The sequence below is a fragment of the Martinezella sp. CNPSo 3957 genome (assembly GCF_057784395.1).
On the sequence record NZ_JBXSOU010000007.1, the window covers coordinates 57,672 to 115,342 of the forward strand.

The 57,671-nt window shown below is 59.0% G+C and carries 47 protein-coding genes and 7 pseudogenes (2 of these 54 cut by a window edge); 18 read left to right on the top strand and 36 right to left on the bottom strand.

Translation table 11 applies throughout. The features are described 5' to 3' along the window. Nucleotides 1-430: the end of a dihydrodipicolinate synthase family protein gene (locus AC13QE_RS17545; RefSeq protein ID WP_488484630.1), read on the top strand. The gene continues 461 nt to the left of window position 1, outside the view; only the last 430 of its 891 coding nucleotides appear in the window; its start codon lies off the left edge, out of view; it ends in the stop codon at nt 428-430. Nucleotides 431-448: 18 nt separating this feature from the next. Here the strand turns inward: AC13QE_RS17545 and AC13QE_RS17550 are convergent, their stop codons facing one another. The 10 genes and pseudogenes from AC13QE_RS17550 to AC13QE_RS17595 form a co-directional block, all read right to left on the bottom strand. Further along, nucleotides 449-1,846, bottom strand: a complete 1,398-nt coding sequence (locus AC13QE_RS17550; protein WP_488484631.1) for an amidohydrolase family protein — start codon at nt 1,844-1,846, stop codon at nt 449-451. A gap of 7 nt (nt 1,847-1,853) precedes the next feature. Next, a complete protein-coding gene (locus AC13QE_RS17555) occupies nt 1,854-2,777 on the bottom strand; it encodes a LysR family transcriptional regulator (RefSeq protein ID WP_488484632.1) in 924 nt (307 codons plus the stop codon). Nucleotides 2,778-2,812: 35 nt separating this feature from the next. After that, entirely contained in the window at nt 2,813-3,589 is a 777-nt protein-coding gene (locus AC13QE_RS17560) for an enoyl-CoA hydratase-related protein (protein WP_488484633.1), read from the bottom strand. Beyond that, nucleotides 3,586-4,743 (bottom strand): CaiB/BaiF CoA transferase family protein, encoded by a 1,158-nt coding sequence (locus AC13QE_RS17565; RefSeq protein WP_488484634.1) that lies wholly within the window; start codon nt 4,741-4,743, stop codon nt 3,586-3,588. Before AC13QE_RS17565 ends, AC13QE_RS17560 begins: the two co-directional genes overlap by 4 nt. Next, nucleotides 4,740-6,098, bottom strand: coding sequence for an FAD-dependent oxidoreductase (locus AC13QE_RS17570; RefSeq protein WP_488484635.1), 1,359 nt, complete (start codon nt 6,096-6,098; stop codon nt 4,740-4,742). The genes AC13QE_RS17565 and AC13QE_RS17570 overlap by 4 nt, the downstream gene beginning before the upstream one ends. 26 nt (nt 6,099-6,124) lie before the next feature. Then, on the bottom strand, nt 6,125-6,958 hold the full coding sequence (locus tag AC13QE_RS17575) for an ABC transporter permease (RefSeq protein ID WP_488484636.1): 834 nt from the start codon (nt 6,956-6,958) through the stop codon (nt 6,125-6,127). Then, the gene (locus tag AC13QE_RS17580; RefSeq protein WP_488484637.1) at nt 6,955-7,773 is read right to left on the bottom strand and encodes an ABC transporter ATP-binding protein; all 819 of its coding nucleotides are present in this window, start codon (nt 7,771-7,773) and stop codon (nt 6,955-6,957) included. Before AC13QE_RS17580 ends, AC13QE_RS17575 begins: the two co-directional genes overlap by 4 nt. Before the next feature lie 5 nt (nt 7,774-7,778). Next, nucleotides 7,779-8,813: an ABC transporter substrate-binding protein gene (locus AC13QE_RS17585; protein ID WP_488484638.1), complete on the bottom strand. Its 1,035-nt coding sequence runs from the start codon at nt 8,811-8,813 to the stop codon at nt 7,779-7,781. A 266-nt stretch (nt 8,814-9,079) separates the two neighbouring features. Continuing rightward, on the bottom strand, nt 9,080-11,110 hold the full coding sequence (locus AC13QE_RS17590; protein ID WP_488484639.1) for a CHASE2 domain-containing protein: 2,031 nt from the start codon (nt 11,108-11,110) through the stop codon (nt 9,080-9,082). After that, nucleotides 11,110-14,757: pseudogene (locus tag AC13QE_RS17595) on the bottom strand (FecR domain-containing protein). Before AC13QE_RS17595 ends, AC13QE_RS17590 begins: the two are co-directional and overlap by 1 nt. Nucleotides 14,758-15,563: 806 nt before the next feature. On the opposite strand from AC13QE_RS17595, the gene AC13QE_RS17600 reads away from it, so the two are divergent. From AC13QE_RS17600 to AC13QE_RS17610, 3 genes are all read left to right on the top strand, one after another. Next, nucleotides 15,564-16,691 carry a flavin-containing monooxygenase gene (locus tag AC13QE_RS17600; protein WP_488484640.1) on the top strand — a complete coding sequence of 376 codons (1,128 nt, stop codon included), beginning with the start codon at nt 15,564-15,566 and terminating at the stop codon, nt 16,689-16,691. A gap of 251 nt (nt 16,692-16,942) precedes the next feature. Continuing rightward, nucleotides 16,943-17,242, top strand: a complete 300-nt coding sequence (locus AC13QE_RS17605) for a hypothetical protein (protein WP_488484641.1) — start codon at nt 16,943-16,945, stop codon at nt 17,240-17,242. 178 nt (nt 17,243-17,420) lie between these two features. Next, the gene (locus AC13QE_RS17610; protein WP_488484642.1) at nt 17,421-17,633 is read left to right on the top strand and encodes a hypothetical protein; all 213 of its coding nucleotides are present in this window, start codon (nt 17,421-17,423) and stop codon (nt 17,631-17,633) included. A 379-nt stretch (nt 17,634-18,012) separates the two neighbouring features. Here AC13QE_RS17610 and AC13QE_RS17615 read toward each other — a convergent pair whose 3' ends face one another. Then, on the bottom strand, nt 18,013-18,291 hold the full coding sequence (locus AC13QE_RS17615) for a hypothetical protein (protein WP_488484643.1): 279 nt from the start codon (nt 18,289-18,291) through the stop codon (nt 18,013-18,015). A 124-nt stretch (nt 18,292-18,415) separates the two neighbouring features. On the opposite strand from AC13QE_RS17615, the pseudogene AC13QE_RS17620 reads away from it, so the two are divergent. Beyond that, nucleotides 18,416-18,685: pseudogene (locus AC13QE_RS17620) on the top strand (transposase domain-containing protein); the annotation flags it as partial. 151 nt (nt 18,686-18,836) lie between these two features. Here the strand turns inward: AC13QE_RS17620 and AC13QE_RS17625 are convergent. The 3 genes from AC13QE_RS17625 to AC13QE_RS17635 all read right to left on the bottom strand — a co-directional run bounded on the left by AC13QE_RS17625 (nt 18,837) and on the right by AC13QE_RS17635 (nt 21,210). After that, nucleotides 18,837-19,613, bottom strand: a complete 777-nt coding sequence (locus AC13QE_RS17625) for a molybdopterin-dependent oxidoreductase (RefSeq protein WP_488484644.1) — start codon at nt 19,611-19,613, stop codon at nt 18,837-18,839. Continuing rightward, entirely contained in the window at nt 19,610-20,470 is an 861-nt protein-coding gene (locus tag AC13QE_RS17630) for a cytochrome b/b6 domain-containing protein (protein ID WP_488484645.1), read from the bottom strand. Before AC13QE_RS17630 ends, AC13QE_RS17625 begins: the two co-directional genes overlap by 4 nt. A gap of 128 nt (nt 20,471-20,598) precedes the next feature. Continuing rightward, a complete protein-coding gene (locus tag AC13QE_RS17635; protein WP_488484646.1) occupies nt 20,599-21,210 on the bottom strand; it encodes a hypothetical protein in 612 nt (203 codons plus the stop codon). A gap of 260 nt (nt 21,211-21,470) precedes the next feature. Here AC13QE_RS17635 and AC13QE_RS17640 point away from each other — a divergent pair, with 260 nt between their 5' ends. The 3 genes from AC13QE_RS17640 (at nt 21,471) to AC13QE_RS17650 (ending at nt 23,804) form a co-directional block, all read left to right on the top strand. Beyond that, nucleotides 21,471-22,028, top strand: a complete 558-nt coding sequence (locus tag AC13QE_RS17640) for a sigma-70 family RNA polymerase sigma factor (RefSeq protein WP_488484647.1) — start codon at nt 21,471-21,473, stop codon at nt 22,026-22,028. Then, nucleotides 21,991-22,656, top strand: a complete 666-nt coding sequence (locus AC13QE_RS17645; protein ID WP_488484648.1) for an NrsF family protein — start codon at nt 21,991-21,993, stop codon at nt 22,654-22,656. The genes AC13QE_RS17640 and AC13QE_RS17645 overlap by 38 nt, the downstream gene beginning before the upstream one ends. Before the next feature lie 167 nt (nt 22,657-22,823). After that, a complete protein-coding gene (locus AC13QE_RS17650) occupies nt 22,824-23,804 on the top strand; it encodes an SDR family oxidoreductase (RefSeq protein WP_488484649.1) in 981 nt (326 codons plus the stop codon). Nucleotides 23,805-24,141: 337 nt separating this feature from the next. On the opposite strand, the gene AC13QE_RS17655 is transcribed toward AC13QE_RS17650, so the two are convergent. From AC13QE_RS17655 to AC13QE_RS17735, 17 genes are all read right to left on the bottom strand, one after another. Next, a complete protein-coding gene (locus tag AC13QE_RS17655) occupies nt 24,142-24,765 on the bottom strand; it encodes a DUF1684 domain-containing protein (protein WP_488484650.1) in 624 nt (207 codons plus the stop codon). Nucleotides 24,766-24,790: 25 nt separating this feature from the next. Next, nucleotides 24,791-24,988, bottom strand: a complete 198-nt coding sequence (locus tag AC13QE_RS17660; protein WP_488484651.1) for a hypothetical protein — start codon at nt 24,986-24,988, stop codon at nt 24,791-24,793. A gap of 201 nt (nt 24,989-25,189) precedes the next feature. Further along, nucleotides 25,190-25,831 (bottom strand): dihydroxyacetone kinase subunit DhaL, encoded by a 642-nt coding sequence (dhaL, locus tag AC13QE_RS17665; protein WP_488484652.1) that lies wholly within the window; start codon nt 25,829-25,831, stop codon nt 25,190-25,192. A 58-nt stretch (nt 25,832-25,889) separates the two neighbouring features. Further along, complete coding sequence (locus tag AC13QE_RS17670) at nt 25,890-27,989, bottom strand: bifunctional sugar-binding transcriptional regulator/dihydroxyacetone kinase subunit DhaK (RefSeq protein ID WP_488484653.1); 2,100 nt, start codon at nt 27,987-27,989, stop codon at nt 25,890-25,892. A 149-nt stretch (nt 27,990-28,138) separates the two neighbouring features. After that, entirely contained in the window at nt 28,139-28,786 is a 648-nt protein-coding gene (gene dhaL / locus AC13QE_RS17675) for a dihydroxyacetone kinase subunit DhaL (RefSeq protein ID WP_488484654.1), read from the bottom strand. A gap of 12 nt (nt 28,787-28,798) precedes the next feature. Continuing rightward, nucleotides 28,799-29,791 (bottom strand): dihydroxyacetone kinase subunit DhaK, encoded by a 993-nt coding sequence (locus tag AC13QE_RS17680; protein ID WP_488484655.1) that lies wholly within the window; start codon nt 29,789-29,791, stop codon nt 28,799-28,801. Between the two features lie 32 nt (nt 29,792-29,823). Then, the gene (locus AC13QE_RS17685) at nt 29,824-30,597 is read right to left on the bottom strand and encodes an SDR family oxidoreductase (protein WP_488484656.1); all 774 of its coding nucleotides are present in this window, start codon (nt 30,595-30,597) and stop codon (nt 29,824-29,826) included. Between the two features lie 61 nt (nt 30,598-30,658). Further along, nucleotides 30,659-31,645 (bottom strand): substrate-binding domain-containing protein, encoded by a 987-nt coding sequence (locus tag AC13QE_RS17690; protein WP_132721844.1) that lies wholly within the window; start codon nt 31,643-31,645, stop codon nt 30,659-30,661. An 85-nt stretch (nt 31,646-31,730) separates the two neighbouring features. After that, nucleotides 31,731-32,735, bottom strand: coding sequence for an ABC transporter permease (locus tag AC13QE_RS17695; RefSeq protein ID WP_488484657.1), 1,005 nt, complete (start codon nt 32,733-32,735; stop codon nt 31,731-31,733). 56 nt (nt 32,736-32,791) lie between these two features. Next, nucleotides 32,792-34,270, bottom strand: coding sequence for a sugar ABC transporter ATP-binding protein (locus AC13QE_RS17700; RefSeq protein WP_488484658.1), 1,479 nt, complete (start codon nt 34,268-34,270; stop codon nt 32,792-32,794). A gap of 658 nt (nt 34,271-34,928) precedes the next feature. Beyond that, the gene (locus tag AC13QE_RS17705) at nt 34,929-35,354 is read right to left on the bottom strand and encodes a PIN domain-containing protein (RefSeq protein WP_488484659.1); all 426 of its coding nucleotides are present in this window, start codon (nt 35,352-35,354) and stop codon (nt 34,929-34,931) included. Continuing rightward, nucleotides 35,354-35,608: a type II toxin-antitoxin system Phd/YefM family antitoxin gene (locus AC13QE_RS17710; RefSeq protein WP_488484660.1), complete on the bottom strand. Its 255-nt coding sequence runs from the start codon at nt 35,606-35,608 to the stop codon at nt 35,354-35,356. The genes AC13QE_RS17705 and AC13QE_RS17710 overlap by 1 nt, the downstream gene beginning before the upstream one ends. A 160-nt stretch (nt 35,609-35,768) precedes the next feature. Continuing rightward, entirely contained in the window at nt 35,769-36,506 is a 738-nt protein-coding gene (locus AC13QE_RS17715; protein WP_488484821.1) for a carbohydrate ABC transporter permease, read from the bottom strand. Between the two features lie 140 nt (nt 36,507-36,646). Next, entirely contained in the window at nt 36,647-37,540 is an 894-nt protein-coding gene (locus tag AC13QE_RS17720) for a carbohydrate ABC transporter permease (RefSeq protein ID WP_488484661.1), read from the bottom strand. A 65-nt stretch (nt 37,541-37,605) separates the two neighbouring features. Beyond that, the gene (locus tag AC13QE_RS17725) at nt 37,606-38,865 is read right to left on the bottom strand and encodes an extracellular solute-binding protein (protein ID WP_488484662.1); all 1,260 of its coding nucleotides are present in this window, start codon (nt 38,863-38,865) and stop codon (nt 37,606-37,608) included. 73 nt (nt 38,866-38,938) lie between these two features. Then, on the bottom strand, nt 38,939-40,033 hold the full coding sequence (locus AC13QE_RS17730; protein WP_488484663.1) for an ABC transporter ATP-binding protein: 1,095 nt from the start codon (nt 40,031-40,033) through the stop codon (nt 38,939-38,941). 46 nt (nt 40,034-40,079) lie between these two features. Next, on the bottom strand, nt 40,080-42,824 hold the full coding sequence (locus AC13QE_RS17735) for a glycoside hydrolase family 2 protein (protein ID WP_488484664.1): 2,745 nt from the start codon (nt 42,822-42,824) through the stop codon (nt 40,080-40,082). Nucleotides 42,825-43,003: 179 nt separating this feature from the next. Here AC13QE_RS17735 and AC13QE_RS17740 point away from each other — a divergent pair, with 179 nt between their 5' ends. Then, nucleotides 43,004-43,999 carry a LacI family DNA-binding transcriptional regulator gene (locus AC13QE_RS17740; RefSeq protein ID WP_488484665.1) on the top strand — a complete coding sequence of 332 codons (996 nt, stop codon included), beginning with the start codon at nt 43,004-43,006 and terminating at the stop codon, nt 43,997-43,999. 453 nt (nt 44,000-44,452) lie between these two features. Here AC13QE_RS17740 and AC13QE_RS17745 read toward each other — a convergent pair. Both AC13QE_RS17745 and AC13QE_RS17750 read right to left on the bottom strand, forming a co-directional pair. Continuing rightward, a pseudogene (locus AC13QE_RS17745) lies at nt 44,453-44,578 on the bottom strand (transposase domain-containing protein); the annotation flags it as partial. Then, the gene (locus tag AC13QE_RS17750) at nt 44,556-45,563 is read right to left on the bottom strand and encodes a helix-turn-helix domain-containing protein (protein WP_488484666.1); all 1,008 of its coding nucleotides are present in this window, start codon (nt 45,561-45,563) and stop codon (nt 44,556-44,558) included. The gene AC13QE_RS17750 and the pseudogene AC13QE_RS17745, both read right to left, overlap by 23 nt. Here AC13QE_RS17750 and AC13QE_RS17755 point away from each other — a divergent pair. The 8 genes and pseudogenes from AC13QE_RS17755 to AC13QE_RS17790 all read left to right on the top strand — a co-directional run bounded on the left by AC13QE_RS17755 (nt 45,557) and on the right by AC13QE_RS17790 (nt 55,516). Continuing rightward, complete coding sequence (locus tag AC13QE_RS17755; protein ID WP_488484667.1) at nt 45,557-46,495, top strand: alpha/beta fold hydrolase; 939 nt, start codon at nt 45,557-45,559, stop codon at nt 46,493-46,495. The two genes, AC13QE_RS17750 and AC13QE_RS17755, sit on opposite strands and share 7 nt — an antisense overlap. Nucleotides 46,496-46,559: 64 nt before the next feature. Then, nucleotides 46,560-47,125: pseudogene (locus AC13QE_RS17760) on the top strand (transposase). 531 nt (nt 47,126-47,656) lie between these two features. Continuing rightward, nucleotides 47,657-52,900, top strand: coding sequence for a putative Ig domain-containing protein (locus AC13QE_RS17765; protein ID WP_488484668.1), 5,244 nt, complete (start codon nt 47,657-47,659; stop codon nt 52,898-52,900). Nucleotides 52,901-53,272: 372 nt separating this feature from the next. Next, complete coding sequence (locus AC13QE_RS17770; protein WP_132720877.1) at nt 53,273-53,803, top strand: tail fiber protein; 531 nt, start codon at nt 53,273-53,275, stop codon at nt 53,801-53,803. 36 nt (nt 53,804-53,839) lie between these two features. Next, nucleotides 53,840-54,016, top strand: a pseudogene (locus AC13QE_RS17775) (phage tail protein); the annotation flags it as partial. A gap of 12 nt (nt 54,017-54,028) precedes the next feature. Then, a complete protein-coding gene (locus tag AC13QE_RS17780) occupies nt 54,029-54,370 on the top strand; it encodes a phage tail protein (protein ID WP_488484831.1) in 342 nt (113 codons plus the stop codon). Between the two features lie 28 nt (nt 54,371-54,398). Beyond that, a complete protein-coding gene (locus AC13QE_RS17785) occupies nt 54,399-54,932 on the top strand; it encodes a phage tail protein (RefSeq protein ID WP_488484669.1) in 534 nt (177 codons plus the stop codon). Continuing rightward, entirely contained in the window at nt 54,932-55,516 is a 585-nt protein-coding gene (locus tag AC13QE_RS17790) for a GNAT family N-acetyltransferase (protein WP_488484822.1), read from the top strand. Before AC13QE_RS17785 ends, AC13QE_RS17790 begins: the two co-directional genes overlap by 1 nt. On the opposite strand, the gene AC13QE_RS17795 is transcribed toward AC13QE_RS17790, so the two are convergent. After that, nucleotides 55,509-55,787: a DUF6916 family protein gene (locus AC13QE_RS17795; RefSeq protein ID WP_488484670.1), complete on the bottom strand. Its 279-nt coding sequence runs from the start codon at nt 55,785-55,787 to the stop codon at nt 55,509-55,511. The genes AC13QE_RS17790 and AC13QE_RS17795 overlap by 8 nt on opposite strands. A gap of 222 nt (nt 55,788-56,009) precedes the next feature. Beyond that, nucleotides 56,010-56,333: pseudogene (locus tag AC13QE_RS17800) on the bottom strand (integrase core domain-containing protein); the annotation flags it as partial. 844 nt (nt 56,334-57,177) lie between these two features. Here AC13QE_RS17800 and AC13QE_RS17805 point away from each other — a divergent pair. Continuing rightward, nucleotides 57,178-57,459: a hypothetical protein gene (locus AC13QE_RS17805; RefSeq protein ID WP_132720883.1), complete on the top strand. Its 282-nt coding sequence runs from the start codon at nt 57,178-57,180 to the stop codon at nt 57,457-57,459. A gap of 172 nt (nt 57,460-57,631) precedes the next feature. Here AC13QE_RS17805 and AC13QE_RS17810 read toward each other — a convergent pair. Then, nucleotides 57,632-57,671 (bottom strand): annotated as a pseudogene (locus AC13QE_RS17810) (CsbD family protein); it runs 165 nt beyond the window's last position.

Sequence of the window (57,671 nt, forward strand, 5' to 3'; positions counted from 1 at the left end):
GTCGGCGCGGCTTTCGCAGGCTTTTCCAAAGCGCATTCTTGAGGCGAAAGATAGTTCCGGAAATCTCGCCTATGCGCGCGAGCTTGCCAAGATCGCCGGCTTTGGCGTTTTCCCGAGCAGCGAGGCGGTACTTGCCGATGCCGGTCGTGATGGCTATGCCGGTTGCATCTCGGCGACCGTCAATATTGACCCTCGCTCGTCGCAGCGGCTGTGGTGCGACCAGGAGAATGCCAAGCTGCTGGAACAGGTGCGAGGTCTGCGGCAGACGATCGCCGCCCATCCCCTCATTCCGGCCGTCAAGCATCTCGTTGGCAAGCGCACCGGAAATGCTGTCTGGAACAGGGTGCTGCCGCCGCAATTGCCGATCAGCCACGAGAAGAGGCTCGAAGGCCTCGATGCAATACGGATCGGTGCGCTGGTCGACGCATGATCTCCGCCTGGCCCGGTATCACGAGATTCCGGGCCAGGTTGCATAATAGGCGCGAGTCGCTTCGGATAAAGCTCGGACAAGAGGACGCTGCTCTTCAAGCCTTGGCAGGTCAGCTCTTGCCTGTGCCCCAAGTTCGGACAGGGCTGCGTCGAAGTCGATGCCTGTCAATTCTCCCCGGCGCATCACATCCCGGCCCGCGACGATGAGCCCCTTGGCGTACTTGGCGCTCATGCGCGTCAACAGGATTTCCGCTTCGTCGATATCGTCGAACAGGGCGTCGGCAATCAGGGCCTGATAGTCGACGATGGTGAAGTCTTCGGCTTGGTTGGCATTGATCACTTGGCCGCCCACTCGGATGGCGGCATCGAACACATTCTGCGCCGTCAATCGTCGTGTCAGGCCGCGACCGCCCTGCAGGAGATAGAGAAGCCGCATCTCGCGCCAGAGATCCTGATCGTCGTCCAATCCGGTACCATCAAGGCCGATCGCAAAGGGTGGGCCACCGATCTCTAGCGCGGAGGCGATCGGAGTGATGCCCGAGCGAAGGCGCAGATTGGCTGAGGGATTGCTAACAAGCTGCACCCCGCGCTCGGCAAGCAGTTCAAGCTCGTCTGGACGCAATTGGACGCCATGGGCAATGGCGAGCCGCGGCGACAGGAAGCCTATGCTGTCGAGATAGGTGACGACGCCCTCGGGAAAGCGGCGGTCGAGCCAGACGCGTTGGCGCGGACTTTCGAGCAGATGCATGTGGATGCGTCGATTATGATGCGCGGAAGCCTCCGCAATCGCCTCCAGAAGCGCGTTCGAGCACCATTGTGGTCCGATAGGCCCATACTGCACATCGACCAGGGGGCTGGTGTTGGCCGCAGCGACCGCCTCGACGGCTGCAAGTTGGGTGGAGATCGAAACGTAGGCCGGAATGGTCGGCTCCAACACCTCCCAGTCACTTGCCGGCAGAAAGGATTTGAGCCGTTGCGGCCCGCCATCATAGGCCCAGGCATCATGGTCGAGCAGCGGGCAGGAAAGCGCAAGTCGAATGCCGATATCGCCCGCGGCCCGCATGACCGCGCTTGCCTCATCGACCAGACGATCGACATTGAGCGAGTTATGGCAGTGCATCGTCGCCCCGACGCCGGTTTTGGCCAGCCGGCCGAAGGCGATAAGCGCCTCGAGATAGGGATCCGTTCGCGGCCGCAGCCTCAAGCCCGGTATCCACATCTCAAGCGCGTCGTCGACCGCGCCAAAATCAAGGGTACGGATGCCGTAGCCATGATCGTGGGCATTGACAGGTGTCGGCATGATCAGATCGCCAGCCAGTACCGCCGTTGCACCAAATTGCGATGGCAGGTCTGTCAATCTATCGAAGTGTATGGCCGGGCCATGACCAGGGCATTTTAGCAGGCGGATCTTTTTCATGCTTTTCTCATCTGCTGACGATGGCTCTCAAATCCTCGCCGAACCTGCGCAGCTCAGTATTAAGCAGCTCGATGACTGCCTGGCTGGCATGGGTTAGATGCCGATCGCGCGGCACGAAAATAGCGATATCGACAGTGCTGAGTTTGAAGTCCCGAATCGGAATGGCAACGATTTCGCCCGTCTGGATTTCCGGCCAGAGTCCAACCGGGGTAAAAAAACCAATCCCATCACCCGACATGATGAGTGGTTTGAGGAGGATTGGATTGTTGGATGCGACCAAGGTTCGCCCCACGCGATTGAGTCCTGCAAGTTCGACTGCTATCGCCGAACTGACGACTTCGCTGTCGAGCGCCAGAAGCAGCTTATATTGAGCGCATTCTGGCAACGTCACCGATTTAGCCCGCGCCAGTGGATGCGATGAAGCGACCATGGCCATGAAGGCTGTGCGGATGGAGCCCACAAGCTTCAGATCATGTGGGGTCGCGAGGTCAAAGCTAATGCCGATATCAATGTCGCCAGCCGCCATGAAATGAAAAATATTGTTATAGGCTCCCGCTCGGACGCGAAAGTCGACCGCAGGATGCAGCCTATGAAACCTCTTGATGAAATCAGGAAGAAACGTAACGAGCAGGCTGTCGAGGGCGGCGATATGGACACGGCCCGTATTCTTTCCCTGAAGGTCACCGAGATTGGACTTCATTACTTCGAAGTCCTGCAGCGTCTCCTTGGCATGGCGCAGCACGATTTCGCCGGCAGATGTCAGCCGCAAACCGTCGGAAAAGCGCTCGAACAATGGTGTCCCAAGCTCGTCTTCCAGCTTCTTGATCTGGCGGCTGACGGCGGAGGTTGCCACATGCAGCTCTTCGGATGCCTTGCGGATGGATCCCGAGCGTGCGACCTCGGTGAAATATTTCAGGATGCTGGCATGCATGAAAAGCCCTCGGCGATCTCGAAGCTATAGCATGCCTATCTGCCGCGCCAAACGGGCGCACGCTTCTCGCGGAAGGCCGTAACCCCCTCTATGGCATCGTCGCTTTTCAACGCCTTGATGAGGGCCGGCGTCCGTAGCGCCTGCGCCTCGGCCGGGCTCAAATGCGCGGTGCGATTGACCGTCTGCTTGATCGCCCGCAGCGACAGCGGCGCGCAGGCGACGATGTCGGCGACCCAGCGATCGACAGCCGCATCGAGTTCGCCAGCCGACACTACTTCGTTGACGACACCAAAGCTTGCCATCTCGTGGGAGCTGAACTGCCGCCCCGTCAGCATCACGGCCATGGCGCGGTTGAACGGGATCTTGCGTTGCAGGAGCACCATGCCGCCATCGAGCGGCATGCGGCCGACGCGCGCTTCCGGCAGGCCGAAGCGTGCTGTTTCCACCGCAATGACGATATCGCAGCCGAGCACCATTTCGAAACCGCCGCCAAGCGCATAGCCGTTGACGCGGGCGATGACGGGCACGTCGAGCGAGCGGCGGAAGGCGAGGCCGCCAAAGCCGCTTTCCCGCCCGACGGTCCAATAATCGACGCCGGAACTGCCGCTTCCGCCCTTCAGATCCGCGCCTGTGCAAAAAGCCTTTTCGCCGGAGCCGGTCAAGACGACGCAGCTGATATCGTCGCGCCTCTCGATCTCCGTCCAGATCGCCTCAAGTTCGGCTTCTGTCTCGGCATCGACGGCGTTCATCCGGTCGGGCCGATCCAGCGTGACGCGGGCGACGCGGTCTTCTACGGTGAAGGTAACGCTCATGCGGCGTCTCCCTGCACCTCGGAAAGCGAGGCCAGAATTTCCTCATTGTGCTGACCGAGCTGCGGCGGCGCGATCCGAACAGTCACCTGAGCAGCCGACATGTCGATCGGCGAACCGATCAGGCGAATCGGACCGGCCGCGGTTTCGCCGGCCTCGAGGATCATCTTGTTGATGATCGTCTGCTCGTCCTTCAGCGCCTCGGGGAGCGAACGCACCGGCGCGCAGAGGATGTCGACGCCTTCCAGCCGTGCGATCCAGTGCGCCGTGCTGTTTTTGGCGAAGTTGTCGCGGAAGATCGCCTGCAATTCCGGTCGCCGTGCCATTTGCGCATCGAAATCCTTGTAGTGCGGATATTGCGAGAGGTCCTCGATCTCAAGCGCCTCGCAGATATCGCGCAAGGGGTTCTGCTTGAAAGCGCCGACCATGACGATTGCACTGTCCGTCGTTTCGAAGACGCCCGTCAGCGGGAAAGCACCCCAGTTCAGGTCCTTCTGCCGCATTAGATGCGTCGTACCCTCCTGCATCTGCATAGCGATCATGGAGTTGTAGAGGCTGACGGCCACCTGCTGTCCCACACCCGTCTTGTCGCGCTGCAGAAGGGCAAGCAGGATGCCCTGAACGAGGTGCATGCCGGCCGAATAATCGGCAAGCGGCGTGGCATAGATCGAGGTCGGGTGGCTGTTGTCCGACTTGCGGCGCATGACACCGGAGACGGCCTGCGCCAGCACGTCCTGGCCACCCTTGTGCTGATAGGGGCCGGTCAGTCCGAAGCCGGTGCCAACGGCATAGATCAGGCGGGGATTGATCTTTTTCAGGTCTTCGTAGCCGAAGCCCATGCGTTCCATCACGCCGGGCCGGAAATTGTTGACGACGACATCCGCCGTTTCGAGCAGCGCCTGGGCGGTCTTGCGCGCGCCGGCATCCTTCAGATCGAGCGCGAGGCTCTTCTTGTTGCGGTTCAAGGAGCAGAAAACCGGGTTGTTGAGCCCGTCCGGATCGGAGCCCAGCGACCAACGGGAGAGATCGCCGATCTTCACCTTTTCGATCTTGATGACTTCGGCGCCATAATCGGCCAGGACCTGCGTGCAGGAAGGGCCGAGCATGACCTGCGTGAAATCGATCACACGGATTCCGTCGAGTGGCAAGGTCGTCATTCTGCAGCCTCCAAATATGTCGCGTTCTCCGAGGGGATGTCGCCGGGATCGGCGCCCTGAGCCCGCATCTGTTTCTGAATTGCCCTGATATCGGCCTTGCGAACGGTCGTGCCGGCATTGAGGGCAACCGTTGCGGCGACGCCGGCCGCTTCGCCCATCGCCATGCACGGCGGGATCTCGCGGCTGGATTTCTGCGCCTGCGGCGTTGCCGAATAATGCCGGCCGGCGACGATCAGCTGGTCGATCTCCTTCGGCAGCATCGAGCGGTAGGGCGTGTAGTAATCGCGGCCGCGGCAGACCGTGTCGGCAAAATGCCGGCGGGTCATGACGTCGTCCTTCGTCACGACATAATCTCCCTGCAGCAGCCGTGTCTGACGCACGCCGGTCTGCGGTGCGAAGTCGACGACATAGGCATTCTCGAAGCCGGGCATCTTTTCCCGCGCGAAATCGAGCAACTTTGCGATTCTTGAGCGGCCTTCCATCTCCGCCTTGGTCAGATCATCGACCTTCAGACCACTCAGCGTTGGCATATGCGGGCAGTTCAGCCAGACGACGCCGGGAAGCGGTGTCTTCAGCCACCAGAAGGACCAGCAGCCACCGATCAGCCGCTTGGCTTCATGATCGAGCGCCTTGAAGGCTTGCGGTTCCTGCTGTTCGAAACGCTCCGCCGCTTCCGTATCGACGCCGCCCCAGCGCGAGACCGTCGTCAGGATGAAGTTAGATTCGACATGGGACGCCCCCGCGCTTGCGGCGACATCGAGATCGCCCGTCGTATCGATGATGACATCGCCGAGGATCGCCTGCATGCCTTCCTTGGTCTGGCAGATCACGCCCTTGATTGCGCCATCCTCGACGATCGCCGAGGAGAACCAGCTATGGGTCCTGAGTTTGATCCTCGCTTCGGCGATCATGTCATAGGCGGCGCGCTTGAAGGCGTCGGGATCGAAGGCGGCCGAAAAGCAGATCGGATGCGGCATCGACTGGGTGTGGAAGTCGAAGAGGCCCCAGCGCGCCCAGCGCTGCCAGGCCTCCGGCGTATCGCGGAATTCGATCAGGCGATCGCGATCGGTCGGGGTAACGCACAGTCCCCAGCGCTTCATGCGCTCGATCATCTCCATGCAGATGCCGCGCACGGTGATTTCGAGCTCGTTGATCATGTCGTCGAGCACGAGCACCATGCCGCCGGCGGCAAGACCGCCGACATAGGGATAGCGTTCGAGAAGCGTGACGTTGGCGCCGTTGCGTGCGGCCGAGACAGCTGCGGCAATGCCTGCCGGGCCGCCGCCGACCACGACCACATCGGAGCGATCGACGACACGGATATCCCGTGCAGGCTGGTGAATAACCTGTTCCATTGGTGTTCCCTCGATGTTTCTAAGCTTTAGTGCTGTCCGGCCGGCTTCCAGCGGATCATCTTCGCCTCGGCGACCGAGACGATGAAGAAGAGGATCACGGCCAGCAGCGCGGCAATGACGACCGTCGCGTAAAGCAGCGGCGAGCGGAAATTATAGGTCGCCTCGATAATGAGGGCGCCGAGCCCGAAGCTGGAGCCGATCCATTCCGCCACGATCGCGCCCATAACGCTGCTCGTTGCGGCGATCTTCAGCGCGGCGAACACGAATGGCAGTGAGCTGGGGAGACGAACCTTCCAGAGGATCTCTGAATTGCTGGCAGAAAGCACCCGCATCAGGTCGAGCATTGCGGGGCTCGCGGAGCGTAACCCCTGGACCATGTTGACCAACGTCGGGAAGAAGCAGATCAGGCCGGCGATGATGATCTTCGGGGCAACGCCGTTACCGAAGATCAGGACGAGGATCGGCGCCAGCGCGATGATCGGGATCGCCTTGACGAAGACGGCGATCGGATAGAAGGCCTTCTCGGCCGTCGTGCTGTGGACGAACCAGATCGCCAGCAAGATGGCGACGAGATTGCCGAAGACGAAACCGAGAACGGCCTCGAGCACGGTCGGCAGGAAGTTTCTCGTCAGCGTCGCGGCATTGTCGCGAAAGGCGTAGAGAACATCGAGCGGGCTCGGCGCCATGAAGGTCGGGATCTTGAAGATCCATATGACCGCCTGCCAAACCACGATGCAGCCAAGTGCCGCAAGGATCGCCGGCATGTGCGAGGAGAGAACGCCCACAGTTGCGTCGAGGATAGCGACTTTGCGCGGCGTCTTCGCGATACGGCCGAAGTCAGAGTGCACGGCGTTGCTCATATGCATTCCTCCAGCAGTGCGCGCAGATGCGCGGTCACTTTGATGAAGTCGACCGTGTCGCGCATCGCAAGGGCGCGGGGAAAGGGAAGATCGACCTTCATGAACTCCTTCACCCGGCCGGGATGTGCCTGCAGCATCAGCACGTGCTGACCGAGGAAAACCGCCTCCGGGATGGAGTGGGTGACGAAAACGATGGTCGTGCCGGTTTCGCGCCAGATGCGAAGCAGTTCCTCATTGAGCTTGTCCCGGGTGATTTCGTCCAGAGCGCCGAAAGGCTCATCCATTAAAAGAATACGCGGCTTGGTTATCAGGGCGCGGGCGATGGCGACGCGCTGGCGCATGCCGCCCGACAATTCGTGCGGCAGGGCATTTTCGCGTCCCTTGAGGCCGACGAGGGCGAGCAGCTCCATGGGATCGGCGTAGGAGCTTTTATCGTGCCTGCCGACTTCCAGCGGCAGGCGAACATTGTCGATGACGCTGCGCCACGGCAGCAGCGTCGCTTCCTGGAAGACGAAGGCAAAATCGCGACCCTGACGTGCCTCTCGTGGTGGCCGGCCGAACACCGAAACCGAACCGTCGCTGATGTCAACGAGATCGGCAATACAGCGCAGCAAGGTCGACTTGCCGCAGCCGGATGGCCCGAGCATGGTGACGAACGACCCCTCCGGAATATCGACGGACACCTTGGAGAGAGCGGTGAACTCGTTGCCCTTGTCGCCGAAGCGAATGTCGAGATCCCGAATGGAAACCGCGAGCCTTGTCGTTTTGGCTGCTGGTAGCGGATGTGGTTGCTTGATGGTGGCGGCGCTCATCATGACATTCACCCGATCTGCTTGCGGATATCGGTCGTCGCGTCGAGGATCGCCATGGTGGCGACGTCGTCGACGGTCGGTATGGCGCCGGCAAACTGCTTGAGATCGGCATAGGCCTTGATCTGGGCGGCCCAATTGTCCTTGTTCATGGCACCCCAGCCGGTCTGCTTGGTGCTGTCGCCGAAGGAGAAATCGATGACCGGGTGGACGGCCTCGAGCTCGCTGGCCTTGTCGAGGTTGGGATAGGCATCGACCAGCATGTCGACCGCTTCTTCCGGATGGTCGCGCACATAACCCCAACCCTTGGCGGCGGCCGTGGTGAAGCGCACCAGCACGTCGGAATGTTTGTCGAGCTGTTCATCGGTCGTATAATAGACGTTGGCGTAGAGCTGCAGACCGGCATCCCACAACATCATGTCGACGCGGTCGTCTCCGAGCACCTTCAGCGCATTCGTGTTCGTCACCCAACCGGTGACGGCATCGGCCTGCCCGGTCATCAGCTGGTTCATGTCGGAGCCCATGTTGACCATCTTCACCTTGTCCTCCGGAATGCCGTTCTGGGCGAGGAGGGCGCGCAGCAGGATGAAGGCTGTCGGCTGGGTGGCAATCGTCTTGCCGATCATGTCCTTCGGTTCGCGGATCGGTGCCTTCTTCAGCGAGAAATAGGTAAAGGGGTGCTTGCGATAACCAGCCAGAAACGCCTTGACCGGCATGCCGGCCGAGCGCGCGAGCATGACCGACGGGCTGGAGGAAATCTGCCCGATGGTGGATTGTCCGGCCGCAACGCCGGCAACGCCATCGACATTCGGACCGCCCGGCACAATGGTGAGGTTGATGCCCTGTTCGGTAAAGAAGCCCTTCTTTTGCGCAGCAACTTCGCCGATCAGGCCGTTGGAGGCGAGCCACCCGAGCTGCATGCGGACCTCCGCGACATCGGCCGCTTTGCCAGCCCGGATGCCGATGAAAGTCTGCGTCGCGGCGACGCCCCCGACCAAAGCAGCATTGGACAGGAAACGACGGCGATTCATCATGAATTGAGACATGCTGATAGTTCCCCTGTTGATTGGGCGATCGGACTTTTCGTCTCGTTATCCACCAATGGCAGGGATGATGGGGGAATTCAGTGTTCTAATAAAGAACAATTATGCGCACTATTGATTGCCAAAAAGGCAACGGCGCCTAGGCTCGTCGCAGTCGACGCGGGGGGATATCTACCGGTCATGGGCGCACGGCGGAGATGCCGTATCAATCAGCACTGAACATTGACCCCACCGGATGCGGACGAAAACTTCGACTAAAGCGGTGAAGGTTAAATATGGTGCCGAGAGTTCTGATTCCCATAAGAGCTAAAATGGACATTATCTTCTAACGACGCGATGTCGTGCTGTACGATGGCGTAATATGGCTGGAGGTAGGGTATCGCCGTCTTCAGCTTTTCGATACGCTCATCGATCGGCGACAGAGTCTTGTTGTATTTAGCCACAAGGAAGGCTTTGTGAACTTCTAGGCTGTCTGGATGAACATCTTCAACGACCGTGAATACCGGCGATGGAGCGGTTCGTCCTTTGACAACAATCCGATCCAGCTCGACAATGGTGTAGATCCCGCTCACAAGGCGCGCCGTTTCCTCTCCGAGCAAAAGGGCAATGCCGTAGTTCTTAGATTCGCCTTCCAGGCGGGATGCCAGATTGACGGCGTCACCGAGGCAGGAATAATCGAAACGCCGGGTTGAACCCATGTTACCGACGACGCAGTCGCCGGTATTGATGCCGACGCCCATTTTCAGCATGTGGAACGGCGCACCACTTACCTTTGACTCCGCTTCAAGTTGCTTATTGAGCACTGCTATTGCAGCCTGCATGGCGATCGCCGCCTTGACCGCATGAAGTGCGTGCCCGGGGTCGTCGAGCGGAGCGTTCCAAAAAGCCATGATGCAGTCGCCCATGTATTTGTCGATCGTTCCACCGTGATCCATGACGATGTCTGACAGGGGCGTCAGCAGCCGATTGATGAGACCGGTAAGTTTCTCCGGATCGTCCTTCATGGTTTCCGCGATCGCAGTAAAGCCGCGCACATCGGAAAAAAGCACCGAGAGCGTGCGCCTCTCGCCGCCGAGCTTCAGTTGCGAGGGGTCGTCCGACAGCTTCTTGACCAGGTCGGGCGAAATATAGTGCGAGAAAGCCCTGGTAATCCGCTGCTTGTTTCTGCGCTCTTCCGCAAAATCAAGCGCGGCTTGACCAAACGCTACCGTGGCATAAGCAACGGTTGGCCCCAGCGGCGAAACGAAGAAGTGACCGAATCGGACACCGGCATAGCAAAGAGCGCCAAAAACGAAGAATGCGACGATCGCTGCGGCAAGAGTAAGCCAGCCGGTCGCCCTCCAAACCGTTGCGGCGGCCAGCAAGGCTGCCAGCAGAATGAAGCCGGCGAAAGGCGCAGGACCTGTCTGAGCGATCGCGAGCTTCCGGCGGAGATTGTCATAGATTGTCGCCTGGATTTCAACGCCGGCGGTGAGTTTACCTGTATGCATCGTATAGGGTGTCGCGAAAGCGTCGGCGCCACCCTTATCGATTTCAGGCGCGTTCTGAAGGCTGAGGCCGATCAGCACGACGCGATCCTTGAAGATACCCGCGGGGAGGAAGTTTTCTGGATCTAGCGCCTGGTAATAGGAGACCGTCGGATAGCTGCGTGCCGCTCCAAACGATTGGATCATCGCGTTTTGTGGAATTGGTGCCGCATCATCGCCGGTTGCACGCAGGAGGGTGATGGCAAAGCCATCCTCGTAGAGCGGAATGGTGCGAAAGACGCCATCGCCTCCGAGCTCGATCGACGCAATGCCTGTCCGAGCACCGGCTGCCGTCAACTGTGGAAGCGGCGTTGCTCGCACGAGCTGATCGGCCTGCGGCGTCCGGATCAGCGTTTCATCGCCTGCAAGCACGACGTCCGGACCGACAGCGGCAGTGATCTCCGCGTCCTGTTCGGCCGTCGAGGGCTCCGCCATGATGATATCGAGGCCAATAGCCTTTGCGCCGGCCGCACGCAATCGCCGGATCAACTCGGCATGCAGGCGGCGCGGCCATGGCCATTGCGCATTGATGGCTGCAAGCGATGGTTCGTCGATTGCTACAATTACCGGTCCGCCTTCCGGCGACTGCGGGTCATCGACCGTCGATAGATAATCGAAGGACTTGAGTTCCAGCAGCGGCCAGGCCGGCAGGCGCGAAAGCAGCGAGATTCCGATCAGTGTCGCGAGAACCAGCATAAGCAGCCGGAGACCACGGCTGCCCAATAGCCAGGCAGAAGCGCGTGAAGACGGGCCGAATGTGGAACCTGCTTTCATCAGAACCGCACTTTGAGTGTGCCCTTTACGGCACGGCCCCAGCCCGCGACACCTGGTGATATTTCGAAACCTTTGTCGAGCAGGTTGAAGGCCGCGACCTCGAGCGCAAAGCGCTTGTCGAGTGGCTCCCAAATGAGATTGGCGTCGAGTGTCCAATAGTCATCGAGACGGACGCTGCCCAGAAATGGATCGATGCCTTGACGCTCACCGGTATAGTTCGCTGCCACGGTGATCTTTACGTTGGCCTCGTTTACCCATGTAAGGGCGAGCTGGCCTGAGTTGTTCGGCACATAAGGCAGAGATCTCCCGAATGTCGGGCTTGTCGGATCATTGTCCCTTGAATCCGCATAGGCCGCAGTTGCCGAAATTCCGAAGCCGTTGCCAAGGGCAATGTTTGTTGTCGCGCTGACCCGATCAATGCGGCCATCGTCGATACTGGTGCCAAATGTAAACGGAAAAATAAACGGTGCGCTTGCCGGATACGCCAAATTCAGATCGCGAATTTCCTGGTGCTGATAATCGAGACTCGTGAACAAATAATCCGTCCACTGAGCATCCCATTGCAGGGCAATCGTATCGGTATAGCCATTGGCACCGAGAAGCGGCTGAAGCGGTTGCAGGCCGAGGACGCCAATCGGCGAGAGCGTCGGCGAACCGAAGTCGAAGCTCTCGCGCATGAACGCCGCCCTTAGCCATTGACCCTCCGCCGGCGCCCAGGCTCCCCCGAGGCGGGGTTCCAGGCGTTTGACGTCTGTCGTTTTGCCGTCCATAAGCGTGCCAAAAAGAGCGTATTCCGCTTTGACCTGTGGGTTGATCTCGTGGATGAGATCGATATAGGCGCGTCCTATGTCGATCCTTTCATCAACGGGAGCCGATATCGCTGTACCCGAAATTTCATCCGAAGCTTTGAGTTCGATGAACCCGCCTTCCAAACCATAGCGCCATGTCAGATCGCCATCGCCGTAGAGGTGGTTGACGGCGGCCACGTAGTTCCTTTGCGAAGCCTTCGCGGTTCGGTCCAATATCGGCGGCGGGCCGAACATCTGGGTCAGGTTCTGATCCGTATCTGTGTAGAAGACTGCCGCATTCATGACATCGCGGTAGCCGAACGTATGGCTCCAGCCGAGGCCGGCAGCCGTCGTCTTATTATCCGCATCGCCATTTTGCTCGAACGGTGCCAGCGGAAATGCCAAATCGCGATCGACTTTGCTGTCGGAGCGATTTGCATAGAGAACGACGCGGTCATCGGGGTTGGGGGTGGCGGTTAGATATCCGTTGCCAGACAGAGTTCGAATATCGCCGCTGAATGTATTAGGCCCAAATAGGCCTTCGGCGAACGATTGATCCTGGCCTGCCGTGGGGATCTGATCCCAAGTGATGTTCGCAAAGCCGCTGATCGGGAAGGGCTCATTGGCGAAGCTTTGAATTTCAGCTTCGCCAATGAGCTTGTTATTGCCTGCCGAATGCATCATGCCCGCACCGAGCGAGCCTTCCAGAAACGGACGCCGCAGGAGGTTGGCCGAGCGCGATCGGCCCGAAAGCATATGCGGGTCCAGCAGCAGTCCCTAGAGCAGCGCCGAGAAGCTGTTCGGACCGAGCTTGAAGGGATCGATCTCCTCATCGAAGATCTCCGCATTGGCGAAGGGCCTGATATTGCCTCGGATCGATTGGTCGACGTAGCCGCTGCCCACGAATGGATCGAAAACCGCATCGCCATAATATCGACCCCAAGCATTGAGTCCCTGCAAGCGGAATGCATTGTTGAGCGTCGAGCCGGCATCTTGATTGGCCCCGAGCGAGCCATAGTGGCCGCCACGAGCTTTCGAACGCCTCAGGAATTCTTGAGCATTTCGGATCGCGCCATCCGCATCATAGTCATCGATGGCCAAGGCCGTCCGAAAAGATGAGATGGCGGGATCGTTCTTGTCGAGCCGATCGGCGTTGTCGAGAGCCTGGTTTGACGGATCCCGCTCACCCTTTTCGTAATGTCCAGCGGCGAGCATCAACTGCGCTTGCGAATAGCCTGGGTTGGCAGTCGAGGCGGCCAGCAGATCGTCGATCGCTTTATCCATCTCACCCGTCTGCAGATAATAACGCCCGCGTGCCAGCAGGGCGACGTCGAATGCGGGGTCGGCGGCCAACGCCAGGTCGATCTCGCGTTTGGCTTCTTTCATGCGCGATTGATCGAGATAGAAAACGGCAAGGTTTGCGTGGCTGATCGGGTCGTCGGGATCGAGTTCTATCGCTGTCTTGAAGGCTGCTTCGGATTCTCGGCTGGCCCCGCGGGCATCCTGCAGCAAACCGAGATCGTTCCGGATCATCGAGGAACCTGGGGCGATCTTGAGCGCGTTGTTGAGGTCTTCAAGCGCGCCATCGAGGTCACCTTCGAAATCTGTGCGCATGCGAGCGCGTGCCTGCAGTCCGTCGGGATCCATCGGATCGATCGAAAGCGATCGTTCGATCGCCTCGCGCAGCTGGGCCTGATCATTGATTAATATTGCAAGCTGTGCGCGCGCGGCTGGTAGCCGCGAATCCGTCGGATAACGTGCCTCCGCCTCCTTAATCGTTTTGATCGCGGTTGGAATGTCTTCGAGAAAGCCGGCCGTATAGGCCTTCATCATGGCGGCATAAGGACCATTAATGTTGGCAGGTGGTTTTTCCGCGTGGTTGGGGTCGCGCAACGAGCGCGCGTAATAACCGCCATAGGCGGCGATGCTGCGGCGCTGTGGATCGAGCGCGGGTTCCGCCCGCGAAAATAATCTTGCGGCTTCGTCGTAGCGCTTTTCGGCACCGGCGATCAGTGCTTCGATCAGATCGGCGCGCGCACGCTCGGTGGCGGAGAGCTTGAGCGTGCGGGCCTTTGCAAGCGATTCCAGCGCCTTCCGCCGCCCATCGAGCGACATTTGCGCTTCGGCGAGTGTCACCCATTCCTCCGCGTTTCTGACACCCGGCGCCTTCGCCTCGATGCCGTCGCGCTTAGAACGCATCTCGCGGATCGGTAAGGGCGAGGCAGGCATGAAGGTGAAGCCGCTGCGCAATGTCAGATAGAAGAGCATCTGCTCGCGGTCATCGGGGGTTACGATCACGAGCTTACGCGGCGCCTGCCCGATTCTGGCAACGGCAGCCTCGCCTTGCGCGACCTCGACGCTGCCATGCTCATTCTTGAACTCCACACGACCTTCCAGCACGATCAGCGACGTCTGATCGCCCTTGACCGTCAGCGTCCAGTCTGTACCTCGAATAGCGGCCGCGGCAGCCGGCGTTTCCACCGTCAGACCCTGGCCGCCGCGCTGGGCCCGAGCCCACATTGTGCCGGATTGCAGGTTAAGGATCGTGTCGCCGGTGGCACCCATCTGCTTAACCTGCAGTGCCGAGTTTCGGCCGAGACGGACCTGGGTGTGGTCGGCGAAAAGGATCGCCAGCTGGCCGCTGGCATTAGTGCGCAGCAGGTCGCCACCAAGCAGATCCTGGTAGAGCGCGACATTCTGCCAGTTGGACAGGTCGACGAAGCGGACTTCCTCGCCCATCTTGTGATCGATCACTGAACCGGCAGCTTGTGCCGTCCGCCGAACAGGCTCCGCCGTCGCTGCTTGCGTCAAACACAAGGCAACCAACGCGATCGCTGTGCCCCCACACGCGTATCTCATGAGTCTACCCCCGCACTCTACAAGGATTTGTCTGTCTATGGGTGAAAAGTCAAGTGTGGTGAGCGAGGTTTTTCTTTGTCAGTAAAGTGTAACTCCGCGAAACACTTCCAAGCTTGAGTGAATTGTTACACGAATAATCTGGCCTTCTTAGTATTTTATATTGGTTCAATGGTTTTGAAGGAAGAGCGTCATCGGCATATCCATTTCGTTATTCATCAAGTCCTATGCAAATGGTCATTCTGTACGGGCGCAACACGCCGAGCAGTTAAATATCTTGTGGCTTGTCTTTCAACATCAGCTCAATACCAGCAATTCCACGAGGTTGACGGTTCGAATCTGATCAAACGCAAAGAGCTACTCTGCTCCCGCTGTCGGAAGCTCGTTGGCTGGCGAACGGTGGTTGGCGGGGAGGCACGCGGAATACACAGCCGGCGTGGGCAGTTTCGATATCGTCGTGGCAGATGTTGAACGGCTAATTGGACAGTCGCCGCGCTCGTTTTCGCAACGTTCTGCTGAAAAGCTGACAAAGGCCGCGAACAATCAAGACCACTCTGACAAGGGGAGGGCGAGTGCATGGTCCCCAGGACCGCGTCATTTTCCCGCGCGCTGCCATAGTGGCAATCTGCTGCGCCTCCCTGCGTAAACAGTCGGGAAGATTCGGCGGCTCAGGCGGCACGCAGTGGCTCCCCATCGAAGCCGCAATAACTAATGGCATCGCAGACGTCACGCTTGTCGGTATAGGCTTGGGACCTGATGATGGTGTAGCCTTCGGCGTTGAAGATAGGAGCTTACTCGAGGAATTGCACATGACTGACGAGGAGACAGTCATAATTGGTGCAGGCCCGGCCGGATTGGCATGCGCCGCGGCTCTTCGTGCGAGGGGCTGCCGTTCCATCATCCTTGAAGCGACAAGCAAAATTGGCGCGTCGTGGCGGCGGCACTACGATCGTCTTCACCTCCATACCGACAAACGTCACTCAGCGCTTCCGGGAAGACCGATGGCCGCTGGCTTCCCGAGATATCCGTCGCGACTGCAGGTCATCGACTACCTCGAAAGCTATGCGCGGGAAAACAACCTTCGAATTCTCACCGACAAGACTGTCGTGCGCGTAGCCAAAAAGACGGATTGGATTGTCGAGACCACCGACGGCAATGTATTCGAGGCGAGAGCCGTCGTAATCGCGACCGGTCTCTCGAGGACTCCCGTCAGACCGCATTGGGCCGGTCAGAACAATTTTCCAGGAAATATCATTCACTCTTCCGAATACCGGAATGCTTCTGCCCTCGACGTAGGTCGAATCCTGGTCGTCGGCTTCGGAAACTCGGCAGGAGAGATTGCACTGGAATGTGCCGAAGCGGGTCTTGATGTTGCCATGTCGGTCCGACGTCCGGTCAATGTCGTACCGAGAGAGATTTTTGGCCTGCCAAGTGCGACGATCGCCATCGCTCAACAACACTTTCCGCACAGAATGGTCGACGCGGTAAACGCGCCTATGCTGCATTTACGCTACCCCGATATCGAGGAACTCGGTCTCAAGCGCTCCCGGCAAGGTCCTCTGACCACGATGATAGAGCAAGGCCGGACTCCCCTGATCGACATCGGTACCATCGCGAAAATCAGGGATGGTCGGATCAAGGTGTACCCCGGTATCGAAATGTCGGACGGTGCGAGCGTGTTCTTCGTCAATGATCGATCCGCTGACTTCGATGCGATTGTGCTGGCGACCGGCTATAGGCCATCTCTCGAAACATTTCTACCGGATTTGGCGGACCGGTTTTCGAATGCCGGGAAGCCGGCAAGGGACGAGCTTCAGCCGGGAAATGACGGTCTATACTTCTGCGGCTTCAATCCAGCCACCACCGGCCTGCTTCGCCAGATTGGCATCGAGGCATTGCAAATCGCAAGGTCGATCGCGGCAACGGTCCACGCGTAAGGTGTTTCATCTGGGTGGAGTTAAAGTGGCGCAAACTAATAAGTTGTCGCCGCTCCGCGGTCCCGGCCGGGACACCCCAAAAACAACATTTAAATGCTTGGCAATGCCCTTTTGATCGCTTCCCAAAAATGACGACAGCACCGGTTAGGATGTGAAGAGGTCTTGGAAGATACCCGGCCATTAGGCGAGTAGGGCGGAACATTATTCCGCTTTGCCAGTTGACCATAAGGGCAATTAAGGAGGATACGCAAATGCGAAAGATAATTGTTGCCTGGGCGGCCATCGTCATCGGCGCTGGTTTGCCTGCGGCTGCGGTTGCAGAAGAGGTCATCGTCGACGGGCCTTCCTATGATCAAGGCTATCGTCATCATCGCCATCACCATCCATATGTTGCGTTAACCGACCGGGGCATTGCCATTGGATCAGATCGCGATCGTGATCGTGACCGTTACGATCGCTATAATGATCGCGGCGGATGCATGACAAGGACCGTCACTCGCACCGATGAAAACGGTGATCAGATCACGAAAACCATCCGGCGCTGCGATTAGCAGCGCCGACACGCTCCCACTCGCATCTATCCTTATCCCGTCCGCGAGTGAGACGGTCGTTGATTAGACTTCCGACTGAACCTCTTAGTTGCACAATGGGCTGGCGAAATTCTTTCGCCGCGATCCAGACGGCAATCAAACCATTTGAAACAGTCCCTCAACTTGATGGGAGAGTACTGTGCCAAAGACTGCAAGAATTCCTGACGTTGCCCCGCATGACGATCACGTCGTGACCGCGAAAGAAGCGCTCGAGGTTTCCTTTCTTAAACTGGAGCAGGAGGTGGAGGTTCGCCTGGTCGCCGCGGCTCTGCGTGCGGGTTGGTCAGCGGATGAGGCGTTGGATGCCATCGATCAGCTCCGGACCGAAGGCGGTGGACGGCGGACGAATTGAGGTGCCTGCCTGCAGGGCTCGCTTCCAGCGGCAGTCAGGATCCCCAGGTCTTGCCTCCGGATGCCTTTCAATAATTTTTTCCCGCGCTAGGGATAGCCATGAATGTTGATCTGCGCCCGAAGAAGCCTGGAAAGAGGCAATCGAACCACATCCGTCGATTTCAGGAGATGGGCCGCGTGAGGTCAGGTATTGCAGCTTTCGGAGCAACGCCGCCGGTTCGATGGAGAAGCGGCGGGCGATAAGTTGAATATCCGGGGCGCTGATCAGCGTCTTCTCAAGGCGAAGCAATTTGGATCTGAAGAAGAGCTGCTACTGGCTGCTCGCAGCGTCACGTCCAAGCAGAGACTTGTACGCCCTAAAGTTCTGCTCCTGAAACTCTTCAATCTCCGTCCAAATGCGCTCGCGGTCCGTCACGGCTATTTCCGCCGCCTGCGGCGGTCGTCGGCGCCAGTCGGCCAAGCAGTGGCTGCTGCAGGGCGGAGCCGAGCGACCACGTCAGGCCGGCCGCGTAGAGGATCAGTGCGGTCCAGACAGCATAGCCTTGTTCAACGGAAGAAGCCTCTGAAGACAGGGCTGGCGGCACGATGACGAAACCCAGCCCGATGATGGCCGCAAACAATCCCAGGATCAGCGCCCGCGATGGCAGTGTCCTGTTCATGATGCTCGCCGCAACCGTTCCGTTTCCAACGCTCAACGTCAACAAGAAACACAGCTATAGGATTCGAGGAATGGCCGCTGCCCGATACGAGTATCTTATAACAGCAGGATTCTTGTATCAGAAGGATGGGCCTCTGCCTTTCCTCACCGAAGGCTGCATCGAGATCGACAACAATACTGTTGAGAGAACCATCCGGCCAATAGCGTGGAACTGCAAGAATGCTCTGTTCACCGGACTTGATGCCGGAGAAGAGAACTGGGCGACTATCGCGTCGCTCATCGAAACCTGTAAGCTCAATGCTATCGATCCGTTTTCGTATTTGAGTAGCACGCCGACCGCCATCATCAACCGGCACAAACAGAGCGGGATTGAAGAGCTTCTACTATGGAATTAATGGCGACGGACTAACGACTGAAGTCGGCAGTCGGCCCAAAGCGGACGATGGCCCTGATGTAGTGCAGAAATCTTGCGTGCGTGAGGTACGCCTATGTCACCGATATCGTTTACGGTCGGCGCGGCCAATTATTGACGTCTGGCACGACATCTCAGATGCCGGCATACCATTCGTAGCCACGATCTTCCCAGAACCCGCCGTTACCACCCCAGAGATCATCGAACCGGTCACGGATTTCGATGCGCATGACGTATTTGGCGTGTTTGTAGCCAAGATGACGCTCGACGCGCAGGCGCAAGGGAGCGCCGTGTTCGACTTCCAGATCCTTGCCGTTGAGCGAATAGGCGAGGATTGTCTGCGGATGAAAGGCGTCGATTAGGTCAATACTCTCATAATAGCGGCCGCTGCCATCGAGCGTCTGTTCCAGTTCATCTGCACAATAGAAGACGGCGTAGCGAGCGCCTGGCTTCAAACCGGCAGTCTGCAGGATCAACCCGAGAGGAACGCCCTGCCATTTACCGATGGCGCTCCAGCCTTCGACGCAGTCGTGGCGGGTGATCTGGGTGCGAGAAGGCAGCTTCTTCAGATCGGCCAACGAAAATTCCATCGGCCTGTTGACCATGCCGTCGATCTTGAGCCGCCAGTCGGCAAATTGGGTTTCGACCATCCGAACATATTCGGCGCTGTTTGGCTGAATTGATCCATTCGGATGAAAGCTCGGCGAAATGTCCGCGTCGGTATATTCTCGAGCAAGCGTCTGCGACGAAACGATAAGCCGCTGTGTGCCCATGGTCAGCCGCTCCGCCAGCGCAAGCACCTGCTGCACATGTTGGTTCTGAGAAATGTCATCGCATCCGGTCAGGCCCACGGCGCCCAGACTGGCGGCCGAGCCGATGAGAAAACGGCGGCGGGTAAAGATGGAGCTCATCGGTCGGTCTCCTGGTTGATGATAGTGTAGCGGCCGGTCACCATCGAACGTATGTTGTTCCAAAGGCCGGAGAGAATGACCATCGCGATATGCACGATGACGAAGGCCACCAGGCTCCAGGCGGTGATGAAATGAATGGAGCGGGCCGATTGGCGACCACCGAAAACATCGAGCAGGAAGGGGTAACCGGCATCTATCGCGGGTGACATGGTCAATCCCGAACCGATCATCAGCGGTAGCAGGATGAAGATAACGACAAGATAGGTCAGCTTCTGCAACGCATTGTAGTGCCGCGCCTTTTCGCCCTTCGGGAAGCGCAACCGGGCATGATCTTTGATTTCATGCCAGATGTTTCCGGGTGCGATATCTCGAGCCGTCGGCGCGAGATCGCGGCGGAAATGACCGCCGATCAGGCCGTAGGCCATGTAAACGAGCCCATTGATGACAAACAGCCAAGCGAAGAAGAAATGCCAACGCCGGCCAGCCGCAAGATCCTGGTAGCTGGGTATCGTCGCCCAGGCCGGGAATGCGCGCGGCATCATTTCGCCGTCGGCCGTGGAAGCACCGAGTATGCCGGTGGTGGTCATCGAGAGGCGGCCGATGCGCACTATTCCGGTGATGTTATCGCCATCCTGATTGCTGGCGATTTCGAACCACGATGGATCTTCAACCGCTCCGTAATTTCCCCAATGTAATTGGGGATCGGCATTGAAGATCTGCAGGCCACTCATCAGCAGCAAGGTCAGACACAGCACATTGATCCAGTGCGTTATCCGCGTAAGAGCCGAATGACGGTGAATGAAGATCTTGGCCGGGGGAGATGGCGGCGCGGTGCCGATCTGCTCGATGCTTGCCATGAATAATTCTCCTGACGTGCCGCCGGAGGGCGGTGTCCGAAATCATATGCTGCGACGCTATCGCCGCTCATTGAGCTGCCCGGATGCGATCGGCAACCGGGCAGTCCCGTGATGTCGGCATGGATGCGTCACATTGGCGGGATGACGCCATTTATGCCGACCACGACACGGTCGGATTCAACCGTGTTGTCTCCAGCGGTCGTGCCGTTGATAATGACCCCTGCGCCGGGTTTGATGTCGTCCTTCGTCGCGTTGCCAAAGGTGACGACCGGCGTGCCCGGCGGGATCGAGATCTTCTTCTCGCCGCCCTTGTAGGTGAGCGACAGGGTGGGGCCGTTGACCGAGGTGACGGCACTGGCAACAGTCGCATTCGTCATCGAGCTCTTCGGCTTCAGATCCCAGCCGTAGTCACCCTCGCCGGTGCCTTTCATCGCGGCCGGGAAGATCAGTACCTCGAGCGCCCCGTTGATGCCGCTGTCGGTCGGAACGGACGCAATGCCGACGAAATCGCCAGGCTTGATGTCTTTCACGGAGGCGTTGACGATGCCGTTGACGGCCCAGCCGGATTTCAGCTTGATCGTCACGTCCTTGCCTTCGCGCGATTTGACCATCAGCGTATCGCCGCTGAGGCTTTCCACGACGCCGCGAACGCGTGCCTTGTCGGCAGCCTGTGCGGATAGTGTGGTCACGGCTCCCAGCGCCAGCACCATACCCATGATCTTCAACTTCGTGAGCGACATACTGCTCTCCATATCTTGCATCTTTTCGATATGATGCCCATCCGGCTATCTGGAGCAGGTAGGGCGATCGCTTTGGAAACTGGGCAAGGTGCTTATCGCATCCTGTCGGCAACAGCAGATTGTCCCTCAATTCCGCTCCCTCATTCGGAGCCCGTGCGAATGCGTTACAGCGATCACGCCGTTGTGATCACAAGCCAGGCGACAAAAAATCGGGTTCAGGATGTAACAAGTAGCGCTCGTCAACGAATGACTGTCGGTGGATGACGAAATCGGTGTCGGAACAGGTCCTGAAAGGCTTGATGCTTCTATCGCTTGACGGCGATGAAGCTGCATACAGACGCTTGCTCGTTATTTTGCGAGATCTGCTTTTGACCTTTTATCGGCGCAGGCTTGGGTCTAATGCCGACCGCGACGCTGAGGATCTGGTCCAGGAGGTGCTTTTGGCGGTGCATAGCCGGCGCATTACCTATGATCGGGAACGGCCGTTTACCGCGTGGTTTTTCCAAATCGCGAAATACAAGTTGATTGATCATTTCAGGGCAAATGGCAGCAAAAGGGGCGTCGAAATAGCATTGGGAGACGAGATCGCGGCTGAATTTCGAGAGGAGGCGCTGTTTGCTCACCTCGACATTGACCGTCTTCTCGATCAATTGCCTGCCAAACAGAGGGAGCTTGTGCGGCAGGTAAAGATTGCCGGAAAGAGCACCGCTGAAGCCGCGATCGAGAGCGGGCAGTCTGAAGCAATGGTCCGTGTCAGCATTCATCGAGGGATGCGCGCGATTGGACGCAAGCTGGGTTTTGCCAATGACGAAAAATGATGAATTCATCGAGGCTCTGGTAAGCGATCTCACCCCGGTTCGCCGTCATGCGCTGCGAATGCGGCTTGCGCTTACAATTATTGTCGGCGTGATCGGCGCGGCTGTTGCGCTGCTGATATCGCTCAGCTTTCGCCCGCATCTGCACCACGTGACGGTGGCGGCGTTTTGGGTGAAGTTTTTATATACTGCTGTGTTGATGAGCGCGACGATCGTGGCCCTTGACCGGGTTGCGCGCCCAGGCGAGGCGATCAGTAGTATGGTTCGGGTTCTGGTCGTGGCATTCAGCATCGTCGTGCTTTTGGCCGTCGCTCAACTCACGTTGTCGCCGGTTTCATCCTATCCGGGTTTGATCATCGGATATTCGGCGTCCTTTTGCCCGTTCCTGATCGTGGCTTTCGGCATTCCTGCTTTCTGTGCCAACATGTGGTTTCTCAGGCGCGCAGCCCCCACGCGCCCGGCACTTGCCGGTTTCGTTGCAGGCGCTTGCGCGGGGGGCGTCGGCGGCTGGGTCTATTCCTGGGCCTGTGTCGAAAACGGTATCCCATTCATCGCGATATGGTACACGCTTGGCATCTTGCTGAGCGGGCTGGTCGGAAGCCTGGTCGGCAAATTCAGTCTGCGTTGGTAGCTTCGTTTTGACCTGCCGAGGCGCAGGCATGCAGCCGATCTGTAGCCTTTCCCGTTTTTTTGATGGTGGTAGTCATCGTGAGGATGATCGGCGGGAGACGATCGGGCATTTTCGCGGTATGACTGGTAATCATTGATCCTACCAATCACACACCGAGGTCCCTTCACATGGCTTTGAACGTGCTTTTCATTGGCGGTACCGGCCAAATCTCATACCCCTGCGTCGAGCGTGCTGTTGGCGAGGGACATCGCGTCAGTGTCTACAATCGCGGCCTGAGGGGAGACCCGTTGTCTGCGGGTGTGACTTCGATCACCGGCGAACTCGGATCGGCTGCCTATGCCGATCTCGCCAGGGCCAACTATGACGTCATATGCCAGTTCATCGCGTTCACGCCGGATCAGATTGCGCGAGACATCGAGGTGTTTGCGGGCAACTGCGGCCAGTATATCTTCATCTCTTCGGCTTCGGTCTACGAGAAGCCGGCGCACCACTATGTAATCACCGAAAAAACGCCGGCCATCAACCCCTACTGGCCCTACAGCCAGGCCAAGATCGCCTGCGAGGAGCTGCTGATCGCGTCAAAGGGTTTGGCCTGGACGATCGTCCGTCCCAGTCACACCGTGCGCACCGGCCTGCCGATCATGATGGGTGACAGCGACATAATGGCGAGGCGCATGCTGGATGGCGAGCCCACGATCGTCGCGGGTGATGGTCATACACCGTGGACACTGACGCGCTCGGTCGATTTCGCAGTGCCTTTCGTCGGGCTTTTCGGCAAGCAGGCAGCTCTGACTGAAATCTTCCACATCACCTCCGATCGCGCCCATATATGGGATGATATTCAGAAGGCGATCGCCAGATTGCTGGGTGTCGAGGCGAAAATCGTTCACGTGCCAACGGATACGCTCATCAAGTATAATCCGGATTGGGTGGGGCCCTTGGTCGGCGACAAGGCCTGGACCGCGATCTTCGACAATTCGAAGGTCAAGCGCGTTGCCGGTGACTTCACCTGCGCCGAGAACCTGGACGAAATCCTGGCCGAACCGATCATGCATTTGAAGCATCGCCTCTCCAAAAACCGTCCCCCAAGGGGTGACCTCGATGCTCTGATCGATAGGATTTGCGCAGCGCAAAACGCTTTGGGATAGGACAGACATCGCTGACGAGCCCGCCCGCAATCAAATTACCTATACCGGATTTTGTCATGCAATTGCATGGCATTGGCTATGAGGGGCGTTTCCGAAATCCCCCGCGCCTCCTGCCGCCGATGCGTCGCATCGCGCTTTGTCCAACGCGACCGTCGCTTGATCTGGACAGTCCGCTCGCGCGCTGCCGCCTTTGCGGCACGACAACAGAGGCCTCGACCGATGCCATCTGCCAGTCCGGCAACACTATCCACGGCAACCCTCGCCTTAACTATCCAGGGCAGGGCAGATCTCCCGTTGATACGATCCCCGCCGGCTTTAGCGCTGCAACACTGAAGAATCACACTTTCGAGATCGGATGGCGTTCTCCGGCTCTGACGGCACCCTTCAATCGATTTCCCGATGGCGCCAATGGGCAGACATATCGTGAAGAATACGCGCATGAAGGAAAGTAGGAGAAGTTGAAATCAAGGACCAACGTACCGTCTGCGCCGGCAACGCCCAGATCCGCTCCTTTGATAGTGTCGAGAAGATATCGCCCGCCGCCATATGTTTCGGTCCCGGACGTCGCGTCGACAAAGGGCAGGAATACGCCACCGCCGTACCCCTCGATCCAGTAAAGCGTCAGTTCGCCACCCAATTTGGTCTCAAGACCTGCGGTACGGGCGAACGAATGCATCGATAGGTCGCCATCCGCTCCAGTTGCAACGGTCATCTGTTCCGGCGTGACCGGCTCAAGCCGTACGGTGAAGCGCAACGAAGGATCATAAGGAAATGTTGTCGGCCCTTCGAACACCTGCCGCTCTGCTGCCTCGATCGGCGACTGAGGATGATCGCGAAACAGGGATGCGCGTGTGTCGCACCAGAGGTGCCAGGCAGCAACGACGTCCGAACTGGAGCGTATCATGTAATAAAGGTCAGCGATCCTGCGCCGCCATTCCCAAAGTTGTTCGTCTTCTGTCATGTAATATCCTCACTTTTCGTAAAATTTACGAGCCACGATTCTTGAGGTCCAATAACAAAGTCGGCAAGAGCTCGGAGACGGTCGGACGGATGGGCAAGGCCCAGCGAAACGTGTCGATCGTCTGGCAGGCATGCATCATATCGAGGACACCGTGGATGGCTTCGTCCACACCGGTGCCGAGGATTGCTGCGCCCAAAATCTGCCGAGTGTCAGCGGAACCCATTCCTTTCGAGAATCTCACATCAACAGCCTCGTCTCAAATTAAGTGCCGTGCTATCTTATTGAAAATGTTAAAGTGAGAGCCTCGCGGTTAACTGCAAGACGACACCTTCTTGGCTTCCCGCCGAACGACGTAGTCGGCATTCGCGGTCGACCGCGAAAGATCGACTACCGACATCAGCGCGTCGGTGGTCCGCGACATACGTCAATGGACAAATGCCTGCATCATCGCCTTCAGGATCAGCACGGCCGAGGCCGCGCCCGGATCCATGTGCCCGAGCGATCGTTCGCCGAGCTTTGCGGCGCGTCCGCGCGTGGCGACCATCGAGCGGGTCGCATAGGCGCCTGCCTCCCCCGCAGCCACGGCATCGGCCCATATGTCTGAAATGCTTCGGCCCTGCTGTTGGGCTGTAGTGGCGGCTTCCGCTGCAGGGATCCAGACATCGAGCATGGTCTTGTCGCCGCGTTGCCCGCGGCCGCGCTTTCGTATGCCGCTCGCTATAGCGTCGATCATGGCGACCTGCCCGGTTGCGTCAAGGCAAGGCTCGGCCTCCAGCGCGGCGGCAGCGCTTTGGAAGGCGGTTGCGTAGAGCGGTCCAGTCGATGCTCCGACCGCATCGAGAAAGGCGGACGCGGCCAATCTCATGACCTCTGCAGCGGAGAGATTGTCGAGGTCCGCCCTTCCGAGTTCGTTGACCACAGCCGCGAAGCCCAGCGACATTGTGATCCCGTGATCGGCATCGCCGATCGCGCCATCGAGTTCTGTCAGGTGGTCCCGTTCTCCGGCAATGGCGGAGGATATCCGATTGAACATCAAATGGAGCGTCCGCGCCGCGTTTCCCCGCATATGGTCTCCTCCCATTTCCCCACCTCAATCCTGCGATCTCAGCCGCTCGATCTTATCCTTAAGTGATTGTCAGAACGGACGTCTCGCAAGGATGGTGCAAGAGTTCGGTCAATTCGCTATCAAGCGCCAGGATCGAGATGGATGCGCCAACCATGTCCAGCGAGGTGCAATAGTGGCCAACCCAGTTCGCCTCGATCACGATGCCCTTGGCGCTCAATCTCTGCTCGACACGTCGGAAAAGGATGTAGAGTTCCATCAGCGGTGTGGCTCCGAACGAATTCACGAGGACGGCGACGCGGCCGCCTTCGCCGACCTTCATCTCCAGGAAGATGCGGTCCATCACCCGGTCCACGATGTCGTCGGCCATCATCATCCGTTCCCGGATGACGCCGGGTTCGCCGTGAATGCCCATGCCGAACTCGATATCGTCGGGGCCGATTTCGAAGTTGGGGCGCCGCGTCTGCGGCATTGAGCCCGGCTCGAGTGCCACACCCACGGTATAGGTCCGCTCGTTCGCCTTGCGGGCGGCTGCTTCACACTGGTCCAGCGACAGCCCCCGATCGCAGGCCGCGCCGGCGATCTTGAAGACGAAGAAGTTGCCTGCGACGCCGCGCCGTCCGTCGCGATCCTCGGGCGGCGACGAGGCGATATCATCGGTGGTGAGGATCGTGCGCACGGGTATGCCCTGCTCCTCCGCCATTTCCGCCGCCATCTCGAAATTCATGACGTCGCCGGCATAATTGCCATAGATGAAGAGCACGCCGGCCCCGCTGGAGGCGGCCTGCGCACATTTCAGGATCGGTGCGGGCGGTGGCGAGGAAAAGACATTGCCGATCGCAACCGCATCGACGAGCCCCTTGCCGACATAGCCGAGGAAGCAGGGTTCATGGCCGCTGCCGCCGCCGACGACCAGACCCACCTTGCCCGGCCTCGGCCCGACCTTGGCCCTCAGCGCGCGGTTCGTTCGATCGATCGGCGCCAGATATTTCCGATGCGCCCGAACGACGCCGTCGAGCATCTCTTCCACCGCATGGTCGGGGTCGTTCAAGAACTTCTTGATATAGGTACGGGCAGCGCTGTGCGGTTGGGCCACGTTGCCCTCGTCCCGCAGCCGCTGCGGCGGCCGCTGGTTGACCTCGATGACGCCATCGGCGTTCAAGATACCGCGCCCGGTCGCCGCGTCCGTGATCAGCACGCTGACATAGCCGCCGCGAAGGGCGGCAAGGATCGCCGGCACCTTGTCGAAGCCGCCAGCCGCGGCGATCCGCACATCGACATTCTTCAGCATCTCCAACGAAATGCCGATGGTCCGGTCTTCGAGCGGGCCGACGATCGGACGGCCCTGCCCATCGATGAAGCGGCCGGAGATGACGCCGACAGCGCCCTTCGCCAGATATTCCTGCAGGGTGACGGATTCGAAGAAGCCGCTGGTGTGAATGGTCGAATTCGGGCGCAGGGAGGCAATGCCGAAGATCGCCTTGTTCGCGCCGACGAGCTGCTGAAATTGATCGCTGATCAGGGGCTCTTGTAGCAAGGCATCGCGCACAGCGCTCGTCGAGACGATGGCCGGCGCGGATATGCCGATCAGCCTGCCGTTGACGGCCTCTGCGACCGCGGCGGCGCACAGTTCCGGCGTATAGGCGAAAGTCGCCCGCGTTCCGCCGGTAGCCTGAACGACGGTGACGTCCTGCAGGTCGCGGACGGAAGCGCGTTCGCCGATCGCAAGCACGGTCCGCCCCCAGGATACCGCGATCGTGTCGCCCGATTTGATCAGCCGCTGCAGTGCCTGCGCGCCTGCGACGCCGATCCGGTCGATGAGCGGGCGCGCCGTGTCGTCGCTCGGTACGACAAGACAGTCGTCCAGGCCGAAATGGCGCTTGAGTTCCTGCGCGACGGTCAGGGAGGCGAGGCGGGCGGGCTCGATGGCGATGTTGACGATGCCGCGCGCTCTGGCATCGGCTAGATAGGTATTCACTGTGGCGCGCGAGATGCCCATTACATCGGCGATATCGCCTTGGGTCATGTCCTCTTCATAATAGAGCCAGCAAGCCCAGACATAGGGGTCATCGCCATAACGAAGTGGCATGCGGTCAGGCGTCGGCGCCGCCTCCGTCTTTGCTGCCCCGCTCTTGCGAGCCTGTTGTGACTTTGTCGCCATGCGTCTGAACCGAACTCCCGCTCAAAGGATCGCGAAGATGCAGTCAATGCCGCTGCATTGCAACGCCATTTTCGGTCGCGGTCCGGTGCGATCCGCTTTCCCTCCGGCGGATCGTATCATCCCGAGGATCGTTCGACAGGCGTCAGGCCTCAGCTTTCCTGGAGCCGGGCGGTGACGCCGAGCGCGAGTTCCTTGAGGATCAGCGCGCAGGAGGTTGCTCCGGCGTCGAGAATGCCGAGTGAACGCTCGCCGAGACGGCTGGCACGCCCGATCTTCGCCACGAGATTGATGGTGGAGTCACGACCTTTTTCCGCTGCCTCGATCAGCGCGGCCAATGCATAGGAAAAGGACTTTCCGGCGCCGTTGGCGGCATTGAAGGCTTCAATCGCCGGAACCAGCGTGTCGAGCAGCGTTTTGTCGCCGACCTTGGCGGAGCCGATCGACTGGATGCCTTCGAGGCCGGCATGCAACATCTGGCTGAAGCTAGCCGCGTTGATATCGGTCTTGCCTTCTAGCCTTTCGGCGAATTCGGTGAACATGACGCCGTAGAGTGGACCCATCGAGCCGCCGATTTCGGTCATCAGCAGCGTGCCGAGCGTGTCGAATGCCTCGCTGAGCGAAGCGTCCTTGCCCGTTAGCCGCTCCACGGCCATGCCGAAGCCCTTGGCCATGTTGACGCCGTGGTCGCCGTCGCCGATCTTGCCGTCGATCTCGCTCAGATAGGCGCGGTTTTCGATGATGCGGTCTGCGATCGAAAGGACGATGGCGCCTGCGGAAGAATTCTTGAATGTCTGCATAGCCATCAATCCTCAGAGCAACATGGTGCAGGACGCTTCGAGATCGAGAAGCGGCTTGAGCTCGTCATCGAGAGCGAGAACGGTCAGCGTCGCGCCGACCATTTCCAGCGAGGTGAAGTAGTTGCCGATATAGGTCTTGTGGATCTTGAGACCGCGGCCGGTGATCTCGGATTCGATGGTGTCGTTCAGGATATAGAGTTCGTTGAGCGGTGTGGCGCCGAGACCGGAAACGAGGACGGCGACCTCCGTGCCGGCGGGCAGATCATGATCGTCGAGCACGATCCGGCACATGTCCTTGGCGATCTCTTCGGCCGTCTTCAGCGGCTCGACGCGAACGCCCGGCTCGCCGTGGTGGCCGATGCCGACCTCCATCGTGCCCGGTTCGATCTGGAAGTTCGGATGACCGACGGCCGGAAGCGTGCATGGGCCGAGGCCGACACCGATCGAGCGGCAATTGTCGATCGCCTTCTGCGCCACGGTCTGCACCTCCTGCAGCGTGCCGCCGAGTGTCGCCCTTGCGCTGCCGATCTTCCACATGAAGATTTCACCCGCGACACCGCGGCGCTTTTCGCGCTCGCTTGCCGGCGCCGAGCAGACATCGTCATTGGCAACGACGGTCAAGACCTCGATGCCTTCCTTGGCGGCAAGCTTGGTCGCCATTTTGACGTTCATGTTGTCGCCGGCATAATTGCCATAGAGGCAGACGACGCCCGCGCCGCCATTGGCTTCCTTCATAGCGTCGAAGAAGCTTTTCGCGGTCGGCGAGGAAAAGAGTTCGCCGACGGCGACGGCATCCAGCATGTTCTTCCCGGTATAACCGATGAAGGCAGGCTCGTGGCCGGAGCCGCCGCCGGTGACGATACCGACCTTGCCGCTGACGGGCGCATGCTTGGCAACGATGACGCGCGGGTTTTGGGCAAGGCGTACGATATCCGAATGGGCTTTGACGAAGCCTTTGACTGTATCCTCGACGACGAGATCGGGATTGTTGACGAACCGCTGCATGAGGTCTCCTGGAAATGGCCGAGCGCTTGAGCTCACAGAATGGTGTAGCCGCCGTCGATCAGCAGATCGGCGCCGTTGATCATGTTCGCGCCGGCCGAAGCGAAAAAAACGGCGGCGGCAGCGATTTCTTCCGGATAGGCGAAACGGCCGGTGGGAATGCGCTTCTTGGCGGCTTCGCCCTTCTCTCCGGCCCAGGCCTTCTTGCCGAGCTCCGTCAGCACGACGGTCGGTGAGATAGTGTTGACGCAGATACCATGCTTGCCCCACTCGGCGGCAAAGGTCTTCGACATGCCGATGACGCCGAACTTGGAGGCGCAATAGGCGACATGCTCCTCGATGGCGACCGTACCGGCCTGCGAGGCCAGATTGATGATCTTGCCGCCCTTGCCGGCGGCGATCATGGTGCGGCCCACCGCCTGGGTGACGAGGAAGCTGCCCTTGAGATTGATATTGATCGTCTTGTCCCAGTAGTCGAGCGACAGATCCTCAGCCGGGGCGAGGAAGACGACGCCGGCGCTGTTGACCGCGATATCGATGCCGCCGAAAGCCGCGACGACGTCAGCGACCGCCTGAGTGACCGATGCCGGCTGCGACACATCGCAGACGAAAGACTTGGCGCCATTGCCGAGCGCTTTGGCCTTGGATTCGGCGATCTCAGCATTGATGTCGAGCACGGCAACCGTGGCGCCCTTTGCGGTCAGCGCATCGCTGATGGCCGAGCCGATGCCGGAGGCGGCGCCCGTTACCAGCGCGATCTTGCCGGTGAGCGGAAAGTTGAGGTCGATCGTGGGAGCGGTATCGGTCATGGTTTCAAGCCTTAATGTTCGAGGTCGGGGCGGCGATCCGCCGCCCCGCATTTTCATCGTCTTACTTGCGGGATTCCAGCAGCTTATCGGCATTGTCCTTGGTGACGGGGGTCCACGGAACGAGATAGGTCTTGTCGGTACCTTCGCCCCACTTCATGTCCGGATACTGCTTCCATATCTGCGACTGCGGCTGGTAGTCCTTGTCGACGGCCTTGATGGCGATATCGAGCGCGCCCTGGGCCTGCGCGTTGGCATCCTGCAGGATCGACGCCATCTCGCCGCGCTTGACGGCATTGATCGCATCGGTCACGCCGTCGACGCCGGCGATGGCGAAGTCGCTGACCTTCAGGTTGGCGGCCTTGATCGCTTCGATCGCGCCGAGCGCCATTTCGTCGTTCTGGCCGATGACGCCGTTGATCTGGCCCGGGTGGGCCGTCAGCCAGTTTTCCATCAACGTCTGGGCTTCGGCACGCGACCAGTTCGCCGTCTGCATTTCAAGCACCTTCACATCCGGGCAAGCCTTGAGTGCCTTCTGGTTACCTTCTAGGCGCTGAATCTGGCCGGATTGGCCGATTGGGCCTTCGAGGATGACGACGTTGCCCTTGCAGCCCATCTTGTCGAGGACCGACTTGGCTTCCAGTTCGCCGGCTTCGACGTCGTTGGAGCCGACATAGGACGTCAGCAGGTCGGAGTTGACACGAGCGTTCGAGCCGACAACCGGAATGCCGGCATCATGCGCGGCCTGGACAGCAGCGGCGCCGGCCTCGACGTCCATCGGGACAAAGATGATGGCGTCAAACTTCTGGGTGATCATGGTGTTGAACTGTTCCTGCTGGACGAGCGCGTCGTAGCGGCCGTCGAAGACAGTCAGGTCCACCATGCCGCTCTTGACGGCCGGATGCTGCTTCAGCGCGGCCGACCAGATCTGCATGAATTCGGCATTCAGGCCATAGGTAGTGGCGCCGATTTTCAGCTTCTTGTCCGCTGCAAGCGCGGGGGAAGCTGCGATGACGGCGGTCGCTAGAAGCCCAAGCAATAATTTCTTCATTTCGTTCTCCTCCATAGAAATGTTCGGCCGTCGCATCGACGCGCCGTAGGCGCTCGGATCATGATTGCAATCCGAATTGGTTGGGTCACTGCCCCTGATTTCGCTTCTGATCCAGCATGACGGCGCCGACGATGAGCGCGCCCTTAATGACCTGCTGGTAGTAGGATTCGATGCCCATGAGATCGAGGCCGTTGTTCATGACGCCGATGATCAGCGCACCGATCAAGGTGCCAGTCACCCGGCCAACGCCGCCCGAAAGGCTCGTGCCGCCGATGACGACCGCGGCGATGGCATCAAGCTCGTAGGCAATGCCGGCCTGCGGCAGCGCAGAGCCGGTGCGGGCCGAGAGCATCATGCCCGCAAGACCGGCGAGAACGCCCGAGATGCAATAGACGAGGAAGCGGATACGGGTGACGTCGATGCCCGAGGTCTTGGCCGCATGCGGGTTTCCACCGACGGCGTAGATATAGCGACCGAAGCGCGTTCGGTTCAAAATCCACCAGGAAATGATAAAGACGATGGCGAGCAGAACGACCGGCATCGGCACACTGCCGATATTGCCCGTTCCAAGCCAGCGAAATGCGGGCGTCAGGGCGGGAACCGGCTTGCCGCCGCCATAAATCAGCGTCAGGCCGCGAGCAGCCGAGAGCATGCCGAGCGTCGCGACGAAGGCGGGGACGGCGAAGCGCGATACGATGAAGCCGACGACGGCGCCGCAGGCAAGACCGACCAGGAGACCTACGATGATGCCGAGGGCGGCCGGATAGGGAGCGCCGTGGAAACCAGCGGTCGCCGAGGTCGTCACCAGGCTGGCGCTGACGATGCCGGCCAGCGCCACGACGGAGCCGACCGAAAGATCGATGCCGCGCGTCAGGATGACGAAGGTCATGCCGATCGCCAGCACGCCGTTGATCGAGGTCTGTAGAAGCACGTTCGAAATATTGCCGGCCGTCAGGAAGTATTCGTTGGAAAACGACAGGATGACAGACAGGATCAGGAACGCGAAAAAGATGCCGTATTCCTGAACAAGCAGCCTGCGGCGATCCGAATTGAGAAAGCCGGTCGCCGGCTTATTTTCTGTAAGGGACACTGTTCTGAACCTCTTCCCAGGCGATCGATGATGTTTTGGGGGCGCAGTCGGCCTTGTCAGGTCGACAGGTGCACGAGCACCTGTGCATCGGTGTCGGCGCGGGCGTGGATACCGGCGGATTTACCGTTGCGCATGACGAGAATGCGGTCGGACATGCCGAGCACTTCGTCGATTTCCGACGAAATCATTACGACCGTACCGCCCGCGGCGGCGAACTCGCACATGACACGATAGATCTCCCGCTTGGCGCCGACATCGACGCCGCGCGTCGGCTCATCCAGCAGCAGGATCTTCGGATTTCGCAGGAACCACTTTCCGAGAACAACCTTCTGCTGGTTCCCACCCGACAGGCCCGAGACGAGCATGGTGTCCTGCGCGGCCTTTATGGCGAAGCGCGACGTCATCTCCTGGCTCGCGGCCTTTTCGTGGCGGCGGCGCATGACAAAGTTCGGGCTGAGCTCGGGGAGGCTTGCAAGCGCGATGTTTCCGCGCACGCTGTCGCTAAGATTGAGGCCGGTCACCTTTCGGTCTTCGGTTACGAACGCGATGCCGTGCTTCATCGCGTCGGCCGGCTTGGAGATGGTGATCGGCTCGCCGTGCAGCTTGATCTCGCCCTTCTCGATCTTGTCGAGACCGAAGATGCAGTTGAAGATTTCGGTACGGCCCGAGCCCATCAGCCCGTAGATGCCGAAAATCTCACCCTGCTTGACCTCGAAGGAGATGTCCTCGACCTTGCCGGGCGCTGTCAGATTGGTCACTTCGAGGCCGACGACGTCGGTCGGAACATTGGTTTTGACATATTCCTCGCCGAGCTCGCGGCCGACGATCATCTTGATCAGGCTCGGGCGATCGACGTCGGCCAGATTGCCGCTGCCGATATAGCTGCCATCACGGAAGACGGTGTAGGAATCGGCGATCTGGAAGATTTCTGACAGGCGATGCGAGACGTAGACGACGCCCTTGCCGGTCGCCTTCAGCCGCTCGATCGTCTTGAAGAGCTGCTGCGCCTCTTTCTCGCCGATCGCCGATGTCGGCTCGTCCATGAAGATAACTTCAGCGTCATGGCTGAGCGCCTTGGCGATCTCGACGAGCTGCATCTGCGCCACGGAGAGATGCATCATGTATTGATTGGCGCGGATCTTGAATTCCAACTGATCCAGCAGGCGCTGGGCATTCTGGTTCATCGTCTTGAAGTCGATGCCGCCGAAGCGCGTCGACGGCTCGCGGCCAAGGTAGATGTTCTCGGCGACCGTCATATGCGGGATCGGGCTCAGTTCCTGCTCGATGATCGCGATTCCCGATGCCAGCGCATCGGCGGGGCTCGAGAAATCGACTTCCTGTCCGCGCCGGCGGATGGATCCCGCGTCGCGCTTGTGGATGCCCATCAAGATTTTCAGGAACGTGGACTTTCCGGCGCCGTTGCCGCCGCAGAGAGCGTGCACCGAACCGGCGCGAAGCCGAAAGCAGCCTTCTCGGAGCGCGGCCACGCCGCCAAAGGACTTCTTCAGCCCTTGCACCTCAAGCAACTCATCCATTTGCAATCCTCCCGCAACCGGCCCGCCGTTTCTCCAGCCGACGAACCGATTATGCCGAGCCTCATCCGAGCTCGTTTTTACAGTTGTCAGATAATGTCCGACAAATGTCAAGTCTATGACTGCGATCTGCTGTTGCCGGGCACACGGCGAGTGTTTTGGTGCGGCACAGAAAGTTGCAAGTCGAGAAAGGAAACTGTTCTTGGTTGCCGCAAAGGAATGCCCCGCGCGACAGCGGTGCGTACGACCGCCTCCACAATTTATTACTGAGGTCGAGAAGTTCGGCAGCCTGGACAACGCTCAGGCGTTCGTCATGGATCTTCTAGATGACTTCGAGGCGATGCAACTCTTTCGGCGACATGGTGATCAAACCAAACATGACGACTCCGACCGCTCATGGTCTAGACCAGGCTGAAGGTCGTCATCCTTGCTCCCAAGGTTGGCATTGACCGGAACATCGAGAGGCGAGACTGTTGCATTTCTATCCGGCCACCACCGTCGCAGCCATATTCAGCTTTGACAGCATGTAGCCGCAAAGTTGAAATGTCCTGATGGGAGGCCCCTCCGCTTGGCGATCGCTCGCTGCAGCTCGCCCCAGCCGCAGTCTTGCCGTTGCGGCTGGAAAACCGGTCGAGATGCAGTCAGATGATGCAGACGATTTCTATGCCGGCATATCCCAAGGATTCACGAGCGCGATACCCATGCCCTCGAAATTCTTGATATTGCGCGTGACCAGCGTCATCCGACGGGTGAAGGCTGTCGCCGCAATATAGGCGTCATTGATCGGCTTGGGATTTGGCACGTGCCATTTCGCCGCCTGAGCAGCCGCCGCCTCGTCCAGAGGCAGGATGCGGCCGGAAAACGCCGTGAGAACGGTATTTTCCAGCCAGTTGCGCAGCACCTTTCCGGCGGCGGCATCGTTATGCTCCACCAACCGAACGCCAATCTCCAGTTCGTGCAGGACAACGGAGGAAATGAAGGTCTCGGCCGGATCGACGGTTTCGTTCCAGACCATGACGTTGGGATCAGCCTTGCCGCTCGCGACCTTGCGCAGCTCGGACACGACATTAGTATCGAGCAACAGCATCAGGCCAGATCAACCGGCTGGGCACGTTCCGTGCGCTGCGGGAGCGGCAAGTCAACGTCTTCCGCCCCCGGCGCTGCCAACATGTCGCCAAGCGTTAGCATTTTGCCTGTAAGCCGCTTGTACTCATCGAACGACAAAAGGACATGCGCAGGCCGGCCCCTGTCCGTGATAATGACAGGCCCGTCCTTGGTGGCGCGCTTTGCGCGCCCAAGGTCCTGATTAAGTTCTCGTCCTGAAAGCGTGGTGACGGTCATGGCGCACCTCCGAGGATTGTGGTTACGTAACCACGTTTAACCCGCATAGACCGGAATTGCAAGATGCAGCGGCTCGCCGGGTAGCGTTCGCACGCGGACTTGGACCCGTCGATGGCGCCAGCGCGACGTGAAACGAGCACGGCGCGATCCGGAGAAGAGACTATCCCTTTATTCCGGCTGAAAGCATGATGGCGCGCGTGATTTGCTTCTGGAAGACAAGGTAGAGAATGGCGACAGGAAGACCGGCGAGGACCGCGGCGGCCATGTCCTTGGCGAAACGTACGCCGAAAACATCCTTAACCTGAGTAATCCCGACGGGAATGGTGATCGTGCTGTCCGACGTCGCGACCAGGAATGGCCACAGGAAATTGTTCCAAGCCGCGATGAATGTGGTTATGCCGAGCGCGGTAATAACGCCCCTGTTCATCGGCACATAGATTTTCCAGAGCGTTCTCAAGTGCCCGGCATTGTCGAGCATCGCCGCCTCGCGGAACTCCTTCGGAATCTGGTCGAAGAATTGCTTGAGGATGATGATGACCGATGGCACCACGAGCTGCGGCAGCACGATGCCGCCCCAGCTGTTGATGAGCCCGAACGTGTTCATCAGCACGAAATGGTTGATGACGAGCGCCTCCGCCGGCACCATTACCGAGGCAATCAGCGCCCCATAGATCACGCGGCGGCCGGGAAACTGGATTTGGCTGAGCGCATAGGCGCAGCCGACGCTCATCGCAAGCACCAGCGCCGCGATGATCGCGGAGGTGCCGACAGAATTTATATACCATTGCACTATGCTCGATCGCTCGATCACATAGCGATACGGCTCAAGCGTCGGTGCCTTCGGGAAAAGCCCGGGCGAGCGGCTTACCACCTCGGTGTCCGATTTGATCGACGTCATGACCGCCCAGTAGAGCGGAAAGAACCAGATGAGAGCGCCGAACGCCGTAAGGGCGGTCAACGCGCGCCCGCTCCAGCCTCGGGAGGCGACATGGCTCTTTGCCGCGGTCAATTCCGTTTGCGTGCCTGTGGTGAGAACGCTCATTTTTTGCCTCGCGCCCGCAGGAACTGATATTGGAGGACCGACGCTATGAGAATGATGATGAACAGGATGGTCGCCACGGCCGCACCTTCGCCACCTTTGTTCTGCTTGAAGGCCAGATCGTAGATGACGGTCATGACCACCGTTTGCGCATCCGCCGGTGTATGGGCGAAATAGCCGAGGAGATAGGGCTGCGCGAAAATCTTGAACTGCGCAATCAGCTGCAGCGTCAACACCAGGGCCGTGACCGGCCAGATCAGCGGCCAGGTTATTCTCGAAAACACCCGCCAGCGGTTGGCATTGTCGAGCGCCGCTGCCTCGTACACGTCAGGTGAGATGCTGCGCAGCGCCGCAAGGAACAGCAGAATGTTGAAGCCGATGGTCCACCAGATCGTGACCACTGCAACTGACGGCATGAAATAGGTTGGCGAACGCAACACCGGAAGTGGCCGCCCGTCGGTAAACAGCCCAATGACAGTCTGGATGACGCCGTATTGCATGTTTGCGATCCAGGTCCAGATCTGGGTCACCACCGACACCGGCAGGATTGAGGGCAGGAAAAAGCAGGCGAGAACCAGCATCTGTATGCGTCCGCTCAGGCGATTGATGCCCATGGCGATGAACAGCGCAAGAAACGTGCCGGGGACGACGGTCAGGACGATGAAATAGAGCGTATTCAGAAGCGCCTTCTGAAATTGGGGGGAGGAGAGCTGGCGCGCATAATTATCGAGACCAACCCATTCGCCGGGTCCGATCAGCGGCGCATTGGTCAAGCTCATCGCAACCATCCGCCATGTCGGGTAGACGAAGATCACCAGAAAGGCGATAACCACCGGTGCGACCAGCAGTGCTGCAATCACATTATCCTGCTTGCTGTCGCTGACTGCGGCCATCCGTCACCTCGCTCGCTAATGCAGCCCCGGGACAGAGAGGAGCCCCGGAGCTGTTGAAGAAAACCTCACTGAGAGTTCATATGATCGCGAAACTTCTCGAGCGTTTCCTTCACATCGCCTTCGCCGTTCAGCGGCCCCGACGCCATGTTCTGCCAATCGTCGTCGAATTTCGATGCCGCACCCGTAAGCGGCGTCTTCGGCATGTAGAAGGCGTTGAGCGCCATGGCGGCATAGTCCGCCTGCGGCTTGAGCGCCTTGTAGGCGGCCGAAGTGCTGACCGGCAGATAGGCCGGGATATGACCGGCGGCCGCCCATTCCAGCGAGTTTACATTCATCCAGCGGATGACTTCGAGAACCGCGGCGCGTTTTTCCGAGGTCATGGTCTTGCCGACATTGTTGGGGATCACGAAGGAATGAGAGTCAGACCAGTTGGCGGGTTTGCCCATCCAGGCCGGGATGTTGACCATGCCGTAATCGAAACCGTTGCCCTTGGCGACTTCCGTTTCCATGGTCGGCAGTTCCCAATTGCCGTTGAGGAAGAAGGCGGATTGTCCGGCAAGAAAAGTGGGGGTAATGGTCTCGGTGTCGATATAGGGTTGCGCCCAGCCTTGCTTCACCCAGTCGGCAACTTCGTTGTAAGCTTTTTCCATCTTGTCGAAATTGTCGCCCTGCAGGAACTTGCCGTCGGTGGTCAGTTGGCCACCCTCCTGGCCGAACAGGGTATAGATATCGCGCAGATCGCCGTTAGACGAGGAGATGACGACGCCGTTCTTGCCTGCGTCCTTCGCTTTGGCCAGAACCGCACGCCAGCCTTCCAGCGTGTCGATGCCGGTCGGCTTGCCGTCGTTGCCCAGCGCACCCAGCTCCTTCAGTATGGTCTTGTTGTAGTAGAGCACTTCTCCGTGCACATCGAAGGGGACGGCATAGCGGACGTTATCGACCGTCGAGGCGGCGATTGCATTTGGTGGATAGTTGCCGTCCTTCAGCCCGACGGCATCGAGTTCCTTCGGATCGATCGGCGAGATGGTCTTGGCCGTGACCGCGCCTGCCAGGCGTGACAGGTGGTAGGTCGCGATGTCCGGCCCCTGGCCGACGGCGGCGGATGTCTGCAGCTTGGTGTAGTAGGGGATACCCCATTCGAGCGTCGTGCCCGTGATCTGGATCTTGTCCTTGTGCTCATCGTTGAAGCGCTGGATCAGCGCTTTCATTCGTACGCCATCACCTCCGGACAGAAAGTCCCACCAGACGACATTTTCGACTGCGAATGCCGGAAAGGCTGCCATCAGGGCTAACGCCGCGATCGATGTTCTCAACAGGTTGCGCATTTTCACTCCTCCAGGTGATCGGTTTCCTCCCGGGCCGCCCGCAACGAGGTGGCCTTCATGCAGTGCTCCGCCGCTAGTGAGCCGCGTGATATCCCTTGCCTCTCTCATCGAACAACATCGCCTGCGACCCATCGGCATCAAAAGCGATTTCGTCGCCCCCGCGCGCCCTCGTGATTGGCGCATCGACGCCTATGATCTCAGTCCCATCGGCAAGCCTGGCGTGAACGAGTGAGCGGTCTCCCATCTGCTCGACATTGACAACCATGCCTCTGACCGTGCCCTGCGCTGAGACATTCAAATTCTCAGGTCGCAGCCCGAGCGCAAGACCGTCTTGCGGCAAGCTGTCGAAGGCCACTGCGGTTTCAAGTTTTACTCCGCCGATGATCGTCGCAATCGTGTCCTTGGAGCCGCGTTCGATATGCACGACAGGCAGAAAATTCATTGCCGGCGAGCCGACGAATTGCGCGACATAACGGCTGCTCGGCCGAGCGTAGATATCCATGGGCGTGCCGACCTGCTCGATCTTGCCTTTGTTCAGAAGGACGATCCGGGTAGCCAGCGTCATCGCCTCGACCTGATCATGCGTGACGAACACCATCGTCGCACCAAGGCGTTCGTGAAGCTGCGACAGTTCAAGGCGCGTCCGCGTCCGCAGGCCCGCATCGAGATTCGACAAGGGCTCGTCGAACAGGAAGACTTTCGGCTCGCGTACGATCGCCCGACCGATCGCCACACGCTGGCGCTGGCCGCCGGAGAGCTGCGCCGGTTTGCGCTCCAGAAGATGATCCATCTCCAACATTTTGGCTGCGGTAGAGATTCGCGCCGCGATCTCAGCCTTCGGCGTGCCGACATTGACGAGGCCAAAGGCCAGATTTTCACGCACGCTCATATGGGGATAGAGGGCATAGGACTGGAAAACCATGGACACGTCGCGCTGGCCGGGCGCCAGCTGATCTACCCGGCGACCGCCGATCCAGATCTCACCACCGGAAACCGTTTCCAGCCCGGCGATCATCCGAAGCAGCGTCGATTTGCCCGAGCCTGACGCGCCAAGAAAGACGACGAATTCGCCACTCTCTATGCTGAGCGAGATATGGTCGAGCACGTCAACGGCTCCAAAGCTTTTGGAGACACCACGGATACTGACGCCTGAATCTGTCCTTACCACTCAAACTCCTCCCGGTCCCGCGCGGCTGTTCAGGTCCTGCAACCGTCTAGGCGGCAGCCGTTTCGATGATGCAGTCAAGCAATGTTGCCGCAACTGGATCGAGTCCCGCGGGCTCGCGCATCAGGCCGAAGGTCGTCGCCACGATATGGCCGGCACCGAGCTGCCGCTCGGCGATGGTCGCACACGGCTTATGGACCCAACCGACCATCGTGCCGGCATGGACCAATCCGTCGAAATGAATGGGACGAAAGCCGGTAATGACGCGATTTGGATTGACGCCGATAAACGAAAGATCGGTCAGGGGGCCGCCCGGTAGACGTTCGAACGCTCCGGAGCGCTTCACCCAGCTGAAGCCGGTAACCCAGTTGCCTTTCCAGATCGTGCCGTTACGCTCCGTGACGCGCATCTGCGGCATTGGTTGCCCACGGTCGCCGCCGGTAGGATAAATCCAGTTCGGCTGGTCGCTGCGCAGATTGCCAAAGGGCAGGGGCGCCGTATCGGCCAACGACACATAGCGAGCGCCGCGCTCCAGAGCATCGATATCGGCCTGGCCGAGCGAGGACGCGACACAAACGACGGCTTTCTCAGCGCCGACTACGTCATAGCCGAGCGCTGTCAGGTAGCGCACGATGTCCGGTTCTACCGAGGAGACGGCAAGTGCGGGTTTGCGGCGTGCCGCATAGACACTCACATCGAGGCTATTGCGGGCAATTTCGCGGCCGCCAGCAGTCAGCGTGAACTGAACGCTCACCCGTTTGCCGGCCATTTCCTCGGTAAATGTCAGGGCAAGCGCCGACAGCTGAGATACCGAGGTCGCCTCCAGCGGCTGGACTGCAATTTTGCCGCCTAAGGAGCCATCGATGCTCCAGGTCAATTCGGCCGACGTCGGTATCGCCTGGCCGCCGGTTGAAATTTCGAGCTCGACGTTGGCTGTATCACCGGCCCAGACCGCATAGCGCTGCATGCGCGGTACAATGACCACATCGCAATTTATCTCATGGAAGCGGTTGTGATAGGCGCGCGTGTTGCGCTCCATATCCATGAGGCCATTGGCTTCCCAATGCAGGTCCGTCAGCTCTGTGATGACGTAACCCTGGATGGAGGCATGACGGCGCATTTCTTCGATTTCGAATTTAAGCGCGTTGAATTGATGCCACTGCGCATCTTCGATGAAAGAGTTGAAGGATGGAAAGACCTTATCGAACTGATAGGTCCGAAAGCGCTGCTGGACGCCGTGCGGGTAAGTTGCACCCTCGCTGTCCCACTCCAGGCCATTGATGAACCAGAAAGGCTCCTTGCCGTCCTGCAGCAGTTTCTCGGGGTGGGGGAGGCCCCAGACGCCGAACTCCGAAACGACAAGCGGTTCGTCGCCGCGTCGTTTCGCATCGCCGTTCGGTGAATAAGACCAGTCGGGACGCTTGGCGAAGCCCGAAACCCACTCGGCCCATTCACGCGCCATTTCCGGCACCGAGGCATAATAATGAAAGTCGTCGATATCGGAGACGACATGAAAATTGGGAATGCAGGCTGAGTTGTCCACGACCAATCGGGCAGGATCCTTCGCCTTCAGCCAATGGTAGGCTTTGTCGAGCCATGCGCGCTGATCTGCGCTTTCGACAAGCCGTGTTCCCCAGTCTTCGTTGATGATAGTCCATATGACGATGGACGGATGATTGCCGTCGCGTCGAAGAATCCCTTCCATCGTGTCGAGCAGACGCTTGGCCGATTTCTCCGTAAAGGTCTGAATGTTGGGGATTTCTGTCCAAACGAGCAGGCCGAAGCGATCCGCCACATCATAGTAGCGAGGATCCGGCACCTTGATATGGCAGCGCAGGAGGTTGAGGCCAAGCTCCTTCGATTTGCGCGCTTGATCCTCGAGGAATTCCAGCGACGGCGGCGTATAGATGCCCGCGGGATAATAGTCCTGATCTAGCGCACCTCTCATGTAGAACGGCTGTCCGTTCAGGAAGAACTTTCCTTCCTTGGCCTCAAAGGTGCGGAAGCCGAAAGTCTGTTCCACCGCGTCTGTGATGACGCTGTCCTCGGTCAACTCCAGGACGGCACGATAGAGAGCGGGGTCGTCGAGAGACCAGGGCTCGACTGTATCGACCTTTAAGGCAGTCGACGCTGCTTCCGCGTTCTCAAGCGCGAGCTCTGTCGATGCCGCTACCGCACCATTCCGATCAAGAATCCTGACATTCAAGGTGCCGCTGAAGGCAGCAGCCAGTTCGACATCGACGGCAACCGCACCGGTGGCTAGATCGGCGTGAATGGCTTGATGCGCAATATGCGCCTCGTTGCGGCATTCGAGCCAAACCGATTGCCAGATGCCACCGAGCATGCCGTACCAGCTCTGCTTGCCATGCGGAATTTCGTCGAACGGAAAATCCGGGAATGCCTGGGCATCGGCACTGGGCAGCGTCACCTTCACATCAAGCCCCAGCTCGCCGGCTAGCAGATCGGCGGGTATGACGAATTCGAACGGAAGATAGCCGCCTTCGTGAGAGCCGAGGTGGTGGCCGTTCACGGACACTTCGGCAAAATAGTTCACTGCCCCGAAATGGACGATCACCTGACGATGAAGCCACTCCTGTGGGACGTTGAGCCTACGCGAATAAACCGCCATGCCCGCGGCATTGCGCATATCAGGAAAATGCGCCTGCCAGGGGGCCGGCACCGCAATGGTCGTCGGCTGCTGTCCGTCCAGCTGGAAATCCCAGGCTCCGTCGAGAGACAGGCGTGCGCGGGACCCGGATTGAGTGTCGGCGAAACGGCGGGAGGCGATAGTCATGGGCCGCAAGCTTTTCAGTTGGAATTAGTCACAAAATAAGTTACAGACAAGTTTCGTAACTTAAAAATATAACTTCCGCAAGACGCGCCGCTTCACATTTTCCATCAGATTTTCTAACGTGCGTGGCAGTTGACCGAGAAAGAATCCGCTTGAACGATAAGACAAAGAAACGCCCGACAATGTCCGACATCGCCTCCAAAGTCGGTGTTTCGCATGCGACGGTTTCGCTGGTGTTGAATGAGGCGCCGGGCAAACGGGTGTCGGAAAGTGTGCGCTCGCGCGTGCTGGCGGTGGCCGAAGAGCTTGGTTATCAGAAGACCGAGCCTGCCAATGATCCGATCGGCGGGATCATCGTTCTCCTGATCGACGATCTCACGGCGTCGCAACATGCCGCACCCTTGATAGAAGGCGTTCGCGTTGCGGCGGAAGAGCAGGGCCTGGCAGCCCTCACCGTCGTCACCGGCGGGCAGGTGGAGTTTGCAGAATCCATCCTTGATTATCTCGGCCGGCGCCAGATCGTCGGGGTGGTCTATGCGACGCTTATCACCCAGCTGGTGCCGGTGCTGCCCTCGAAGCTCGGTAACTATCCGACCGTGCTTTTGAACTGCCATCAGCAGCGGGCGGAGTTTTCCTCCATCATTCCGGGCGATTATTCTGGCGGGTTTTCCGCAACTGAGGCGTTGATCAAGGCTGGGCATCGGCGTATTGCCATGATCGACGCAGGCAGGCAGCGATTGGAAGCGGCGCGGGATCGTTTGAGTGGTTACCGGCAGGCCCTGACCACCTACGATATCGCCGTCGATCCGGAGTTGGTGCTTTCCGAAGCCTGGTCGCTCGATCTCGGGCGCGACAAGATGCTGCAACTGCTCGACCTGCCATCGCCTCCGACGGCAGTCTTCTGCTTTTCAGACCGGGTGGCGATGGGCGCCTATGATGCGATTAGGATGCGTGGTCTGAAAATTCCTGACGACATTTCCGTCGTCGGTTTCGATGATGAAAGCTTCGCTCGAAAAATTCTGCCACCCCTTACCACACTAAAATTGCCGCACGAGGACATGGGCCGGTGGGCGGTAGCGGAGCTTCTCGAAAAAGTGGCAAAACCCAAGAAGCCGCCGGTGCGGCTGAAGATGGAATGTCAGTTGATCCGGCGTGGTTCAATTGCTCCACCACGTTAAGAGGCGTGTGGACAGATCGCGATCTGCTGGCCGCAAGGTCTGTCATCGTCGTCTCGCGGTGCGAGCCGCGATTGAAGCCCGAGCTTCCGCCCAGTGCCTCGTTTGCTTAATCCATCAGATGCGGGAAATCCGCACTTCACGCAGGGCAGAGGTCCAGATAATTCATTGAGAGGTCAATGGACACCAAGGGGCGCTATCCATTAGCTTTGTGTAATGTTGTAAAATAACAGATAATCCATATCATGGAACTGTTCTACCTCTGATAGCGCTGCATCGTAATCAATTTCACCAAATTCAGGTTGAGTTTTGCGAGTGAATCTTCAGACGTCTTTAAGTTCAAACGTGGGCGGGACTTCGCCGCATGGCTTGGGCGCATGCCAGCATTCGATTGCGGCGCCCGATGATTGACTTGGAGCGGCCGATGGCGATTTCGATCAGAGACCGCTTGCCATAGATGGAGTCTGGCCTGAAGTTCCATGGCATAAGCGCCTCGTGCTTGAACATCGGCCGGCGTTGAGCGACGCGGGTCAAGAGCTGGGCGCGCCAGTCGAGTGGATCAACGTTGTTCATTTTGCCCGTTTACTCGTCCGTTTGAATAACGCCAATCGCCGGGTGTGCATCCGAAACGCAACTTGAATGCCCGATGAAGATGGGCAGGATCGCCAAAACCATGCGTCAAGGCTATTGCAGCTATAGTCTGATGGGATCGGCCCGGCGCTCGTAGAGCGGAGGCCACTGCCTCCAAACGCCTCCCAAGCAGATACGAGCCGAACGACTGTCCCGATCCCTCGAACAGTTTGTGAAGGTAGCGGACCGATATGTTCTGAGCGCCCGCGACGTCTTGAGCCGTCAAACCTCCCTCTCTGAAATGGTCGCAAATATAGGACTTGGCGGTGAGCAGCAGGGCGTCGGCTCGACAAGCCCGCGCGTCAAGCACAGGACGCGCATCGGCACTGGCGGCCATCGCAACGAGGTCCAGCAACATCTCGAATAATCGCGCCCGTTGCTCTTCAGCCAGATAATCGACGTCACGCGCCAACGTCGCGCACGCCTCACGAATTAGCGCGCCAAAGACCGGATTTGCGGACAACACCAACGGCCGTATCGGGAACGCGCGCGGCAGCCGTTCCCGAAGGTCGTCGAAGGGTAGCATGAACGACGAAACGGCGAGGTCCGGTGCATGCCGATGTTCCAGTGCAAAAGGCTTCGTACTGTCGAAGAGGCCAACATCACCCGGGACAATGACGATTTCCTCGCCGGACTGGCGGACTCGGCATTCGCCGCGTGTCTTGTAATTCAGATAAAAGCATTCGCTTGGCGATCTTGCGATCTCCGCCTTGGTCCGCAACACGAGATGGGAGGTGGCGACGACTCGGTTCAAGCGTCCGTAGCCGATCGGAACTGTCTCGACGGAGCCGGAAAATAACCAGTTTTCGTCTTGCTCTGGTTCGGGGATCAGATCCATGAAGGAGCGACAGATCCCGTCACGATAGTATTCGAAGCCGCGAAACGCATCGACGTCGGCACTGCTCCAGATCATTCTGTCCTGATGCATATGTGTCATTCAGCTCAGCTCCCACCGAACGTCTGGCGCAATCGAGAACGAATTCACTTTATGGCAACGAACGTTCCTTCCAAGTCATTTACGCAAGTCTTGTGCCATTTTACGTTCAGGTCTTCGCCAATAGCGCAAGAAACTCAAAAGAACCGCCTCGAAACAGTATTCAACTGTCGAATTCGAAGGAAGAAAAGATGGCCAAGTCAACTATCGTGTTAATCCATGGCTCCTGGCATTGGGGCGGATGCTTCCAAAAGGTCGCCGACAGGCTCGCAGTTTCCGGTTATCCGACGTTGACGCCGGATCTGACGTCGCATGGCTACAGTGAAGCAGCCTGGACAGACGTCGATTCGATGGAAACCTACACCATGCCAGTGCGGAAACTTCTGGCAGACATGGATGAACCGGTCGTTCTCGTCGGGCATTCCATGGGAGGCGTTTCGCTGACCTATCTGGCCGAGACAATGCCGGAAAAGATCCGGAGTCTGGTCTACCTGACCGCTTTCATGACCCCGCCCGACAAAACCGCCAACGATTATCTGTTTTCATACTCAAAGGATCCTTTGGCCTCGGCACTGTTCCAAGTCGTTGCGCCAGTCGATGGCGGCGGCCTGGCGCTCGATGTCGAGAAGCCGGAGCTGGTTCGCGAAGCTTTTTACGGCGATTGTTCCGAGGTGGATCTTCGCGTGGCCAAACGCAACGCCGTTCCCATCAACAGTACAATTCCCAATGTCTATACGCCCCGTTCCATCACCGGCATCGAACGGCACTACATCACATGCTCAAACGATCGCGCCATCCCGCTGTCGGTTCAATGGCAGATGATCCAAGACGTTCCTGGCTGCACCGTGCATGCAATCGGAACGAGTCATTCACCATTTTTCAGCGCTCCAGACCAGTTGGCAACCGTGCTGCGCACGATTGCCGGAGGTGACTGATCAAACGCGCACCAGGAGTGTTCAGTCTCACTAGAGCGGTTCACCGAATGATCTTCGTGAGCGAGTGGTTGCTGCGGTTGTGAGTGGACAGAGCTGCCGGGTGGTGGCAGAGCGGTTCGACATAGCTGTGTTGTCCGTGGTGAAGTGGTCGCAGCGCCATCGGGCCACCGGCAGTGTGTCGCCCGGCAAGACGGGCGGCCATCGTCGGCGGGTGCTGGAGCCGCACCGTGCTTTCCTCGGCGCCTTGCGCTGTGACCGGCTGACCGCGCCCTGCGTCTTCGATGGCCCCATCAATGGCGAATGTTTCGGCGCCTATGTCCGTCAGCAGTTGATCCAGACCCTCAAGCCTGGCGATTCGTCATCCTCGACAATCTCGGCTCACACAAGGCCGAGGCCATTCGCGATGCCATCAGGGCCGTGGGCGCCAGACTGTGGTTCCTGCCGAAATATTCCCCCGACCTCCATCCGATCGAGCAGGCCTTCGCCGAGATCAAGCACCGGATGCGCCAGCCTCAAAAGCGAACCCTTGAAGACGCTGGGCGTCATCTCGGACACCTCGCCGACACCATCAAGCCAGACGAATGCGCCAACTACTTCTCAAACGCAGGATATGCCTCCCTCAAAACTTGAAACGCTCCAATGCCCTGCCGATCCCACGCCCCTGGTAGGGTTGGTCAATGGCGAGGCGACCAAGCACAGCGACCTGAACGGTTCGGCTCGCAAGCACCGTGGCGGATGTTGCGCACGCCAGCGGACACGTCCGGCATGTGGTCGGTCTCTCAAGCAGGCAAAGCTCGACCTCGCAGCCTAACCCTCGGCTTTTCCCGCTCCCCCACAATCCGCGCCGTTGCTAATTTACAACATATGATTGAATAATTAATTCCGGATGTAGCAGTCCCTGTGTTTTTCGACAATTGAAAATTGCCTTTAAATTCGCTTCCGCTACTACTCTGATTGAGTTGAGGGGCGTCAGCCACAATGCGGACGGGCAAGCACAAGAGCAACTCCCGCTTTTCGTAGCGGAGTGTGCTCGGTCTTCGGGTTGGGCAAATGACAAGCAACGTACAGCTGGCTACCGGACCTATCGGAAGAGAAACCAGGTCCGGGGACGATACTTGCATCCCACAAAATGATCTGGTCAAGATCCGGCGGCGTAGCATCATGCGGAAGGCCGATCAGGTCTTTGAAGTAACCGCAAGGTCAATGGCTGCGGCCATGCGCGCTTATACGCTGCTGCTCAAGCTGGCGCTGCTCGTTACTCTATTCTGCGCCGGCTTGTCATTGGTGACGCCTAGCGCGGCTTACGCCGCCTGCACTGTCTTCAACTTCCCCGATTCACATACGACGCCGTCGACAAGTCCGATGGCATCTGGCGGATCGCTTAGTGTCGTGATCGGCACCGAATGTAATGGCGCCGGTCTTAATCCTATCAACGACCCGGGCGTAACCTCTCCCCAGCATGGTTCTATAAGCAGCTACAACTCCGGTGCCGGAAAGTTCACCTACACAAACAACGGCGATGGAGCCACTAGCGATAGCTTCACCCTGGTAGATGCGGGCGGGAGCCCTTTCACCGTCAATATTGCCATTGCGCCGGCTGTACCGGCACCCGTGACCGGGCCGGTCAGCGCGACGGTGAGCCACGGCAGCAGTTCCAATCCGATTACACTGAATCTCTCCGGGGGAACGGCGTCATCTGTGGCTATCGGGACCCAAGCGTCTCACGGAACGGCGACGGCCAGCGGTACGTCCATCACCTATACGCCGAATGCAAGCTATGCCGGTCCGGATAGTTTTACCTATACCGCGACCAATGCCGGCGGCACGTCCGCGCCGGCGACCGTGACGATAACCGTCAATCCACCGACGATCTCGCTCAGCCCGTCGACACTAGCCTCCGGCGCTATCGCCACAGCCTATAGCCAGGCCGTCAGTGCCACCGGCGGCACCACTCCCTACACCTATGTGATCGCCGCCGGCTCCCTTCCGGGCGGTTTGAGCCTGTCGGCAACAACCGGCGCGATTTCCGGCACGCCGACGGGGGCTGGCACTTACAATTTTACCATCACCGCAACCGACAGCTCGACGGGTACTGGGCCATTCACCGATTCACAAGCCTACAGCATAACCATTGCTGCACCGACGATCTCGGTAGCCCCATCCTCTTTGTCTGCGGGGACGGTCGGAACCGCTTACAGCCAAACCATGACGGCATCGGGTGGCACCAGCTCCTATAGCTTTGCAGTCACCGCAGGCGCTCTTCCTGCCGGTTTGACGCTCTCTTCGGGAGGCGTGCTCGCCGGCACGCCGACAGAAGGAGGCACGTTCAACGTCACCATTACGGCAACGGATAGTTCGACGGGTACTGCGGCGCCATTCACCGGCTCCAGAGCTTATACGCTGACCGTGGCCGCGCCGACGATCACGGTTACGCCGGCCACACTTCCGTCGGCGACCGTGGCTGCGGCCTACAGTCAAACCATTAGCGCATCGGGAGGCATCAGTTCTTATAGTTTTGCGGTCACCGCGGGCGCTCTTCCCGCTGGGCTCACCTTATCTTCAGCCGGCACCCTGATCGGCACGCCGACGGCAGGAGGCTTGTTCAACTTCACCGTCACCGCGACAGACAGCTCGGGCGGAACAGGACCGTTCACCGGTTCTAGGGCTTACAGTTTGAGCGTATCAGCGCCGACGATCGTAATCAGCCCCCCTTCTTTGTCATCCGCGACAGCGGAGACGGCCTATAGCCAGCTGGTTACGGCCACGGGTGGTACTGGATCCTATACTTATAGCTTGGGGACCGGCAGCACCCTTCCTGCCGGCATGACGTTTTCCTCGACCGGCCTGCTTTCCGGGACGCCGACTGACGCGGGAACCTTCAACTTCACCGTCACAGCAACCGACAGTTCCACCGGCACCGGCCCCTTTACAGGCTCGCGCGCCTATACGTTCGTTGTTGCTGCCCCGACAATTACAATCACGCCGGCAACGTTGCCGGCCGGCACGGCCGGAACTGCTTACAGCCAGACGCTCACGGCCGCGGGCGGCAGCGGCTCCTACACCTTTAGCCTGACTGGCGGCCTTCCGCCGGGTGTAGCGCTGTCCTCGAGCGGCGTGCTTTCGGGGATACCGACGACCGCGGGCACATTCAATTTCACCATTACCGCGACGGACAGCCATTCATTTACGGGCTCGCAGGCCTATAGCATCACCATCGGCGCGCCGACGATCACGATCACGCCGACAACGCTGCCGGCCGGTACAGCCGGAACCGCCTATAGCCAGACCCTCACCGCCTCCGGCGGCACTGGCGGCTACACCTATAGCCTGGCGGCCGGCAGCAACCTTCCACCGGGCGTGGCGTTGTCCTCAGGCGGCTTGCTTTCGGGAGTACCGACCACGGGCGGCACTTTCAACTTCACCATCACGGCGACGGACAGTCTCTCATTTACCGGCTCACAGGCCTATAGCGTTACCATCGGTACGCCGACGATTACCATCAACCCGGCAACCCTGCCGGCCGGCACGGCCGGAACTGCCTATAGCCAGACCCTCACGGCCTCGGGCGGCACTACCCCCTACACCTATAGCCTGGCGGCCGGCAGCAACCTTCCACCGGGCGTGGCGCTGTCCTCAGGCGGCGGTCTCTCCGGAATACCGACGACGGGCGGGACCTTCAATTTGACTGTCACCGCTACGGACAGCCACGCCTTTACAGGTTCGCAGGCCTATAGCATCACCATCGGAGTACCGACGATTACAATCACACCGGCAACCTTGCCAGCCGGCACCGCCGGCACCGCCTATAACCAGAGCTTCACCGCCTCGGGCGGCACTGGGGGCTATAGCTATAGCCTGTTGTCCGGTAGCCTTCCGCCGGGCGTGGCACTGTCCTCGGCCGGTGTCCTCTCCGGCACGCCGACGACAGGCGGGACCTTCAATTTCACCATCAAGGCAACCGACAGCCTCACATTTTCCGGCTCCCAGGCCTATAGCGTCACCATCGGCGCACCGACGATCACGATCGCGCCGACAACACTGCCGACTGCTACCGTTGCCACTGCCTACAGCCAGACGGTTACGGCTTCAGGCGGCACAAGTCCCTACACCTACAGCCTGTCGGCCGGCGCCCTTCCGGCGGGCCTGGCGTTTTCTTCAGCCGGCGTGCTCTCCGGCACGCCGACGGCATCCGGCACGTTCAACTTCACGGTCACGGCCACGGACAGCTCGGACAGCTCGGGCGGCTCGGGACCGTTCACGGGGGCACGCGCCTACAGCCTGGCGGTCAGCGTTCAGGCGCCGATCGCAGGCAACGTTGCAGCAACCGTTGCCGCCAATTCGTCGAACAATCCGATCACGCTCAACATCACCGGCGGCGTGGCGACCTCGGTCGCGATCGCGACTGCAACCAGCCATGGGACAGCGAGCGCATCTGGAACGTCCATCACCTATACGCCGGCATCAGGTTATAGCGGCTTGGATAGCTTCACTTACACGGCAACCAACGGCTCCGGCACCTCTGCGCCGGCAACGGTGAGCATGACGATCACCGCACCGATGCTTTCGTTCTCGCCGGTAAGCGGTACCCTGCCGGCTGGCGTTGTCGGCACCGCTTACAGCCAGACGGTCACCGCTTCAGGCGGGACCAGCCCCTACGGCTACAGCGTCACTGGTACACTGCCGGCCGGACTGACGCTCAACCACGCGACGGGCGCGATCACCGGCACGCCGACGACCTCGGGCAATTACAGCTTCTCCGTCACCGCCACCGACGCCAACGGCGCCACGACATCAGCCGCCTATACGCTCGCGATTGCACCGCCGCCGACCACCTTCGTCTTCTCGCCGGCCGGCGGCGCACTGACCGATGCCATGGCGGGCGAGGCCTATAGCCAGCCGATTTCGGCAACCGGCGGAAGCGGCGCGAAGATCTACAGTCTTGCCTCCGGCAGCCTGCCGAACGGCCTAGTGCTCAATATCTCGACCGGCCAGTTAACCGGTCCGCTGGCAACCGGCACACAGGGTGATTACAGCTTCACCATCCAGGTTCGCGATGGCAATGGCGCAACCGGAACAGCCTCCTATACGCTGAAGGTGAGGACCCAGTCCATCACCGTTCTCGACATGGTCGTCAACGTGCCGGCGGGATCGACTCCTCCCGACGTCTATCTCAATCGCGGCGCGACCGGCGGCCCGTTTACCTCGGGGGTGCTGGCATTTGTGGAGCCTGCCAATGCCGGCACTGCGACGATCATCCAGGGGCAGCTGGCGCAGGCGGGTCCAGCCACGTCCCCGGTCGGCTGGTATCTGCACTATACGCTGAATCCGGCCTATTCCGGCCAGATCCGCGTCGGCTACAAGCTTGTCAGCGCGCTCGGGACCTCCAATACAGCCACGGTCACCTATAATGTCAGCTACGACGCCGGCAAGGTGGCCGAGGATATCGACAATCTCGTGCACGACTTCGTGCGGTCCAGGCAGAACATGATCGCCAACACGATCGAGGTGCCGGGGCTTCTCCAGCGTAGGCAGATGGAGAAGGCGACCGATCCGATCACCGCGCGCATGATGCCGTCGCAGGAGGGTATGACGCTCGGCTTCTCCACCAGCCTGTCGCAGATGCGGGCGGCCGGCGGCGATGCAGATGCCGCTTCCGCGCCCTTCAACATCTGGATCGGCGGCGCTTTTCTCGCCCATGACGACAAGAACAAGAACGACAGTACCAGTAAGTGGGGCAGCTTTGCCATGATCAACATGGGGGCGGATTATCTGATCTCCGAGCGTGCGCTGATCGGCCTGTCCCTCCATTATGACCGCATGACGGATCCGACCGATGAAGACGCCGAGTTGACGGGTAACGGTTGGCTCGCTGGTCCCTACGCTTCACTGGAGGTCGGCAAGGGCGTGTTCTGGAACGGCAGTCTGCGCTACGGCGGATCCAGCAACACGATCGATACCCAGTTTTGGGACGGCAATTTCACGACGACACGCTGGATGGCCGATACCTCCATCGAGGGTCAGTGGAACCTCGACGAGGACACGACGATTTCGCCGAAACTGCGGGCGATCTACTTCTCGGAAAAGGTCGACGATTATACCGTCAAGAATAGCTCCGGCGATGCCATCACCATTGACGGCTTCAACGAGGACCAGTTCCGGGTCAGCCTGGGCGCCGAGATCGCCCGGTCCTTCGTGCTGGAGAACGACACCAAGCTGACACCGAAGCTCGGCCTTACCGGCGGCTTCTCCGGCCTTGACGGCGCCGGCGCCTTCGGTGCCGTTACCGCCGGGTTGCAACTGCAGACCACCAACTTCTGGATGCTCGACACAAGCCTGCTCTTCAACATCGAGGGCGACGGACAGAAATCCGTGGGCGCCAAGGTCGCAGCAGCCAAGAAGTTTTAGGTGATGTCTCGAGTTCCGTCGGCGCCGGTCAATTTTTGCGGATCCAGCTCGGTAGATAGCGCGATAGCGCGGCTTCACGTCGCCCGATCGCGGTTGGTTACGCTTTCGAGCCTAGCCCAACATAAGCGAAAGCCCGGTTTTGCGAACCTTCTGCTTTAACGGCGAACAACCAGCCTTTATTATACTTAAATTTCAACGACTATTTCACCATTCGACATTTCTGCATGTCCGTAGCTGGCACACAACTTCGAGTATTAAAAAATTGAAAAATTCATCAAACTTTTATACCTGAGATAGTCAAATTTATCCTTGCGTTTACCGCGGTGATTGAATGATGATAACATTCAATTATCGAATATGCAGGGGTTTGGTATGTCGGAATTCTTTCTCGGCCAGATCATGCTTACGGGATTTGCGTTCGCGCCAAGAGGCTTTGCCCTGTGCGACGGCCAACTCCTCGATATCGCCCAGAACCAGGCCCTGTTCAAGTTGCTGGGCACGACTTACGGCGGCGATGGAAAGACGACGTTCGCCCTGCCCAATCTGCAGAGCCGCACGCCGGTCGGATTTGGGTCGTCCTACGATTCCGCATGGCAGCCGACACCTTATGCGATTGGCGCAACCGGCGGTGTTGAAAGCGTGACTTTGCTGGAACAGCAACTACCTCAGCACATTCATCCGGCGACAGGAACGACCAGCAGCGGCACCGCGCGCAACCCGAGCAATGCGCTTTATGGAACCAACAGCGCCAATATCTACGGCCCATCCAGTGGCGACCAGGTCACGTTGTCAAGCCAGACAGTGACAGCGGCGGGCAATGGCCAGCCCCATGACAATATGCAGCCTTACGACGTGATAAATTATTGCATTGCGCTGTCGGGCGTCTTTCCGTCCAACAGCTGATCGCCTCTTGTCCACTCACTGCTCGGAGGATCAACGATGAGCACTCCCTTTGTCGGAGAAATCCGGCTATTCGGTTTTTCCAGAGTGCCAAGCGGGTGGTTGCCCTGCGACAATTCTCTGCAGCCCATTTCCTATTATGTGGAGTTGTTCGAGCTTATCGGAACATCGTATGGCGGCGATGGGCTAACCACGTTTGCGACCCCAAACCTTTCCGGGCGAGTGCCGATGCATCAAGGCACCGGACCAGGCCTGTCGACCTATGTGATCGGTCAATCCAGCGGCAGCGAGAACATCACGCTTCTGCCCACGCAAATGCCGTCGCACACGCATCCGTATCTTGTCACCACCGGCACCGCCGACACCACATCGATAAGTTCGTTGGTCGAGCTCGCCGCGCTGAGCGGAGATACCATGTACGCGACGGATATAAGCGGGGCTACTCCGCTCACGACATCACAGACGGCAACGCAGGCAGCCGGGTCGACGATCATGCATGACAATACGATGCCGACGCTGACGGTACAGTATTGCATCGCATGGGCCGGTATCTTTCCCACATCGAGATGAACCGCGCTCAGCCATCAAGGACATTGCTATGACACAACCTTTCGTCGGCGAGATCCAACTTTTCGGTTTCGACTTTGCGCCTTCCGGCTGGGCATCATGCAACGGCTCACTGCTCTTGATCCAGCAGAACAGCCAACTTTTTTCCCTGATCGGCACCCAATATGGTGGTGCCGGCGACACCTCGTTCCGGCTGCCCAACTTTGCCAACCGCGCGGGCTGCAACCAAGGTCAAGGCTTGGGCCTGACGCCACGCACCGCCGGCGATAGTTTTGGCAGCAACGATATTACACTGACGCAGGCGGAGATGCCGGCACACACGCATTCCCTGACCCTCTATAACCAAGGCGATACCACCAAGCGCGCCGCATCGCCCAGTGAGGGGAACGCGCTCAGCCTGCCGGAATTAAGCAGCCCGTTTCTCCCCAACGCCCAGGCGAACACGCAGTTTGCATCGAACGTCATCGGAACTGCAGGCGAAAATCAGCCCCATGAAAACCGTCAGCCTTATCTTGCGGTCAACTTCTGCATCGCGCTGAGCGGCACCTATCCAACCTTCGATTGATGGCCGGCACAGTGATAGGTTCGCTACCGGAGTTTCCGGGACAAACAGATCATTATCGGCTCTGCGTTCCAGGCTGCATGTTCCGTCCTGCAAGGCTGGACGATCTTCCATTTCTGCGTGAGCTCTACTGTTCGTTCCGGGAGGATGAACTGGCTCGAATCCTCTGGTCGCAAAACGACAAGCGGGCATTCCTGGACCAGCAGTTTGATCTTCAGCATCGCTATTACATTGCCGCGTTCCCGCAAACTGAGTTCCTGATCATTGAGAAGGACGGCATCTCCGTCGGCCGCCTTTACATCAATCTTAGCGCGGACATCTGGCACATTATCGATATCGGCCTTATGCCCGAATGGCGCGGCCAGGGATTGGGTTGCGCGACAATGAAAGCCGTTCAAGATGCAGCGATGACAAGAGAAAGTCTGGGCATCATCCTGCATGTCGATCGAAATAACAGGCGCGCCTACGACCTCTATCAGGCCCTTGGCTTCACGGACACCGAAACCACCGATACCCATATCGGCATGGAGTGGCGTCCGCATCAGCTTCCGTCGAAATCAACGGCGGAAGCGTCAGGCGTCAATTGAAGATGGCCTGGTAGATAATCCCGTCCTTGTCTCTGGCGACCGGAACCAGGAAGATGTCGAGAATCCCAAGCGTGGCGTTGTTCAGCCTGTAAATCTGCTGTGGCAACAGCACCTTCGACACGCTGCGGAACAACAATGAAAACGGCGCTCTCATCAATCCCTTAAGGCCCCGTTCGGGCAACGGTCGAGCCTCGGTCAGCGTCAAAACGAGAGACCCTGCTCCAATATCGATTTTGAATCCCTCGCCGACACAGCGGGCGAAATGATCCATCGTAACAATCCTCATCCCAACCTCGACTGCTTGTTTGCACCTTGCTTGCAGAGGCCAATGTTTCACGCATTTAACTCAAGTCTATCAAGAGATTGAGGAGAAGCAAGCAGTCGCCGACCCTGACCTGCCTCTGAATTTTCATCCAGCGGCGATTAGACCGCATGTTCGCGTTGATCTGCTCCCAAACGTTGGGCCACCGGAGACTAGAGTTTCCGGCCCGTTTCAGGAAGGCGGGCGGGTTGCGCTTCCCGAATTTACCAATGAGATCGGCACCTTGTTGCCGATCGCACCATGAGGTCTTTCCTCATTGTAGTATCTACGCCAATCCTCCATCTTTTCGCGGGCATCCGCATACGCAATTGCTGCGCAATAGCGCGGGGTTAGGAACCAGTGCTGGTTCAGGCGCTCCGTCCGGAAGCGGCCGTTGAATGCGTCAATGAACGCGTTATCGGTTGGCTTGCCTGGTCGTAAGAAGTCCAGGGTTACGCCCTTGGCATAGGCCCACAGGTCGAGATCGCGGGACACGAACTCCGTTCCCTGACCAATGGTAGAACACAAAAATGGCCCGATAGAAGATCGGGCCGAGCTTTGTGGGGAAGGCTAAGTGATATGGGTGAAAATCACCTGCGCAATAAACTGTGTCGCCTAACTAACGTTCCGATTACCTCAAAGAAATTGCCCTGCCGGGTGGGGCCAGGCAGGGCGGCTACGCAGCAGTATTTGCGCGAGTGGGATGTGAACTGGAGTTCAGCAACCTGCGCGCCTCAATCTATCATTGTGTGACAGTTTTGTGAATGCCACCATTCGCATCTGGGAATGGACACCCGGAACCAGAGTTACGCTCCCGCACCGACTATTCGCAAACGGTTTCACGCACGACGACCCGATGATGATGGCGGTAGCCATAGCGCCTCTCCGTCCAGCACCGGCGATGATACCTATAGCGCGGAGCGTCATAGTATCTATCATCTGTGTAGGCCGGCCGATCGCGATAATAGCGTGGCGGTGCATCATAATCGTAGCGAGGTCCAACTCCGTATTCAAAGTAGACCTGAGAGAATGCCGGCGATGCAGTCAAGGTCGCGGCGAGCGCCAGTGCTGCGATTACAATTCTTTTCATGTCTTTCCATTCCAATTTAGGGCGGCGGCGCGCTAACCTGCGCCTTAGGGCCTAGTATGCCATGAGCGCTGCTCGTGGATACGGACCAAAGTCCCGGCCAAGCAAGGACTTAGGCCCCAGAGCTCATGAAAGCTCGGTTGTTGGCGCAGGAATGGATGGACTCCGGCTTCTCAAAGCGTAAGATGAGGTATCGCCGCCAAGCGAATAAGTAGGCGGTGGCGACTGAGGGCCTATACGTGCTCCCGCCTGCAAGACCGAGGAAGCGGCATTATGCCCTTTCGGAAATACGCATCTATTCCAGATGATCCCAATTTCCGCGAAGCGTTATTGCTGTGGGCTCGCAAGCTTGTCAGGTCCGAGATGGTCGCAAAACGTGTGGCTCGGCGGACGATCGATGTGTTGTGCGACGATCCCAGCCTCCTCGACGGACGCGACATAAACGAAGCGATTTTCAAGCTTTTGCGCCGGCATGCATTCGATGAGAACGAATTTTCGCCTGAGCAAGGCCTTCAGGTGATGGCTTCGTCCGTACCCGAGAAAGAGCCGATGTAGTGAAATAGACCCGCCTCGGGGTCCGAGGCAAGGCTGTGGGGCTAAGCAATCAACCTCGAATGCGAACAGCTGGTTGGGCAGATCCGTTCGCATAGCCAGCTGGCAGCGACTTTTCGAAACTCTGCCTAAACGCCTTCAATCCGATTTATGCCAAGCCGGTCCTCGGACATCCTTACCAAGTCTGGCGGCCATACCAATCGTCAACGTCGGAT

What these genes read in the sequence shown, in the direction of transcription:
- AC13QE_RS17680 (WP_488484655.1), bottom strand. Translation starts at nt 29,791, where the DNA reads ATGCAGCGGTTCGTCAACAATCCCGATCTCGTCGTCGAGGATACAGTC.
- AC13QE_RS17650 (WP_488484649.1), top strand. Translation starts at nt 22,824, where the DNA reads ATGGCTTTGAACGTGCTTTTCATTGGCGGTACCGGCCAAATCTCATAC.
- AC13QE_RS17640 (WP_488484647.1), top strand. Translation starts at nt 21,471, where the DNA reads ATGACGAAATCGGTGTCGGAACAGGTCCTGAAAGGCTTGATGCTTCTA.
- AC13QE_RS17700 (WP_488484658.1), bottom strand. Translation starts at nt 34,270, where the DNA reads ATGGATGAGTTGCTTGAGGTGCAAGGGCTGAAGAAGTCCTTTGGCGGC.
- AC13QE_RS17625 (WP_488484644.1), bottom strand. Translation starts at nt 19,613, where the DNA reads ATGAGCTCCATCTTTACCCGCCGCCGTTTTCTCATCGGCTCGGCCGCC.
- AC13QE_RS17740 (WP_488484665.1), top strand. Translation starts at nt 43,004, where the DNA reads ATGTCCGACATCGCCTCCAAAGTCGGTGTTTCGCATGCGACGGTTTCG.
- AC13QE_RS17795 (WP_488484670.1), bottom strand. Translation starts at nt 55,787, where the DNA reads ATGGATCATTTCGCCCGCTGTGTCGGCGAGGGATTCAAAATCGATATT.
- AC13QE_RS17750 (WP_488484666.1), bottom strand. Translation starts at nt 45,563, where the DNA reads ATGACACATATGCATCAGGACAGAATGATCTGGAGCAGTGCCGACGTC.
- AC13QE_RS17660 (WP_488484651.1), bottom strand. Translation starts at nt 24,988, where the DNA reads ATGGGTTCCGCTGACACTCGGCAGATTTTGGGCGCAGCAATCCTCGGC.
- AC13QE_RS17550 (WP_488484631.1), bottom strand. Translation starts at nt 1,846, where the DNA reads ATGAAAAAGATCCGCCTGCTAAAATGCCCTGGTCATGGCCCGGCCATA.
- AC13QE_RS17715 (WP_488484821.1), bottom strand. Translation starts at nt 36,506, where the DNA reads ATGACGTCGATCAAATCGGACACCGAGGTGGTAAGCCGCTCGCCCGGG.
- AC13QE_RS17655 (WP_488484650.1), bottom strand. Translation starts at nt 24,765, where the DNA reads ATGACAGAAGACGAACAACTTTGGGAATGGCGGCGCAGGATCGCTGAC.
- AC13QE_RS17630 (WP_488484645.1), bottom strand. Translation starts at nt 20,470, where the DNA reads ATGGCAAGCATCGAGCAGATCGGCACCGCGCCGCCATCTCCCCCGGCC.
- AC13QE_RS17770 (WP_132720877.1), top strand. Translation starts at nt 53,273, where the DNA reads ATGTCGGAATTCTTTCTCGGCCAGATCATGCTTACGGGATTTGCGTTC.
- AC13QE_RS17690 (WP_132721844.1), bottom strand. Translation starts at nt 31,645, where the DNA reads ATGAAGAAATTATTGCTTGGGCTTCTAGCGACCGCCGTCATCGCAGCT.
- AC13QE_RS17585 (WP_488484638.1), bottom strand. Translation starts at nt 8,813, where the DNA reads ATGTCTCAATTCATGATGAATCGCCGTCGTTTCCTGTCCAATGCTGCT.
- AC13QE_RS17670 (WP_488484653.1), bottom strand. Translation starts at nt 27,989, where the DNA reads ATGGCGACAAAGTCACAACAGGCTCGCAAGAGCGGGGCAGCAAAGACG.
- AC13QE_RS17580 (WP_488484637.1), bottom strand. Translation starts at nt 7,773, where the DNA reads ATGATGAGCGCCGCCACCATCAAGCAACCACATCCGCTACCAGCAGCC.
- AC13QE_RS17780 (WP_488484831.1), top strand. Translation starts at nt 54,029, where the DNA reads ATGCATCAAGGCACCGGACCAGGCCTGTCGACCTATGTGATCGGTCAA.
- AC13QE_RS17725 (WP_488484662.1), bottom strand. Translation starts at nt 38,865, where the DNA reads ATGCGCAACCTGTTGAGAACATCGATCGCGGCGTTAGCCCTGATGGCA.
- AC13QE_RS17615 (WP_488484643.1), bottom strand. Translation starts at nt 18,291, where the DNA reads ATGAACAGGACACTGCCATCGCGGGCGCTGATCCTGGGATTGTTTGCG.
- AC13QE_RS17560 (WP_488484633.1), bottom strand. Translation starts at nt 3,589, where the DNA reads ATGAGCGTTACCTTCACCGTAGAAGACCGCGTCGCCCGCGTCACGCTG.
- AC13QE_RS17790 (WP_488484822.1), top strand. Translation starts at nt 54,932, where the DNA reads ATGGCCGGCACAGTGATAGGTTCGCTACCGGAGTTTCCGGGACAAACA.
- AC13QE_RS17605 (WP_488484641.1), top strand. Translation starts at nt 16,943, where the DNA reads ATGCGAAAGATAATTGTTGCCTGGGCGGCCATCGTCATCGGCGCTGGT.
- AC13QE_RS17600 (WP_488484640.1), top strand. Translation starts at nt 15,564, where the DNA reads ATGACTGACGAGGAGACAGTCATAATTGGTGCAGGCCCGGCCGGATTG.
- dhaL (WP_488484652.1), bottom strand. Translation starts at nt 25,831, where the DNA reads ATGCGGGGAAACGCGGCGCGGACGCTCCATTTGATGTTCAATCGGATA.
- AC13QE_RS17570 (WP_488484635.1), bottom strand. Translation starts at nt 6,098, where the DNA reads ATGGAACAGGTTATTCACCAGCCTGCACGGGATATCCGTGTCGTCGAT.
- AC13QE_RS17710 (WP_488484660.1), bottom strand. Translation starts at nt 35,608, where the DNA reads ATGACCGTCACCACGCTTTCAGGACGAGAACTTAATCAGGACCTTGGG.
- AC13QE_RS17785 (WP_488484669.1), top strand. Translation starts at nt 54,399, where the DNA reads ATGACACAACCTTTCGTCGGCGAGATCCAACTTTTCGGTTTCGACTTT.
- AC13QE_RS17635 (WP_488484646.1), bottom strand. Translation starts at nt 21,210, where the DNA reads ATGTCGCTCACGAAGTTGAAGATCATGGGTATGGTGCTGGCGCTGGGA.
- AC13QE_RS17685 (WP_488484656.1), bottom strand. Translation starts at nt 30,597, where the DNA reads ATGACCGATACCGCTCCCACGATCGACCTCAACTTTCCGCTCACCGGC.
- AC13QE_RS17555 (WP_488484632.1), bottom strand. Translation starts at nt 2,777, where the DNA reads ATGCATGCCAGCATCCTGAAATATTTCACCGAGGTCGCACGCTCGGGA.
- AC13QE_RS17735 (WP_488484664.1), bottom strand. Translation starts at nt 42,824, where the DNA reads ATGACTATCGCCTCCCGCCGTTTCGCCGACACTCAATCCGGGTCCCGC.
- AC13QE_RS17765 (WP_488484668.1), top strand. Translation starts at nt 47,657, where the DNA reads ATGCGGAAGGCCGATCAGGTCTTTGAAGTAACCGCAAGGTCAATGGCT.
- AC13QE_RS17565 (WP_488484634.1), bottom strand. Translation starts at nt 4,743, where the DNA reads ATGACGACCTTGCCACTCGACGGAATCCGTGTGATCGATTTCACGCAG.
- dhaL (WP_488484654.1), bottom strand. Translation starts at nt 28,786, where the DNA reads ATGCAGACATTCAAGAATTCTTCCGCAGGCGCCATCGTCCTTTCGATC.
- AC13QE_RS17720 (WP_488484661.1), bottom strand. Translation starts at nt 37,540, where the DNA reads ATGGCCGCAGTCAGCGACAGCAAGCAGGATAATGTGATTGCAGCACTG.
- AC13QE_RS17575 (WP_488484636.1), bottom strand. Translation starts at nt 6,958, where the DNA reads ATGAGCAACGCCGTGCACTCTGACTTCGGCCGTATCGCGAAGACGCCG.
- AC13QE_RS17590 (WP_488484639.1), bottom strand. Translation starts at nt 11,110, where the DNA reads ATGAAAGCAGGTTCCACATTCGGCCCGTCTTCACGCGCTTCTGCCTGG.
- AC13QE_RS17705 (WP_488484659.1), bottom strand. Translation starts at nt 35,354, where the DNA reads ATGCTGTTGCTCGATACTAATGTCGTGTCCGAGCTGCGCAAGGTCGCG.
- AC13QE_RS17805 (WP_132720883.1), top strand. Translation starts at nt 57,178, where the DNA reads ATGCCCTTTCGGAAATACGCATCTATTCCAGATGATCCCAATTTCCGC.